We start from the raw sequence: 56472 nt of genomic DNA on the forward strand, positions 1-56472 counted from the left end.
GGCCTTGTTCTTGACGCTGAAGGCCAGCAGTTCGGTGATGTCCATGCGAATCGTCCTCGGGGCGCGTGTATACTGAAATTATTCGGAAATTCCTATTGATTATGAGCGCAATCGCCAGCAACCTGCAAGCCGTCCGGGCGCGGATTGCCACAGCCGCCAAGGCAGCCGGGCGTTCGCCCGAAACCGTCCAGCTGCTGGCCGTCAGCAAGACCTGGCCACTAAGCTGCGTACTCGAAGCCGCCGCGGCCGGACAGCGGTCTTTTGGCGAGAATTATGTCCAGGAAGGCGTCGACAAGATTGTTGAAACGGCCGCCCGGCGTCTGGAGTGGCACTTCATCGGCCCACTGCAAAGCAACAAGACGCGCCTGGTTGCCGAACGCTTCGACTGGGTCCATTCCATCGAGCGGCTGAAGGTCGCCGAGCGCCTCTCGGCGCAGCGTCCGGCCTATTTGCCACCGCTCCATGTCTGCGTCCAAGTCAATGTTTCCGGCGAGTCGAGCAAAAGCGGTTGTGCTCCTGATGAAACCCGTGCTTTATGCGAAGCGGTTTCTCGTCTGCCCGGGCTGCGCTTGCGGGGCCTGATGGCGATCCCCGAACCGACTGACGACTACGCGTCACAATGCCTTCCATTCAGACAGGTGCGGGAAATCTACAACCGGATTCAGGCGGCGGGATTGCCGCTCGATACCCTTTCCATGGGCATGTCCCACGATCTTGAAGCAGCCATTGCCGAAGGTGCGACCATCGTCCGCATCGGCACGGCCATTTTTGGTGAGAGAAATTACGCATGAAAATTACCTTCCTGGGCGGCGGCAATATGGCCAACGCGCTGATTGGCGGCATGTTGAAACAAGGCTTTGTCGCCACGGACATCACGGTCATCGACCCCGGCACCGAAGCACGCAGCAAGCTGACCCAAGCCTACGCGGTCAACTGTGTCGAATCGGCATCCCAACTGGGATCGGCCGGCGATCTGCTGGTGCTGGCAGTCAAGCCGCAGCAGATGAAGGAGGCGGTCGCGCCGCTCGCCGGCAAACTCGGCCCGGCGCTGGTCGTCAGCATCGCCGCCGGACTCGATCTGGCCACCCTGTCAGGTTTCCTCGGCGGCCATCGCAAGATCGTTCGCTGCATGCCGAATACCCCGGCCCTGATCGGCGCCGGCATCACCGGCCTCTGTCCGTTGCCGGAAGTCAGCGCCGAGGAACGGGCGGCCGCCGACCATGTTTTGAGCGCCGTCGGCAGCACGGTCTGGATAGCAGAGGAGGGCCGGATGGATGGCGTGACCGCCCTTTCCGGCAGCGGTCCGGCCTACGTCTTTTTGTTCATCGAAGCCCTGCAGCAGGCGGCGGCGGACCTTGGCTTCACGCCCGAGCAGGGTCGCCAGCTGGCGATCGAAACGGTCCAGGGCGCGGCGGCCCTCGCCGCCCAATCGACCGAGCCGGCCTCGGTGCTGCGCGAGCGCGTCACCTCCAAGGGTGGCACGACGGAAGCCGCACTGCGCACGATGGCCGAACGAGGCGTCAAGGAAGGCATCATCGCTGGCGTCATGGCAGCCGAAGCGCGCGGCCAGGAACTGGGCAAACTGCTCGGCGCCGCCTGACCATGCAAGCCATTGTCTTTTTGCTCGACGCGGTCGTCAGCTTTTTCTGCGCACTGTTCCTGTTGCGCTTCATGATGCAGGTAATGCGCGTCTCCTTTGCCGGCCAGCTCGGCAATTTCGTGGTCGCGCTGACCAACTGGGCGGTCAAGCCGCTGCGCCGCTTCATTCCCGGCATTGCCGGGCTCGATTGGTCCAGCCTGTTCGCGGCCTTTGCCCTGCAACTGCTGCTGGCCGGCCTGATCGTAGGTGCCTCCGGGCATGTCATCGAGGCTGACCCCGCATCGGTGGCGCTGATGGTGGCTTGGATTGCCATCCGCGGGCTGCTACGCTTGGCGGTATACATCCTGATCGGCGCCCTGATCCTGCAAGCCGTGCTGTCGTGGATCAATCCCTATTCGCCGCTGTCCGCTCCGACGCATCAACTGACCCGGCCGCTGCTCGACCCGATCCGCCGCTTCGTGCCGCTCATTTCGGGCATCGATCTCTCACCGCTGGTCGCTATCCTGCTACTGCAAGTCGTTCTGATGTTCCTGTGAGCGAGGATTGGTTTCGCGTCGCCAACGACGGCCACATCACGCTGACCCTGCACATCCAGCCCGGCGCCAAGAAAACCGAAATTGCCGGACGCCATGGCGACGCCCTGAAAATCCGCCTCGCCGCGCCCCCGGTAGACGGCAAGGCCAACGAGGCGCTGCTCCGTTTCGTCGCCGAAACCCTGGGCCTGGCGAAATCGGCGGTGCTGCTGAAAAGCGGCCAGACCTCCCGGCGCAAGGTGCTGGAAGTGACGGGCGCCACGGCGGCAGCGGTCGCCCGTCTGGTGGCCGACTGACCGGCCCGGCCGGTCAGTCGGCCAGGGAGTGACTATTTTTTCGCCGACTTGACCGCTGGGCTTGCCGAATCGCCGACCGTCAGTTCGCCGCGCAGCCGGGCGACGCTTTTCTCGCCAAAACCCTTGACCCCCTTGAGGTCGTCCACCGACTTGAATTGCCCGTTCTTGCTGCGGTAATCGACGATGGCCTTGGCTTTGCTCGGGCCGATGCCCTTGACGGCATCGAGTTCATCGACGCTGGCGGTGTTGATATTGACTGCGGCGAACGCCAGGCTGATGCTGGCCAGGCACAGCATGATCGCGATCAGGATACGTTTCATCGAGTTGCCCTCCGGATTAATTGAAAAAAGCCTCGCCGCATCCGCGACGAGGCTTTTTTATTCTAAATTAATATTCCAAATAGCTAAACATGAAACACGATTGGATCACTCGCCGAAGACGACCCGCCCCCCGACCATCGTCGTCTTGACCTTGCCGCTCATCATGTAGCCTAGCCAGGGTGAATTCTTGCCCCGGCTCTTGAGCGCCTCCGGCGTCAGTTGCCAGGTGGCTTCCGAATCGAAGATACAGATGTCGGCCACGGCGCCAATACCCAACTGCCCGCTGGCCAGGCCCAGGGTCCGGGCCGGCGCCGAGGTGATGCGGGCCAGCGCGTCGCTCAAGCCGACGCCGGCCGCCTCCGCCCATTTCAAGGTCAACGGCAGCAGGACTTCAAGTCCGGTAGCACCGGGCTTGGCTTCACCGAAGGGCAGCAGCTTGTCGTCGGCGCCGACCGGCGTGTGGTCCGAGCAGATCGCGGCAATGCCGGCGGCGGCGGCATTCGACAGCGCCTGGCGGTCGGCCTGGGTGCGCAGCGGCGGGCTGAAGCGGGCGTGTGGATTGAAGAAGCCGATATCGTTTTCGGTCAGCAGCAGGTGATGCACACCGATATCGAAACTCAGCGGCAGCCCTTCGTCGATGGCCTGCTTGACCAGGGTGACGCCGGCTGCGGACGAAAGGCGGGTCAAATGGACGCGACAGCCGGTATCGCGTACCAGCTGGACGATGGTGGCGATGGCGATGGTTTCGGCGGCGACCGGGATGCCGGCCAGGCCCAGCCGGCTGGCAACTTCGCCTTCATGCGCGATGCCGTTGCGGGCCAGCCAGTAGTCCTGGGCCTGCAGCCAGATGGCGAAATCGAACGTGGCTGCGTACTCCATGGCGCGGAGCAGGGCTTCGGTATCGACCACCGGTTTGTTGGCCTGCGAGAAGGCGACACAACCGGCTTTCTTGAGGCCGGCCAGTTCCGCCAGGCGCTCGCCGTTAAGGCCGAGGGTCAGGGCGCCGAGCGGCAGGACGCGGGCCTTGCCGATTTCCTTGGCGCGATGCACCAGGCGGTCGGCCAGTTCCGGCTCGTCGAGCGGCGGATCGGCATCCGGGGCACGACCAGCGAGGTCACGCCCCGGCGACGGCGGCGGCGAGTTCGGCTTCGATGCTGTTCAGGCGGGCGCCGAGATCAATCAGCCCCGGGCAGACGATGCAGCCGGCGGCATCGATGGTCCGCTCGGCAGAGAAACCGGCCGGCACTTGGCCCAGCCCGGCGACCTTGCCGTCGACGATGAATACGGAAGTACTGCGATCAACGCCATTTTTCGGGTCGATCAGGCGACCATTCTTGATTTCGATCTGCATGTCAGTTCCCCGCAACGATGCTCATGACGGCCATGCGCACGGCAATGCCGAAGGTGACCTGGGGCAGGATCACGGCCTGCGTGCCGTCGGCCACTGCCGAGTGGATTTCGACGCCGCGGTTCATCGGCCCCGGGTGCATCACGATGGCGTCCGGGCTGGCCAGGGCCAGCTTCTGCGGCGTCAGGCCGTAGTGACGGAAGTATTCACCGGCCGAGGGCAGCAGGGCGCCGGTCATCCGTTCGTTCTGCAAGCGCAGCATGATGATCACGTCGACGTCCTTCAAGCCTTCGTTCATGTCGTGGAAGACATGCACGCCGAGCTTGTCGAGATGCTTGGGAAGCAGGGTTTCCGGGCCGATGGCGCGAACTTCGGGGACACCGAGAGTGGTCAAGGCGTGGATGTCGGAGCGCGCCACCCGCGAATGCAGGATATCGCCGACGATGGCGACGCGCAGCTGCGTGAAATCCTTCTTGTAGTGGCGGATGGTGTACATGTCGAGCAGGCCCTGCGTCGGGTGGGCATGGCGACCGTCGCCGGCATTGACGACATGCACGTCGTCGCGCCCAATCCGGTGGAGGTGCTCGGCAATCAGGAAGGGGGCGCCGCTCGAGGCATGGCGCACGACAAACAGGTTGGCGTGCATGGCGCACAGGTTGTCGATGGTGTCGAGCAGGGTCTCGCCCTTGGCCGTGGACGACTTGTTGATATCGAGGTTGATGACATCAGCCGAGAGGCGCTTGGCGGCGATCTCAAAGGTAGTGCGGGTGCGCGTCGAGTTCTCGAAGAACAGGTTGAAGACGCTCTTGCCGCGCAGCAGCGGCACCTTCTTGACCTCGCGCGCCGAGACTTCCATGAAGGAGGCCGCGGTATCGAGAATCTGCGTCAGAATCGCCTGCGGCAAACCTTCGATGGTCAGCAGGTGAGTGAGTTGACCATCCTTGTTCAACTGCGGGTTAAACATTTTCCAGTCTCCAGGCGAGTTGACCATCGTCCTGCTTGCCGAGCACCAGATTCTGCCCGGCCGCCAAATCGACATCCCAAACACAATAGCTGGCCCCGATCGGCAGCTCGCGCCCGCCGCGGTCGGCCAGCACCGCCATGGCCACCGAGGCCGGGCGACCGTAGTCGAACAGCTCGTTGAGCGCGGCGCGGGTCGTGCGTCCGGTATAGAGCACGTCGTCGACCAGGATCAGGTGGCGACCTTCGACATCGAAAGGAATCACCGTCGGCTTGACCTGGGGGTGCAGGCCCTTCTCGGCGAAATCGTCGCGGTAGAAGGAAACGTCGATCAGGCCGATATCTTCGGGCAGACCGAGGAGTTCCTTGAGGCGCTCGGCGATCCAGGCACCGCCGCTGTAAATGCCGATCAGCGCCGGCTGGCGGCCAAGATGCGGACGGATCAGGTCGGCCAACTGGCGACACTGGGCCTCGGCGTCAGGCAGAGATTGGGGCAGGGATGACATGGTGCGGGCTTTCGAACCAGGTTTGAAGGATGAGTTGGGCGGCCACCGCGTCGAGCAGCGGTTTGGCCGATTTGCTGTTGCGGCCGGTTTCGCGCAGACGGGTTTCGGCATCGAGCGAAGTCAGGCGCTCGTCAGCGAAGCCGACCGGCAGCTTGAAGCGGCGCTGTAGGCGTTCGGCGAACTTGCGGGCCAGGCGGGTCATCTCGTGCGGCGTGCCGTCGGCATGAGTCGGCAGGCCGACGACCAGCAGCACCGGCTGCCATTCGGCGACAAGTTTGCCGATCGCCGCAAAACGGTCGTCGTTCGATTCAGCGTGGATCACCGTCAGGGGATGGGCACTGCCGAGCAGCGTTTCGCCGGTAGCGACGCCAATGCGTTTCTCGCCGAAATCAAAGGCCAGGACCGTGCCTTCAGGCATGCCCAGCGGTGTCGGAGAGTTGTGTGAAACTGATGCCGAGCTTCTGCATCGCTGCTGGCAGGCGCTCTTCGGGCGGCAGGTCGAACAGGATGCTGGCCTTGGCCGGCACGGTCAGCCAGGAATTCTGCGCCAGTTCTTCTTCGAGCTGCCCGGCATCCCAGCCGGCGTAGCCGAGGGTGACGAGGATTTCCGCCGGCAGGCCGGCGCTGCCCACCGAGGCCAGGACGTCGCGCGAACTGGTCAATCCAACCTCGCTGTTGATAGCCAGCGTCGATTGCCAGCTACCGACCGGGCGGTGCAGGACGAAACCGCGATCGAGCTGGACCGGGCCGCCGAAATAGACAGGCAGGTTGGCCAGACTCTCGGCTTCGAGCTTGATTTCGATCTTCTCGAACAAGCCGGCCAGATTCATGTCAATCGGCCGGTTGACGATAATTCCCAGCGCGCCGTTCTCATTGTGTTCGCAGATATAAACGAGGGCGTTGGAGAAATAGGGGTCTTCCAGCGTCGGCATGGCGATCAGGAAGTTATCGGTGAGGTTGACGCTGTCCATTGGTGGAATTTTAATCGCCGTCGAGGTACAAACCAACCATGAATAACGAAAAAGCCCTCGTCTGGTTTCGCCGTGACCTGCGCGACCATGACCACGCCGCGCTGAGCGCGGCCTTGGGCGAGGCACAGCAGGTGTATTGCGCCTTTGTCTTCGATCGCGAGATTCTCGATGCGCTCCTCAATCGGCAGGACCGGCGCGTGCATTTCATTCGTGAGTCGCTGGTCGAACTGGACACTGCCCTGCGCGCCCGGGGCGGCGGCCTGATCGTTCGCCAGGGCCGGGCACAGGAAGAAATCCCCGCACTGGCGCAGCAACTGGGGATCGACAAGGTATTTGCTAACCGCGATTACGAACCGGCGGCCAAGCAGCGCGACACCGAGGTCGCCAGGCGGCTGGCCGAATGCGGGATCGCCTTCCAACACTTTAAGGACCAGGCAATTTTTGATGGTGACGAAGTGCTGACCCAGGCCGGCAGACCGTTCACGGTATTCACCCCATACAAGAATGCCTGGCTGAAGCGCCTGACGGCGGCCGACTGCGCTGCTTACGCCGGGCAGGGGGAACTCGCCAGCCACGAACTGGCCGGCGTGCCGGCGCTGGCTGAGATCGGTTTCGAGAATACCGACCTCCTCGAACTCGGCATCCAGCCCGGCATGGCGGGGGCAGGCACCCTGTGGGAGGAGTTTTCCGCCGGGCGCATCAAGCGCTATGCCAGCCTGCGCGACTTCCCTGCACTCAAGGGCGTTTCCTACCTTTCGATCCACCTGCGTTTCGGCACCATTTCGATTCGCGAACTGGTCCGCGGCGCACTGGCGAACGGTGCCGACAGCTGGCTCAGCGAACTAATCTGGCGTGATTTTTACTTCATGATCCTCGACCATTTCCCGCAGATTGTTGGCCGGGCTTTCAAGCCGGAATACGATGCAATTGCCTGGGAAGACTGGCCGGCGGGGCTGGCCGCCTGGTGCGCCGGGCGCACCGGCTATCCGCTGGTCGATGCCGCGATGCGCCAGTTGAACTTCAGCGGCTGGATGCACAACCGCTTGCGCATGATCGTCGCCTCTTTCCTGAGCAAGGATCTCGGCATCGACTGGCGGCTGGGCGAACGATATTTCGCCAAGCAGCTCAACGACTTCGATCTCTCGGCCAACAATGGCGGCTGGCAATGGGCGTCATCCAGCGGCTGCGACGCGCAACCTTATTTCCGCATCTTCAATCCGATAACCCAGTCGGAAAAATTCGATCCAGAGGGCCGGTTCATCCGCCGTTACGTCCCCGAACTGGCCGCAGTACCGGACAAATACATCCACTCGCCGTGGCGGATGAGCCAAGACGAGCAGGAGCGTGCGGGAGTCGTCATCGGTCGCGACTACCCGGGACCGATCGTCGACCACGCGCAGGCCAGAGAAAAAACCCTAGCCCGCTATGGCGTGATCAGAAAAGCCAGTTAAGCGCCGGCCTTGGCCTTGATAAAACCTGCAACCAAGCGGAGCAGTTCTTCCTCGTCGTAGGGCTTGCCGAGGTAGTGGTTGGCGCCGATCTCGAAGGCGTAGTTGCGGTGCTTGTCGGCCGTCCGCGAGGTGATCATGATCACCGGCAGCGATTTCAGCCGCTCGTCGGCTCGCAGGTTGCGCACGAAATCGAAACCGTCCATTCGTGGCATCTCGATGTCAGAGAGAATGACGTCCGGCGTGAAGTCGATCAACTGCTCCAGCGCATCGACCCCATCCTTGGCCAGAATCACCTCATAGCCTTCGCGGGCGAGCAGGCGGCTGGTGATCTTGCGCACGGTCAGCGAGTCATCGACCACCATGACTGTCGGCGACCTGGCTTCGACGTGTGCCGCCGCGATCGGTGCACCTTCTGCCGACTGCAGGCTGATGACCGGCGTCCGGCTGACCAGGGCGACCGGATTGAGGATCAGGACGACACGGCCATCGCCCAATACGGTAGCACCCGCGATACCGACGACGCGGGCGAGCTGGGCGCCGATATTCTTGACGACGACTTCCTGGTTGCCCTGGAGTTCATCGACCTGAATGGCGACACGTTGGCTACCTGAACGTAGCAGCAAGACCCAGTAGCGGCGACGCACTTCCGGCACAGCATCGGCATCGCCAAGTAGATGGCTGAGAAAATGCAGCGGGTAGTGGTTGCCTTGCCATTCGGCCTCGCCTTTTTCGCGCAGTGCGGCGAGCTGCTTTTCCTTCATCTCCATGACCTGCTCGATCATGGTCGACGGCACGGCATAGAGATGGGTGCCAACTCGCACCAGCAAGGTCTGCGTCACCGCCAGGGTGAGCGGCAGGTAGAGGCGGAAGGTGGTTCCCTGACCCGGCCTGGACATGATTTCGACCCGGCCGCCGAGCTCGGTTACCTCGGTCTTGACCACGTCCATGCCGACACCGCGACCGGCGAGCTGGGTAAGCTCGCTGGCCGTCGAGAAACCGGGCTGAAAGATGAAATCGAGCAGCGTTGCGTCTTCGGTCACCTGGCCGGGTTGCAGCAGGCCCATGGCCTCGGCCCGTACTCGGATGCGTTCGACATCCAGCCCCTTGCCGTCATCGGACAAGGACAGGATGATTTCGTTGCCTTCCTGGGCCAGGGCCAGCGTGATTTCGCCGACTTCCGGCTTGCCGGCGGCAAGACGTTGCTCCCGGGATTCAATGCCATGCGTGATGGCATTGCGCAGCATGTGTTCGATCGGCGCCAGCATCTTGTCGAGGACCGAACGGTCGATTTCGACCTGGCCGCCAACGATGTCGAGGTTGGCCCGCTTGCCGACATCCTTCGCCGTCTGCCGGACGATGCGGTAGAGACGCTCGTCCTGACTGGCGAACGGAATCATCCGCACGCCCATCAGTTCCTGCTGCAGACCACGATTCAGGCGTGACTGGGCAAGAATCGCCGCGTTGGCATCGTCGAGATTCTTCAACAGGTTCTGCTGAACGGTCGCCACGTCATTGACCGATTCGGCCATGAAGCGGGTCAGTTCCTGGAAGCGGGTGAAACGATCGAGTTCGAGCGGGTCGAATTCAGCCTGACCTTCCGGCGTATGGGCAACGCGCGCCTGAATCTGGCCTTCGGCCTGAATTTCAATTTCGCGCAACTGGCGGCGCAGACGGATGACGTTTTCGGTCAGGTCGAGCAGCGAAGTTTTCAGGCTGCGCATTTCACCTTCAATCCGCGTCCGGGCAATGGACAACTCACCGGCTTCGTTGACCAGGCGATCGATCAAGTCGGCGCGGACGCGCAGCGTCGCCCGCTGTCCGCCGCCCTCGGCTTCGTGTTCGGCATCGACGACGACCGCCGCCGGGGCCGTGCTGGCGACCGCAGCGGCTTCGCTCACCACTGCCGGGGCTTCAACGACTGCCTCCTGAGGGCCGGCGCGCAAGCGCTCGACGGCTTGGTCGAGAACATCGCAACCGTTCTCGATTTCATCGATGAAGATCGGGCTGGCCTTGCCACCGCGCATTACCTCGTCAACCCGCGTCTCGAGTTGGTGCGTTACCTCGCCGAGATTCATCGCCCCGGCCATCCGGGCATTGCCCTTGAAGGTATGCAGCAGGCGGGCAATGGCGTGCGGCGCGGCTTCCCCGGCCGGATCGGCACGCCAGGCCCGGAGCTGGGCAGTCAGATCGCGCAGCTGGTCGGCGGCTTCTTCGAGGAAGATGGGGAGCAATTGCTCATCGAGTTCATCGGTCAGATGCGGCACGGGCTGTGCCGGTGCTGCCGGAATCGGCTCGCTGGCAACTGCAGGCTCTTCCAGGGCCAGGCCGGGGAGGGTGATGATTTCCGCACCGGCAGGCGATGGTGTGGCCGGAACGACGACCGGCGCGCTAAACACGTCTTCCAGGGCCGCGACCAGTTGACTTTGTTCCTGGGGTTCCTGCTGCTGGGCAAGCCCGGCAAACATGCTTTCCAACGTGATGATCGCCTGGCGAACCGTTTCCAGCCCCTCGATGCTGTCAGGGTGAGCCGAATTGTCACGGCGCAGCAGGGCGTGTTCCAACGCACTGGCTAGGCGGTTGAGCGGCATCAATCCAACCGTCGCCGCAATGCCGCCGAGGGTATGGGCGGCGCGCGTCATCTCGAAGGTCGTTGGCTCCAGCGGCTTGGCATCGAGTTCGGCGTAGCTGTCGATCAGTGTCTGCAGATAGCCGCGGGCTTCTTCGCGGAAGATATCGTACAGCGTCGGCGAGGCGGTAACCGAAGGCGGAAGCGCTTCCTCGACGGGCTGCGGCAGTTCTTCCTGTACGAGAAGAGCGTCGGACTCGATCTCGATCGCAGCCTCGGACAAGTGCAGCGGCTCTTCGTTGGGCGGAGCCTCCGCGATGACCGGCAGTTCGGGAGCCGGTTGTTCGTCAAGCATCGACAAATCGAGCACCATCGATACCGCATCGAAGGACTCTTCTGGCTCCGGCAATTCGATCAACTGGATGGACGGCTCAGGCTCGAGGGGGGCGCTGACCATTTCGGGGATCGGTGGTAGGACTGCGACGGGCAGCGGCTCCACGCCTCGCAAACGGCCTGCCAGCGCGACAAATGCCGCGGTATCGGGAGCCAGTCCATCGCCCGATTCGAGGTGTTCGACCCAGACCGAAAACAACTGATGCGCGTCGCCGATCATACCCATCAATTCGGGCGTCACCGCCTGATCCTGGCGCAGCCACAAATTGAGGGTCTGCTCCATCTCCCAGGCGGTTTCGCCGAGATCGGTAAGGCCGACCATGCGGCCGCTACCCTTCAGGGTGTGGGCTGAGCGACGAATCGTGGTCAGCGCATCGACGTTGTGGGGATCGGCCAGCAGAATTTCACGCTGCTCGCCGATCGCCGCCAGGACCTCGCCGGCTTCCTCAAGGAAGATGGCGAGCAGTTCAGCATCGATTTCCTCGTGGCTGGATTCGGCCAACTGCAGCGTTTCGGCGGAAGGCTTGGGCGCCGCCGGCATTTGCGGCATCAGCCCGGACAGTGCCGCGTCGACTGCGGCATCGGGCACTACCCCGGCCTCCAAGGCTTCGAGAGCGGCCTTGGCCGTCTCGCCCAGTTCATGGTTGGCGACGAGATCGGCATCCTTCTGGATCGCCTGCAGGTTCTGCTTGATTTCGTCCTGCAGGCGGAGATCCTGCGGCGCCTCCTTCAGTGCTTCGACCAGGGCATGGGTTTCCCGGGCCTGCTGCGCCAGTTGTGCCTCGACGGTCGGAGCAGGCGTAGCCTCGAATTCCCCCTCTTCAAACGCACGGGGCGACGGTTCACCGTCCATCCGGCGGACAAAGGCATCGAAATCGTTTTCCCCGTGCTGCAGCGAGTCTACAAAGAAGCCGATCAAGGAAAGCTGTTCGGCAACTGCCTCGAAATCGGCACTGGCCGGCTGGTAATCTGGGTCGGCGAATTGGCGGATGCGTGCACTGCATTCATTGAGATTGCTGACCGCGCCGAAATGGCCAAGCATCGCCAGCGCGCCCCCGACCTGCTTGAGCGGCGCGTCGAGCTGGGCGAGATCGTGCCCCTTGGCCGGATCGCGGAAAAAGGCATCGAGCGACTGTTCGATCTGGGCGAGGTTGTTCTGGATTTCCCGTCCGACCTGGCCGATCAGCAGCTTCTCCTGTGCGCGCCGTGTCATTTCGTCGAGCAGGGGAATGCCCTCGTCGGCCGAGGCCGGCTTGCCAGCGATGCAGGCGTACAGACGGGCGATCATCAGATCGACTTGTTGGGCGAAATCGGTGCCGAGCCGCTTGAAACCCTCCTGGGCATTCTGCAGCAACAGGATGGTAGTGGCGACCTCCATGGCCACCGTATCGCTGTAACGTTTCGGATCTTCGGCCAGCCAGCTGGCGACGGCGCCGAGTCCCTGGCCGAGACGCTTGAGATCGGTCTGGCCGATTTCCTCGGTCAACTGGGCACAGTTGCGCGCATTGTCGGCAAATCCGGCCATGCTTCCCGCATTGCCGGTACAGAATTTGTTCCAGAACTCTTCGGTCGCTGCCAATACCTCGCGCAGTTTTCGCAACGCGGCTTCCTGCGGTAGTGCAACATTCGACGCTGCCGCCAGGGGGATCAATTCGGGCAGGGCGAACGTCGATTGCACGTCGGCGATCAGCGGGGTCAGATCGGCCGGTGCCTGGGCAACGTAATATAGAGCCTCGCGCATCACCCGTTCGGCAACATTGTTCGAACCGTTCAGCAGGCGGCGTATCTGGGCATCGATCCGCGAACAGAGATAACGGACTGACAGATCGGCATTCAGTGCCGGATCGGCCAATGCCTCGAGGAAAGCCAGAGCGACCCACCAGAAGGCACGGGCCGACGGATTCTCTTGATGTGCCTCGATACTGGCCAGGGCATCGCGCATCATTTGCCGCCCGCTCTCGGCGCCTGCCGGATTGCGCAGCATTTGCAGCAACCCCTTCTGATAGCCCATGCGCGCCGACTTCAGTACCTGTTTCAATTCCTCCGGCGCCAATGCCTCGGTTGCCGCCCGTCGCGGCGGACGCAACGACAGGTCGGGGTAGAACAGATCGCTGGCATGGAAGGCGGCCTGCCCCCGTGCGCTGGCCAGCGCCTGATAAAGCGGCAACAGGCGAAGTGGCTGGTTCGGCTCGCCGACCATCAGGTCGTCCAGATACTGGCGCAGGCCGGCCAATACCTGGCGCAAGACGGCAACCCCGGAGTCGTCCGCGCTCAGGCGACCTTCCTCGAATGCCACCAACAGGGCTTCAAGCGACTCGACAAGTTGGGTGACACCATCCAGGCCGACGATCGACAGCGCGCCATAGACCTGGTGCACGTGGGTGCGACAGAACTTCAACGACGTGGCATCAGCACCGGATTCGTACTGGCCAAGCGCCTCCTCGGCCCTTTGCAGCGCCAGATCGATTTCGCCCTTGACCCAGGTGAGTGGGCCCAAATCAAATGCAGTTGCCGCGTTCATAGTCTCTCGCGTTGCCTGTCAGTCCACCTTGAAGCCGGCGACCGAACCCTTCAGTTCGGAAGCCAGGGCGGTCAGTTCGTCCACCGCCTGCGCCGTGCGCTGGGTACCGGCCGTGGTTTGTTCGGTGACGTGCAGGATGTCCTGCATCAGGCGCGCCACGTCGGTGGCCGAATCGGCCTGATTCTGGGTCGAGGTCGAGATGCTCTGAATCAGGTCGGCCAGATTGCGCGACACGTCGCCAATCTCGGACAGCGCCTGACCGGCGGCGTCGGACAGCTTGGCCCCTTCAACCACCCCCTGGGTCGATTGTTCCATGGCCGACACGGCGTCCTGGGTATCGGTCTGAATGGTTTTGACGATCGCCGCGATCTGCTTGGTCGCTTCCGCCGAGCGTTCAGCCAGGCGCTGCACTTCCTCGGCAACGACGGTAAAGCCGCGCCCTGCATCGCCGGCCGAAGCGGCCTGGATGGCGGCGTTCAAGGCCAGCACGTTGGTCTGTTCTGTAATATCGGAAATCAGTTCCACGATTTCGCCGATCTCCTGCGAGCTTTCGCCGAGGCGCTTGATCCGCTTCGAGGTTTCCTGAATCTGGTTGCGAATTTCGTTCATGCCCTTGATCGAATCCTGCACGGCCTGCGTCCCCTTTTCCGCAGCCATCAGCGACTGCCGGGCAACCTGAGCCGACTGCGTCGCGTTGCCGGAAACCTCGCTCATCGAGCGCGCCATGTCGAGGGCCGACTGGCCGGCTTCCTGAATTTCGCTGGACTGCCGCTCGGCAGCATCGAGCAGTTCGGCCGAAGTCTGGCGGGCGATTTCGGTCGCCGCCGTCACCCGGTTGGCCGCATCGTTGATCCGGCCGACCAGCACGCGCAGTTCTTCAATGGTGTAGTTGATCGAGTCGGCGATGGCGCCGGTAATGTTCTCGCTCACCGTCGCCGTGACGGTCAGATCGCCGTCGGCGAGGTCGCCCAGTTCGTTCATCAGACGCAGAATGGCGTCCTGGTTTTCACGATTGACCTGTTCCGAGGCATGACGTTGTTGCTCGGCAGCCTGTGCCCGGCGGCTGGAGTCCTCAAGGTAGATCTTGGCGAGCAAGGCCAAAGTCGCCAAGGCCGCCACGGTCAGCAAAATCAAGAGCACGACATACAGGCCACGTTCGGCCAGGCCGGCCTGATAGCCGACTGCCAAATTGTCAGTCGCCTTCAGCAGATCCTCGCTTTCGCGGAAAATCCGTGAACCGGCCTGCTTGGAAAGCACCAGGGGCTGCATGTTGCCGAGAATGCTGGCAATGGCGTCCTGATATTCCTTGAAGGCGCCTTCGAGAGCACTCAGCTTCTCGCGGCTGTCGGCATCGTTGGCCCCCTTGGCCAGACCTTGCAGCAGGTCGCGGAAGGCATTGGTATCCTTGCCAAGCAGGAAGGCGACCTCGGGATTGATTTCGTCGCCGACTCGCAAGGCGGAAGCGTTCTTGGCGATGCGCTGAGTCAGCATCACGAGCTGATTGGCCATCGCGATTTCCCGCGCCGATGACCCGGATTGCAGTTTCAAGGCTGCCAGTTGCTCGGTCAGGTCAAACATCACGGAGTTCTTGTTGTCGATAACCGCCACGCTAGTGCCGAGCGCCACCAGGTTCTTTTCCTGATCGATCACGGTCAGGGCGTCCTTGTCGGTCACCGACCAACGCTCGGTCAAGGCCTCGAGTTGCGGACGGACATTACTGGGAGAGCTGGGAACACCAACGCCGCTGATCTCGCCACCGGAAGTCAGACGGTCAAGCAGTTGGGAGAAGGTTTCACGGGATTCCTTCAACTGCGTGAACGCGACCACGTTGCCTTGCAGGGCGAGCAGCGAAGCCTTGGCCAGGCGCTGCGACAGCATGCGCATTTCGCCGGAGGCCGAGATGTAGGCGGTACCGTGGGTCGACTCGCGATTGTCGTGGAAAACCAGGGCGGCAATCAGGAGCAGTAGCGCGACAAAAATGGCGCCAAGGGTTTTCATCTGCTGGATGACGGGCTGCTTGGCCAGGAAACCGGGCAATTGCAATTTTCCTGAAACGCCGCTGTCACCGCCCGGAAGATCGGCCGAGACAGTCATCAGTGCTGCCGCGCCGCCCTTGCCGGCTGCACCGAGTTTCGGGAGTTTGAAACTGAAAGCCATGGAATCCTCCGCTTGGGGTCAGGGGCCAGGTGCCCGCGTCAGACCCCGATATTCATGAAATCGTGATCGGCAAGCAGTTCGCGTACCGAGAGTTTTCGCCAGATCTTGCCCTGCGTATCCGCGTAGCGCTGCGCCCCCCACGCCGGGGTCGATGCATCCGGTTCTGCCGGCGTGAAATCTTCCGGATTCTTCAAGCCAAGCATGCGCGATACCAGGAGCGCAGCATTTGCCCCGTGCTTGACGCCGATCAGCAACAAACGCGCATTGGCGTTCTGCGGCGTCGGCGGACCACCACGAAATACGGAAAAATCGGTCACGGCATGCAGGTTGCCGCGAATATTGGCAATCCCGGCAAACCAGGCCCGGGTCAGCGGCACCGGAGCCAGCTGCGGGGCCTGAACGATTTCCCCGCCGTCCGAAAGGTCAACCAGCCAGACCTCGTTGCCGGCCTCGATGCCCAGCCAGGAAGACGAGCCTTTCCCTTGGGCTGCGGTGGTCAGGCGGACCGCCAGGTACTCCTGAAAATCGCGAAGACTGGTTTTTCTGGCCATTGATCAGGGCAGTGCAGCAACCCGCTGCAACAACTCTTCAGGGTTCAGCGGTTTGACGAGATAGTCGACCGCCCCCTGGCGCAAGCCCCAGATCTTGTCGGTTTCCTGCCCCTTGGAAGTACAGACGATGACCGGAATGCCCTTGGTCTCCTCGTCGCGGGTCAGCGTCCGGGTGGCCTGGTAGCCGTTGAGGCCGGGCATCACGACATCCATCAGGATCAGGTCTGGCTTGTGGGCCTTGGCTTTGGCGATGCCTTCTTCACCGTTCTCGGCGGTGATGACCTGATAGCCGGCCTTGACCAGCAAATCGACGGTAAAAAAACGCTCGGTAGCGGAATCGTCGACAACGAGGATGTTCTTGACGGGCATGATTGCTCCCTGGACTACTGGTTGGATTCTGGCTCGGCCGGCAAGGCAAAGGTGGCGACCGTTTGCAGCAGGCTGTCTTTGGTGAAAGGCTTGGTCAGATATTGGTCGGAACCGACCATCCGGCCACGCGCCCGGTCGAAAAGGCCGTCCTTTGAGGACAACATGATCACCGGCGTGGACTTGAAACGGGGATTCTTCTTGATCAGCGAACAGGTTTGATAGCCGTCGAGACGCGGCATCATGATGTCGCAGAAGATCACGCTGGGTTGGTGGTCGGCGATCTTGGCGAGGGCGTCGAAGCCGTCTTCGGCGAGAACAACTTGGCACCCGGCCTGCACGAGAAAAATCTCGGCGCTGCGCCGTATGGTGTTGCTGTCGTCAATGACCATAACCCTGACGCCACGCAGTCTGGATAAATCAGCCAATTTCCCTGTCCCCTGGCCTGTAAATGGCACTTTTACTATCGGCGCATCATACTACGGAAGTATAAATTCAACACAACTCCGAAAAACGCGTCGGGAATTGCGGATCGCGGAGTCGGGGTGTCGCGAGATTCGGATAAAATCGGTCTCATCTTACCCAATCCCTTTCGCGCCCGCCAACGGCGCGAACAGCCATGAACTCCAGCATCACAACGCCCCCCAGCCCGCCCCAGGTACTGGTCTTTGCCGCCAGCGACCCCTCATCCGGGGCCGGGGTCCAGGCCGACATCCTGACCTTGGCCAGCCTGGGCTGCCACCCGTTGACGGCCGTCACCGCCTTGACCGTGCAGGACACCGTCGGCGTCCAGAGCGTGCATCCGGTCAGCGCCGAACTGGTCGAGCAACAGGCACGCACGGTACTTGAAGACATGCCGGTGGCCGCCTTCAAGATCGGCGTGCTGGGCAGCGTCGAAAACGTGCTGGCGGTGGCCGAGATCGTTTCCGATTACCCGGAAACCCCCTTGATCTTCGATCCGGTGCTCGCGTCCGGCCGCGGCGACGAGCTTTCCGGCGAGGAAATCATTTCGGCCATCCGCGAAATGCTTTTGCCGCAGACCACGCTACTTACCCCCAACGCCCCCGAAGCCCGCCGCCTGGCCGAAAGCGACGACGACGAGGGAGAGCCGTCGATCGATGTCTGCGCCCAGCGCCTGATCGAAATGGGCGCGCAATATGTATTGATCACCGGCACCCACGAAAACACGCCCGAGGTCGTCAATACGCTGTACAGCACCGACGGCGTCATCCGCCGCGACCGCTGGGAGCGCCTGCCGGGCAGCTTTCACGGCTCGGGCTGCACGCTGGCCTCGGCGATTGCCGGCTGCATCGCCGGCGGCGCCAGCGTCGAGGATGCCGTGCGCGACGCCCAGGATTACACCTGGCAGACGCTGAAGAACGGTTTCCGTGGCGGCATGGGCCAGTTCATCCCGGATCGTTTCTTCTGGGCGCGCGCCAACGATGACGACGCCGAGCCGGCCGAGCCCGGCGACGCCGCCAAGGCTGCCGATGCATAAGTTGCGGGGCCTCTACGCCATCACTCCGGATTGTGCCGACGGCGCCCGCCTGCTGGCCGATGTCGAGGCGGCGCTGACCGGGGGCTGCCGCATCGTCCAGTTCCGCGACAAGACCAGCGCCATGCCCGAGCGCGTCGCCCGCGCCCGGGCCCTGCGCGCCCTGACCCGACGCTTCGCCGCCCGCTTGCTGATCAACGACGACCTCGCCCTGGCCTTCCTGATCGACGCCGACGGCGTGCATCTCGGCCAGGAAGACGGCGACCTGATTGCCGCCCGCGCCATTCTCGGCCCGGACAAAATTCTCGGGGCATCGTGCTATGCCGATTTCGCCGCCGCCCGGGCCGCCGCCGCGGCCGGCGTCGACTATGTCGCCTTCGGCGCCGTCTATCCGTCGCCGACCAAGCCCGATGCGGCATGTGCCGGGCTCGACCTGTTCCGCCAGGCCGGTGCACTGGGTGCGGCGCGCTGCGCCATCGGCGGCATCACGCTGGCCAATGCGCCGCCGCTGATCGCCGCCGGCGCCGACTTGCTCGCCGTCATCACCGACCTCTTCAACGCGCCGGACATCGCTGCCCGAGCCGCCGCCTACCAACGTCTTTTCGAGGAAGCCACGCCATGACCTCACGCAACCAGCAACTGTTCGAACGCGCCCAGCGCCACATTCCCGGCGGCGTCAATTCGCCGGTCCGCGCCTTCCGCTCGGTCGGCGGTACCCCCTGCTTCTTCCAGAAGGGAGTCGGGCCCAAGGTGCAGGACGCCGACGGCAAGTGGTACGTCGATTACGTCGGTTCCTGGGGGCCGATGATCCTCGGTCACGCCCACCCCGAGGTGATCGCCGCCGTCCAGGCTGCTGTGGTCGACGGCCTGTCCTTCGGCGCGCCGACCGAAAAGGAAGTCGACATCGCCGACCTGCTCTGCGAGCTGGTGCCGTCAATGGACATGGTGCGTCTGGTTTCCTCGGGCACCGAAGCGACGATGAGCGCCATCCGGCTGGCTCGCGGCTATACCGGGCGTGACATCCTGATCAAATTCGAAGGCTGCTACCACGGCCATTCCGACAGCCTGCTGGTCAAGGCCGGCTCCGGCCTGCTGACTTTCGGCAACCCGTCCTCGAGCGGTGTGCCTGATGATCTCGCCCAGCACACCATGGTCCTCGCCTACAACGACCCGCAGCAACTGGCCGACGCCTTCGCCAAACACGGCGACCGGATCGCCGCCGTGATCGTCGAGCCGGTGGTTGGCAACATGAACCTGATCGCCCCGACCCCGGAATTCCTCAAGGCGATGCGCGAGCAATGCACCCAACACGGCGCTGTGCTGATTTTCGACGAAGTGATGACCGGCTTCCGGGTCGGCCTGAAGAGCGCCCAGGGCCTCTATGGCATCACCCCCGACCTGTCCACCTTCGGCAAGGTGGTCGGCGGCGGCATGCCGCTCGGCGCCTTCGGCGGCAAGCGCGAGATCATGGAACAGATCGCCCCGCTCGGCCCGGTCTATCAGGCCGGCACGCTGTCCGGCAACCCGATCGCGACGGCCGCCGGGCTGGCCACGCTGAAGCTGATCCAGGCTCCCGGCTTCTACGAAGCGCTGACCGCCAAGACCCAGTCCCTGTGCGACGGCCTGGTCGGCGCCGCCCGGAAGCATGGCGTCGCCTTCGCCGCCCAGAACGTCGGCGGCATGTTCGGCCTCTATTTCGCGGAGCGTTGCCCGAGCACCTACGACGAAGTGCTGGCCTGCGACAAGGAAGCCTTCAACCGCTTCTTCCACGCCATGCTCGATGCCGGCCACTACTTCGCCCCCTCGGCCTTCGAGGCCGGCTTCGTCTCAGCGGCTCACAGCGCAACCGACATCGCCGCGACGGTCGCCGCCGCCGACGCCTATTTCGCAGGCTTGAAGCAAGGCTAAGAGACCCCCTGCAGTCGCCGGCCCCGGCCGGCGCAACTGCCTGCGGCAGATTGTCGCGCGACGATTTGCCACATTCCCGCCACCCGACTATCCCTCGACAATTCGCGCCTCAAAAATCAAGAGTCGAGGGGGTTTGTCATGGGGTTTCGCATCCGTCCGCTGGCAGCGACGATTGCACTCGTTTGCGCCGGTAGCGCGCCGCATTCGGTCAGTGCCCAAACCCGGCCGGCGCCGGTGCTTGACGAGGTCATCGTCAAAGCCGGGCGCGAAGCACCCGTATCGACAGCCGTCGGCGACGGCCGGTTGCAACAACTCCGCCCGGCGAGCAGCGACACCGCCAGCCTGCTCCGTGACGTTCCTGGAGTTGCGTTGCAGGGTGCCGGCGGCACCTCCAGCCTGCCGATCATTCACGGCATGGCCGATGACCGCCTGCGCATCCAGGTCGACGGGATGGATTTCATCGCCTCCTGTCCCAACCACATGAACCCGCCGCTGTCCTATATCGACCCGACCAATGTCGGCAAGCTGAAGGTCTACGCCGGCATTACGCCGGTTAGCCTCGGCGGCGACAGCATCGGCGGCACGATCATCGCCGAGTCGAAGGCGCCGGTTTTCGCTACCGCCGGCCAGGGCATGCAGACCCGGGGCGAAGTCGGCAGTTTCTACCGCAGCAACGGCAACGCCGTCGGCGCCAACCTCTCGGCAACCGCCGCCAGCGAGAATTTCAACCTGAGCTATAGCGGCGCTTGGGCAAAGGCGGATAACTTCAAGGCCGGCGGTGACTTCAAGAGGACCACGGTCAGCGGTCGCGCCGGCCACACACTGGCCCAGGACGAGGTCGGATCGACGGCCTATGAAACCCGCACCCATACCCTGGGCTTTGCAATCAAGGGCGGCAACCATCTGCTCGATGCCCGGATCGGCTATCAGGAAGTTCCCGAACAGCTCTACCCGAACCAGCGCATGGACATGCTCGACAACAAGCAGAAGCGCTTCAACCTGCGCTACCTTGGGCAGTTCGCCTGGGGCGCGCTGGAAATGCGCGCTTTCCACGAGAAAGTCGATCACTTCATGGATTTCGGCGACGACAAGCGTTTCTGGTACGGCACCGCCACGGGCGGCGCGACGGCGCTCAACGGCACGCCTTGTTCCCCGCCCAGCGCAACCTGCGCCGCCGGCATGCCGATGTATACGCGGAGCACGACCAGCGGACTGAATTTCAAGACCGATGTCGACCTCGATCCACAAAACCTGATCCGTCTCGGAGGGCTGTATCTCCGCTATCGCCTGGATGACTGGTGGCCGGCCTCAGGGGCCGGCATGTGGCCCGGCACCTTCGAGAACATCAGCGATGGCCAGCGCGACCGCAGCGCACTGTTCGGCGAATGGGAATCCCGTTTCGCCCCGCAGTGGCTAGCGCTGCTCGGTGTCCGCTACGAACGCGTGCAGATGGATGCCGGCAACGTTCGCGGATACAACACGGCACCCGCCGCGACCGGCAACCAGTTTGTCGATGCCAATGCCTTCAACGCCCGCCGCCACGAACGCAGCGACGACAACTGGGAAGTCACGGCTCTCGGCCGCTACAGCGCCAGCCTCAATGCCGATATCGAATTCGGTTTCGCGCGTAAAGTCCGCTCGCCCAATCTCTATGAACGCTACACCTGGTCGACCTGGGCAATGGCCGCTGTCATGAACAATTTTGTCGGCGACGGTAACGGCTACATCGGCAACCTCGACCTGAAGCCGGAAAAAGCTCATACCCTTTCCGCCACCGTCGACCTGCATACAGCCGACCGCAGCTACGAACTGAAGGCAACGCCCTTCTACACGCACGTCGCCGACTACATCGACGCCATCCGGTGCACAACCGGTGCAGCCTGCACTGCGGCCAACCGGATCACGACCAACCAGTTCGTGGTTCTCCAGTACGCCAACCAGTCGGCCCGCCTGTTCGGTCTCGACCTCTCCGGGCGCATGCCGCTGGCCAACACCAGTCTCGGCGACTTCGGGCTGCGCGGCCTGCTGAACTACACAGACGGCAAAAACCGCGAAACCGGCGACAACCTCTACAACATCATGCCACTCAACGCCAAGCTGACACTGACCCACCACTTCGGCAGCTGGGACAGTGGGCTCGAAGTTCTGGGGGTAACCGGCAAGCGGGCGGTTTCGGATGTCCGCAACGAAATCCGGACATCCGGGTTCGGCGTGGTCAATATGCGCACCAGCTACACCTGGCCTAAGGTGCGCCTCGACCTCGGCATCGAGAACCTCTTCGACAAGTTCTACTACCAACCGACCGGCGGCGCCTATACCGGCCAGGGAACGACCATGAGCATCAACGGCGTCCCCCACGGCATCGGCGTGCCCGGAATGGGGCGCTCGATCTATGCGGGACTGAATCTGAGTTTCTGATTGAATCCACTGATCCCGCCGTCCGCAGAGCCCCGCTATCCGGCGGGGCTTTCCGCACTTTTCGCCAGGAGTTCCATCATGTGCCCACTGCCATCGAACGAGCGCAGCAGCAAGCCTGGGATACGCCTGTCACGCACCCTCGAAGCCGGTCAAGCCATTTACCAAGCCGGCGGCGACGGTCTGGCCTGGCGCGTCCGGCACGGCGTCGTCCGCCTCGATACACCCACCATCAATGGCGAAACGACCTTCGCCAGTCTCGCCATTGGCGGCGACATCCTCGGTTGCGAGACCCTGCTCTTCGGCTGCTATACCTTCACCGCCTCAGCCCTCACCCGTTGCGAACTGAACCCGTGGCCCGAAGGCGAACCCGCCATCGCCGGCGAAGCGCTGCTCGCATCGCTGACCATCGCCCAGCGGCGGGCCGCCGACATCGTCGCCCTGCGCGGCGGCCAGGCGGTCGACCGCGTGATCGGCCTGATCCGCCTGCTCACCGACAGCGCCGGCCAGGTCGTGCTGCCGACCCGGCAGGATATCGCCGACATCACCGACCTGCGCTTTGAAACCATCTCGCGCATCATCAAGAGCCTCGAAAGGGCCCGGGTCCTGGCCCCCCTCCGAATTGCCGGCGTTCATGCGACGCGCAGTTTTCAGGTCGACCTGGCCGCCACCGCCTATTGAGGTGACATAACCGGCCTGGGTGCGACAATTTGCCGCATTCCGGGCACCCCAGCCCGGAACGTACCATTCAATCCTAAATATTTGTTTCATAAGCATTTTTTGATACACATCAATTAGGATTCGATGATGAAGAATTCCGCAATGCCCCCGTTGGCGCTGGCTCTGTTGGCTGCCGTTATGCCGGCGCGAGCCGCTGCCGCTGATCAGGCCCTCGGCGAAGTCACCGTCACCGCCACCCGCGAGGGGCAGCTGGTTGCGGAAACCCCGGCCAGCATCGGCGTCATCAAGGAAAAGACCCTGCGCGAAGTCCGCCCGAGCCACCCCTCCGAGATCATGGGCCAGGTGCCCGGCGTCTGGGTCAATGTCACCGGCGGCGAGGGGCATCAAACGGCGATTCGCCAGCCGCTGACCACCAGCCCGGTCTATCTTTATCTCGAGGACGGCATCCCGACCCGGTCGACCGGCTTCTTCAACCACAACGCCTTGTACGAGGTGAACCTGCCGATGGCCGGCGGCATCGAGATCAACAAGGGGCCGGGCAGCGCCCTCTACGGTTCCGATGCGATCGGCGGCGTGATCAACGTCCTGACCCGGAAACCGCCGACCAAGGCCGAGATCGAAGGCTCGCTGGAAGCCGGCTCCTACGGCTGGAAGCGCGCCCTGCTCACCGGCGGCAATGCCTTCGGCGACCATGCCTTTCGCGCCGACCTCAATCTCAGCCACACCGACGGCTGGCGCGACCATACCGCCTACGACCGGCAGAGCGGCACCCTGCGCTGGGACAGCGCGATCGGTAACGACGCCGTGCTGAAGACGGTCGCCACCGTCTCCAACATCGACCAGGAAACCGCCGGCAGTTCGGCCATTTCGAAGAACGATTACGACCACAACCCGCGCACCAACTACACGCCGATCTCGCTGCGCAAGGTCCAGGCCTTCCGGCTGTCGAGCGCCTACGAGCGGGAGTCCGGCAACTCGCTGTTGAGCATCACCCCCTACTACCGCTACGACAACATGGACCTGCTGGCCAACTGGACGCTGGCCTACGACCCGACCCGCTACACCACCGAGAACCAGTCCTTCGGCACCCAGATCAAGTACCGCCACGACTTTGCGCCGCTCCGCACCCGGCTGATCGTCGGCGTCGACCTCGACTACAGTCCAGGCAGCCGCCTTGAAGACAGCATCGTCCCGACTCGAATCGGCAGCGGCTATACCGCGATCTACACCAGCTATCGGAGCGGTCCCCGGGTCTATGACTACGACGTCAGCTACCGCGGCATCTCGCCCTACGTCCATGGCGAGATTTCCCCGCTGCCCAAACTGCGGCTGACCGGCGGCCTGCGCTACGACAGCGTGACCTACCAGTTCACCAACCATTTCGCCAACACGCCGATCCTGGCTGGCGGCCGCTACTACGGCCAGGTCGCCGACACCGATATCGACTTCAATCACCTGAGTCCGAAACTCGGCGCGACCTATGCCTTCACCGAATCGCTGAACGGCTTCGTGGCCTACAACCATGCCTTCCGCACCCCGTCCGAAGGCCAGCTCTTCCGCCCGGCAGTCGCCGGCAGCGCCGCCGCCGCCCGCATCGCCGCCGACTCGGCGCAACTATTGAAGCCGATCAAGGTCGACAGCTACGAAATCGGCGTTCGCGGCAAACTGGGGGTTGCCGTCAATTACGAAGTCTCGCTCTATCACATGACCAAGAAAGACGACATCCTGAGCTTCAAGGACCCGGTAAGCAATATCTCGACGGCCACCAACGCCGGCAAGACGCTGCACCGCGGCGTCGAGTTCGGCCTCGGTGCCCAGTTGGCGTCGCTGTGGCGGATCGACAGCGCGCTGTCCTACGCCAAGCACACCTACGAAACCTGGAAAATCGGCAGCACCGACTACAGCGGCAAGGAAATGGAACTCGCCCCGCGCGTCATCGCCAACAGCCGCCTGACTTTCGGCCACGGCGAGCGCGGGCTGGCCCAGCTCGAATGGCTGCATTTCGGCAGCTGGTGGTCCGATCAGGCCAATAGCGCCAAATACCCGGGCCATGACGTGCTCAACCTGCGCGGCCAGTACCCGCTGGCCCGCGACATCAGCTTGTTTGCCAACCTCCATAATCTGGCCGACCGGCGCTATGCCGAAAGCACCGGCGTGACCTCGGGCTTCGAGACCTTCGCCCCCGGCCTGCCGCGCACCCTGACCGCCGGAGTCCAGGCCAAATGGTGAGGCGACTGGGCGCGCTGCTCGCCGGCAGCCTGATCGCCGCCGTCGCGCTGGCTCACGACCATGGCGCGGCCAAACCGGATTATGCGCAGATGTGGCAGGAGAAGCAGGACAAGGCGCCGCGCCTGGCCGTCGCCGCCAGCTTCGACGCCGACGGTCGCCTCTGGCTGCTGCGCGCCGTCGGCCGGCAGTTGCAGCTCAGCCGGACCGAGGCACCCGGCCAGCCGTTCACGGCGCCGGTTACCGTCAATCGGACCCCGGAACTGATTTCTGCCGATGGCGAGGCCCGCCCGCAGCTTGCCATCGTCGGCCAGCGGGTCTATGTCAGCTGGACGCAGGCCCTGCCCCAAGCCTTCGCCGGCCACATCCGGCTCGCCGTTTCCGCCGATGGCGGGCGCAGCTTCGCCGAGCCGCTGACCATCAATGACGATCTCGCCCCGATCACCCACCGCTTCAATGCCATGCTGGCCGACGCCCAGGGCGTCACCGTGGCCTGGATCGACAAGCGCGACGGCCAGGGCCGGGCCGACTATCGCGGCGCCGCGATCTACAGCGCCCGCTCCAGCGACGGCGGGCGCAGCTTTGCGGCGAACCGGAAACTCGCCGATCACTCCTGCGAATGCTGCCGGCTCGGCCTGGCAGCCGACCGCGACGGCACCCCGGTCGTCTTCTGGCGCCACGTTTTCGCGCCCAATCAGCGCGACTTCGCGCTCGCCCGTCTCGACGAAACACCGCGCCGCGCCTCGGAAGACGGCTGGGCGATCGACGCCTGCCCGCACCATGGCGGCGCGCTGGCTATCGATGCCGAAGGCGGCCGCCATATCGCCTGGTTCACCGGCGCCGAGCAGTCACCCGGCCTGCACTACCGGCGCATCGACGGTGAGGCGATGACGGCGCCGCTGCCCTTCGGCAATCTCGATGCCCAGGCCGGCCATCCGGCGCTCGCCGTGCACGGCGCCAGCGTCCATCTCGTCTGGCGCGAATTCGACGGCCGGGAAACCCGCATCGTAGCCCTGCGCTCGACCGACCGCGGCCAGTCCTGGTCGGCGCCGGCAGCCCTCGCCAAGACCGCGGGGGCCGCCGATGATCCCTTGCTGATCGCCGGACGGGACGCGCTCTGGCTGGTCTGGAACACGGCCGACGACGGCATGCAGCTGCGCCAGGTCACGCCATGAGGTGGCTCGTTCTTCTCCTCGCCTTGCTCGCCGGCCTCGCCGAGGCCGACGTCCGCCCGTTCGGCCCGGGCAGCCTGCAGCAGATCCAGGACGAACGATCCGGCAAAGCCTTCATCCTCACCCTGTGGTCGGCCACCTGCATCCACTGCCCGAGCGAGCTCAAGGCGCTGGGCGAACTGGTGCGCCAGCATCCGGGTCTCGACATCGTGCTGGTCGCCGCCGACACGCCGGCCGACACGCCGCAACTGGAACGGCTCGCCGCCGATTACGGTCTGGGCCGGCAGGCGCAATGGGTATTCGCCGACGCGCAGCCGGAAAAGCTGCGCTTCGCGATCGACCGCCGCTGGTTTGGCGAACTGCCCCGCACCTACTTTTTCGACGCCCGACACCGGCGCGAAGCGAACTCCGGCGTCGTGCCGCTCGAGCGCCTAGAACGCTGGGTTCGCGAACACGTAAAATAGCAAGATGATTTCCCAGCGCCTCGACTTTCAGCCCGAGCTCCCCGAATGGCGGAGAAGCGGTCGCTTTGTGCTGCTCGCCGTGCTCCTGCACGCCGTCGTGCTGTTCTCGCCGCTGCAAGTCGCCATCGGCAAGCTGGAAATTCCCGAGCCGACGACGATCATGGTTCGCCTGGTCGAAACCGTCTCGGCACCGCCGGCCAAGCCGGAGATCGTCCCGCCCAAACCGCTGCCGCCGACGCCGGCCGCTGCGCCTCGGGAGCGCGTCAAGCCGACGCCCCGCCCGCTACTCGCCATGTCCCCCGAACAAAGTGCTTCGCCGGCAGCTTTTGCGGTCCCCGAGGCGGTCGCCCCCCGGCAGCCACACCGGCGCCGACGGTCGTGGCGAGCACTGCGCCGGTCGCGGTGACGACCGCCCGCTTCGACGCCGCCTACCTGCACAATCCGGAACCGAAATATCCGCCACTATCCCGCCGCCTGGGCGAAGAGGGCAAAGTATTGCTCAAGGTACGGGTCAGCCCGAACGGCCAGCCGACGATTGTCGAACTGGAACGCAGCAGCAGTTTCGAACGGTTGGATGAAGCGGCCCGCCAGACCGTGGCGCGCTGGCGCTTCGTTCCCGCCAAGCGCGGTGACGAGGCGGTCGAGGCCTCGGTCATCGTGCCCATCGTCTTCCGGCTGGAAAGTTAGGCGAAGTCAGAATTGACGACGGGGACCGAAGTCCCCGCCGGCTATCTTTGGTAACAAGGCTCTAGCAGCCCCGGCTAACCGTTTTTAGGCGGCAATAGCGAATTGCTCATCATTGGCAATTATGGATTTGCTTCATTAACGTCGATCGCCTGACGAGTTGCCTGCGCACCTTTGCCCGCCCTGTCGAAGCCAGTACACCCCCAACTAAACACACCGTATGCGCTTAGGTGGAGGTGAGGGGAATCGAACCCCTGTCCAGAACGCCTCCAGATTGCCGGAATTACAACCATGCTTCGATTATGGGGGCGGGGAGGGCGATTTACAAGGACCGCCCCGGCCATTTTTTCAGGCCTCGCGTTCGGCGCTGAGCAGACGCTCGCAATAGCGGGCGATCAGGTCGATTTCCAGATTGACCTTGCTGCCCGGCTGAAGGCGACCGAGCGTCGTGTTTTCCAGGGTGTGGGGGATCAGGTTGATGGTGAAGTCGGTGCCCTTGACCTCGTTGGTGGTCAGGCTGGTACCGTCAACGACGATCGACCCTTTGCGCGCGATGAACTTGGCAATGTCCTTTGGGGCGCGGATTTCGAGCAGGCGGTTGTCGCCGACCGGGTCGAAGCGCAGCACCTCGCCGACGCCGTCGACGTGGCCGGAGACCAAGTGGCCGCCGATCACGTCGTTGAGACGCAATGCCTTCTCCAGATTGACCGGGCCCGGGGCATCGAGGCCGACGGTACAGGACAGGGTTTCCGGCGAGACGTCGACCATGAAGTGATTGCCTTCCTTGGCGACAACGGTCAGACAGACGCCGTTATGGGCGATCGAATCGCCGAGAGCGACGTCGGCGATATCGAGGGCGCCGGCTTCGACATGCAGGCGAAAGCCCACTTCGCGGGCGGTCAGGTGAGTGATGCGGCCGACCGCCGCAACGATTCCAGAGAACATGGCAGGACCTGTTTTGAGCAAAGGGCAAACTTTATCACGGGCATTTGATCAGGCGGCTTGCGGGAAAGCCGTCCAGATTATAGGGTTTTAACCTTTGCGTAATCGATTCATCCAGGGGAGACAAAATTGAAGAAAACACTGCTCGCTACGCTGCTTTCGACCCTCGCCGTCGGCGCGCTGGCCGATATCAATGTCGGCGTCACGCTATCCGCCACCGGTCCGGCCGCCTCGCTCGGCATTCCGGAAAAGAACACCATCGATCTGCTGCCGAAGAGCATCGCCGGGCAGAAGGTCAATTACATCGTCCTTGACGATGCTTCCGACACGACCACCGCGGTCAAGAACACCCGCAAACTGATCAGCGAATACAAGGTCGACCTGATCATCGGCTCGACCACGACGCCCAACTCGCTGGCCATGGTCGACGTTGCCGCCGAGGGTGAAACGCCGATGATCGCGATGGCCGCCTCGGCCCGCATCGTCGAGCCGATGGACGAGAAGCGCCGGTGGGTCTTCAAGACGCCGCAGAACGATGCCCAGATGTCCACCGCCATCGTCGAGCACATGACCAACAACAATATCAAAACCGTGGCCTACATCGGCTTTTCCGACGCCTACGGCGAGGGCTGGTGGAACGAATTCTCGAAGCTGGCCGAAGTGCGCAAGATCAAGCTGGTCGGCAACGAGCGCTTCAACCGCACCGATACCACGGTGACCGGCCAGATCCTCAAGATCCTTTCGGCCAAGCCCGATGCTGTCCTGATTGGCGGAGCCGGCACACCGGCCGCCTTGCCCCAGAAGTCGCTGAAGGAAAAGGGTTTCAAGGGCACCATTTACCAGACCCATGGCGTCGCCAACAACGACTTCCTGCGCGTCTGCGGCAAGGATTGCGAAGGTACCGTACTGCCCACCGGCCCGGTGCTGGTCGCCGGCCAGCTGCCGGCCGACAACCCGGTCAAGAAATCTGCCGTCGAATACCAGAGCAAGTACGAGGCCGTGCATGGCAAGGGCAGCATCAATGCCTTCGGCGGCTATGCCTGGGATGCCGGCCAGCTGCTGGCGAACGCCGCCCCGGCGGCGCTCAAGAAGGCGCAGCCAGGTAGCCGCGAGTTCCGTCTGGCGCTGCGCGATGCGCTGGAAGGCACCAAGAATGTCGCCGGCGCCCATGGCGTCTACAATATGAGCGCCACCGACCACCTTGGTCTCGACCAGCGGGCCCGGGTCATGGTCACCGTTCAGGAAGGAGCCTGGAGGCTCGCCCGCTAAGTTGCTGCGACCAGTGTCGATGCGTGGCACCTCGGGCCTTGGGTCGGGGTGCCACATGCTAAAATTTCCTTTTTACGTTTCGGATTCGGGATAAAAACCATGCTCAAGAAACTGACCGTTGCCGTTCTCGCTGCTTTGTCCACCGCTGCGCTGGCCGACATCAACGTCGGCGTCTCCGTCTCGGCCACCGGCCCGGCGGCTTCGCTCGGCATCCCGGAAAAGAACACCATCGCTCTGCTGCCGACTACGATCGGCGGCCAGAAGGTCAATTACATCGTGCTCGACGATGCCACCGACCCGACCGCGGCGACCAAGAACATCAAGAAGCTGGTCACCGAGAACAAGGTCGATGTCGTGATCGGCTCGACCACCACCCCGAACTCGCTGGCCATGATGGACGTCGCCGTCGAAAACGAGACGCCGCTGATTTCGATGGCCGGCTCGGCGATCGTCGTCGAACCGATGGACGCCAAGCGCCAGTGGGTTTTCAAGACAGCCCAGAACGACGCCCACATGGCGACCGCGCTGGTCCAGCACATGACCGACAAGAATGTCCAGACCGTCGCCTTCATCGGCTTTGCCGATGCCTACGGCGAAGGCTGGTACAAGGAATTCGCCAAGATCGCCGAAGCCCGTAAGCTGAAGATCGTCGGCAGCGAGCGCTTCCAGCGCAACGACACCTCGGTGACCGGCCAGATCCTCAAGATCATGGCCGCCAAGCCGGATGCCGTGCTGATCGGCGGCGCCGGCACCCCGGCCGCCTTGCCGCAGAAGGCGCTCAAGGAAAAAGGCTACAAGGGCCTGATCTACCAGACGCACGGCGTCGCCAACAACGATTTCCTGCGCGTCGGCGGCAAGGATGTCGAGGGCGCCTTCCTGCCGGTCGGACCGATGGTCGTCGCCGCCCAGCTGCCGGCCGACAACCCGGTCAAGAAGTCGGCACTGGAATACGTCACCAAGTACGAAGCGGCGCATGGCAAGGGCAGCATCAGCTCCTTCGGTGGTCACGCCTGGGATGCCGGCCAGTTGCTGCAGAGCGCCATTCCTGTAGCCCTCAAGAAAGCCCAGCCGGGGACCAAGGAATTCCGCAAGGCCTTGCGCGACGCCCTCGAAGGGACCAAGAACCTGGCCGGCGCCCACGGCATCTTCAACCTGACGCCAAACGATCACCAGGGTTTCGACCAGCGCGCCCGCGTCATGGTCACCATCGAAAACAACACCTGGAAACTGATCAAGTAATCACCGGCCTGCGGCTGATCCAGCGCCGCAGCGCCATCGCGCTCTGACCATCCAGCGGCGGCCCGCTCCGGCGGCGCCGCGCTTTTTCGTTTCAGGTTCATGGACCTCCAAATTCTCCTACTCCTTGGCCAGGATGGCATCACCAACGGTGCCATCTATGCCTTGCTGGCCCTCGCCCTGGTGCTGGTCTTCGCCGTCACCCGTGTCATCTTCATCCCGCAGGGAGAATTCGTCGCCTTCGGCGCCCTGACCCTGGCCTCGCTGCAAGCCGGCCAGGTGCCGGGCACGATCTGGCTGCTGCTCGGGCTGGGCAGCACGGTCGCCGTGCTCGACGGCATCCGTCTGCTACGCGAGGGCCGTTACGCCAAACTGCCACCGCTGCTGATCTTCAATGTCGGCGGGCCGCTGCTCGCCGCCGCCGGCCTCTTCGCCGTGCCGCCGACCCAGTTGCCGCTGGCGGTGCAGGTCGTAATCTCGATGCTGCTGGTCGTCCCGATGGGGCCGATGATCTACCGCATCGCCTTCCAGCCGCTGGCCAGTGCCTCGGTGCTCGTCCTGCTCATCGTCTCAGTCGCCGTACACCTCGCCCTGATCGGCCTCGGCCTGCTCTTCTTCGGCGCCGAAGGCTCGCGCACGCCGGCCTTCACCGACCTCAGCTTCGAACTGGCCGGTGCCCCGCTGCAGGGCCAGACCATCCTCGTCGTCGTCGCCTCGGCGCTGCTCATCATCGGCCTCTATTTCTTCTTCGAGCGCACCATCTACGGCAAGGCCCTGCGCGCTACCGCGATGAACCGCACCGGCGCCCGCCTGATGGGCATTCCGCCGGTCCTCGCCGGCAAGCTGTGCTTCACGCTGGCCGCCGCCATCGGTGCCTTCTCCGGCATCCTGATCGCGCCGATCACCACCATCTACTACGACTCCGGCTTCCTGATCGGCCTCAAAGGCTTCGTCGGTGCCATCATCGGCGGTCTCGCCTCCTATCCGCTGGCCGCGTTGGGCGCCATCCTGGTCGGCCTGCTCGAGTCCTACTCCTCTTTCTACGCCAGCGCCTTCAAGGAAGTCATCGTCTTCACGCTGATCATCCCGGTGCTGCTCTGGCGTTCGCTGACGACACGCCATGTCGAGGATGACGACGAGCATACCGACGAGGTCAATGCCGAACCGCACGACGCCCGGCCAAAACTGCGCTGGCTGCGTCACCTGCCCTTCGTCGCCTTCATCGGCCTGCTGCTGGTCGCGCCCAGCCTCCTGCCCGAGTTCTCGATCACGCTGCTCAACTACATCGGCCTCTATGCCATCGTCGCGGTCGGGCTCGTCCTGCTGACCGGCGTCGGCGGCCTGACCTCGTTCGGGCAGGCCGCCTTCGTCGGCCTCGGCGCTTACACGACGGCCGTCCTGACCACCACCTACGGCCTCTCGCCCTGGCTGACGCTGTTCATCGGCCTCGCTATCACCGCCGCCGTCGCGCTGTTCCTCGGCTTCATTACGCTACGCATGGGCGGCCACTATCTGCCGTTGGGCACCATCGCCTGGGGCATCAGCCTGTATTTTCTGTTCGGCAACCTCGAGTTTCTCGGCGGCCACACCGGCATCACCAGCATTCCGGCGGTATCGCTGTTCGGTTGGGAGTTGAAGTCGGGCAATCAGTTCTACTACCTGATCTGGCTGGTCGTGCTGCTCGCCATCGTCGCCATCCGCAACCTGCTCGATTCGCGCGAGGGCAGGGCGATTCGCGCCCTGCGCGGCGGCGTCGTGATGGCCGAGGCGATGGGCGTCAATACCCAGCGCACCAAGATCGTCATCTTCCTGATCGCCGCGCTGCTGGCCAGCGCCTCGGGCTGGCTGTACGCCCACCTGCAGCGCTTCGTGAACCCGACGCCCTTCGCGCTGAACCAGGGCATCGAATACCTGTTCATGGTCGTCGTCGGCGGTATGGGCCATGTCTGGGGCGCCGTGCTCGGCGCCGGGCTGATCACTGTCCTCAAGCAATGGCTGCAGGACTGGCTGCCGCAGATTCTCGGCCAGAGCGGCAATTTCGAGATCATCGTCTTCGGCATCGCCATGGTCATCGTGCTGCAGAAAGCCCGCGTCGGCCTGTGGCCGGTCATCGTCAAACTGCTGCCCAGCCGCAGCCGGCAACGCACGGTTCCGACTGCCGACATACTCGCCAAACGCCCGTCGGCGGCAACCGGCACGGTGCTGCTCGAAGCCGCCGAAGTCACCAAGCGTTTCGGCGGCCTGGTCGCCAACAACAACATGGACCTCAACGTGCGGGCCGGCGAAGTGATGGCCCTGATCGGCCCGAACGGCGCCGGCAAGAGCACGATGTTCAACTGCATTTCCGGCGTCGATCCGGCCAGCGAGGGGAAAATCGCCTTCCTCGGCGAATCGACCGTTGACCAGGGGTCGCGCGACATCGCCCGGCGCGGCATGAGCCGGACCTTCCAGCACGTGCGTTTGCTCGGCCAGATGTCAGTCATCGAAAACGTCGCCATCGGCGCCCATTTGCGCGGCAGCAAGGGCGTCATCGCCGCCGCGCTGCGCCTCGACCGCGCCGAGGAAAACCGCCTGCTCGCCGAAGCGGCGCGCCAGATCGAGCGCGTCGGCCTCGCCGAGCACATGTTCGACCCGGCCGGCAGCCTGGCCTCGGCCAGCAGCGCATTGTCGAAATCGCCCGCGCCTTGGCCTCCGACCCCTGCCTGCTGCTCCTCGACGAACCGGCCGCCGGCCTGCGCTACAAGGAAAAACAGGCGCTCGCCGAACTGCTCCGCAAGCTGCGCGCTGAAGGCATGGGCATCCTGCTCGTCGAGCACGACATGGATTTCGTCATGGGCCTGGCCGACCGCGTGGTGGTCATGGAGTTCGGCGAGAAGATCGCCGAAGGGCTGCCCGAGGAGGTCCAGCGGAATCCGAAGGTGCTGGAAGCCTATCTGGGCGGCGTGGAGTAAGACATGAGCAAGCACTCACACCTGCACGACAACGAGGTCATTCTCGACGTCAAGAACCTGCGTGTCGCCTATGGCAAGGTCGAGGCGCTGCACGAAGTCAGCCTGACCATCCGCCGCGGCGAGATCGTCACCGTGATCGGCCCCAACGGTGCCGGCAAGACGACCCTGCTGGCGGCCCTGATGGGCTTGCTGCCATCGCGTGGCGATATCGTTTACATGGGCCAGGCCCAGCGCCAGGAACGCTCGGTCGAACACCTGGTCCGCCACGGCATGACGCTGGTCCCGGAAAAGCGCGAGCTGTTCGCCGAAATGAGTGTCGAGGACAATCTGCTGCTCGGCGCCTTCGACCGCTACCGCACCGGCCACCGCGACCAGATGGAAACCATGGACGAGGTGTTCGAGCTCTTCCCGCGCCTCGAGGAACGCCGTGCCCAGCTGGCCGGCACGCTGTCCGGCGGCGAACGGCAGATGCTGGCCATGGGCCGCGCCCTGATGGCCAAGCCCAAGCTGCTGATGCTCGACGAACCGAGCCTCGGCTTGGCCCCGCTGATCATCAAGGAAATCTTCCGGATCATTGCCGCGCTCAAACAGACCGGCGTCGCCATCCTGCTCGTCGAGCAGAACGCCCGCGCCGCGCTGCAGGTTTCCGACTACGGCTACGTACTGGAGACTGGCGAGGTTTCGCTGGCCGGGCCGAGCGCCGAACTGGCGGCCGACCCGCGCGTGATCGAAGCCTATCTCGGCCTCGGCCACAAGCACTAGCGCCACGACGACAAGGGCTGGCGCTAGCTAGATCGCGGTCAGCCGCGCCAGCAGCGGGCCAAACAGGTCGACGGCGATGACCATCGCCGGCAGGACGTAGAAATAGGCGTTCATCAGCCGGCGAATGCGCCGGTTGGCGCCGCCCAGCTCCATGAAGTGGTCGATCACCAGCCGCCCCTTGATGGCGATCACCGCCGCCACGATCAAGGTAATAGCCAGCCCGGGCTCAGCCGTTTCGCCGAGATAACCGCCGCCCAGGGTCAGCACGAGCAGGAAGAGCCAGGCCAGGGTCAGTTTGCGATCGTGGCTCATCTCAGTGCCAGACATAGGCGATCGGAAAAATGATCAGCCAGGCGAGGTCGATGGTGTGCCAGTAGCAGGCGAAAGCCTCTAGCCCTTCGTGATCCTCCGGCGAATAGGCGCCGGCCCAGGTCCGCGCCATGACCCAGAGGATGCCCAGGCTGCCCCAGCCAACATGGACCAGATGGTTGAAGGCCAGGTAGTAGTAGGTGGTGAAGAAGACGCCGGTCGAGCCGTTGATGCCCTGCTCGCCGTACCAGGCGAACTCGATGGTCTTGACGATCAGGTAGCCGACCCCACAGGCCAGCGCGCCGCCCAGCCAGTACAGCGTGTGGCGTGGCCGGTTGTGGCGGATGGCGCCGAGCGAACGGGCGACAAAGTAGCTGCTACTCAGCATCAGCACGGTGTTGATCACCCCGGCGCTGGTTGCCAGGCGGGCCGGGCCGTCGTGGAAGGCCTCCGGGTTGTGGGCGCGAGCCAGGAAAAAGACAATGAACATCAGCGCGAACTCGGTCAGTTCGCAGAAGATGCCGACCCAGATGCCCTTGTTGCCGGGAATCCGCCCGGCCGCCGGTTCAGGAAACGGAAGCGTGGTTGCCAGACTCAAGGCCTGATCCCCGGAAGTTGTTCACAGGCCGATTCTGGACAACTGCCGCCTTTACTTCCTTGATGCGCGGCAAAGATCGCCCGGCTTGCCGGGCGATCTGGCAAAACGCCTGGGCCTAACGCCCGCGTTCGTCGCGGTCGCGGTCGCGCTCGCCGCCACGGCCACGGTCACGTCCCCGCGACTCCTGTTGCGCCGGTACAGCCTGCGGTTGGGGCTGTGCTTGCGGCGCTGACTGCGGTGCCGGAGGAGCTGGCAGGCGGACGGCCGGGGCCTCGCTGGGGCGAGGTACCGGGCGCGACTCCGCGCGCATTTCGCGGCGGAACTCCCGTTCGCGTGGCGGCGGAGCCGACTGGGGAGCGGCTTGCGGCGGTGCCCGAATCACCGGTGCCGGGGGTGGCGCCTCCGGCGTGCGGAAAGCCGGGGACTCGGAGGAACGGGGTGCCGAGCGTGGTTCGTCGCGCATTTCGCGGCGGAATTCCCGTTCCCGGGACGGCGATGGCAGTGCCGGTTGGGGAGCTGCCTGCGGTTGCGGCGCCCGCACTGCTGGCACCGGTGACGATGCTTCCGGGGTGCGGAAAGCCGGCGCCTCGACGGAGCGGGCCGACTGACGGGGTTCGTCGCGCGTTTCACGCCGGAAGTCGCGTTCCCGGAATGCCGGCGGCGCTGATTCCTGGGGACGGAGGGCCGGGGCTTCGCTAGCGCGGAGCGACTGGCGCGGCTCGTCGCGCATTTCGCGGCGGAAGTCGCGCTCGCGGGGTGCCGGCACCGCCTGCGGCGCGCCTTGCGGTATGGCCTGCACCGACGCGGGCGACTGGAACTGGGCTTCCGGGCGAAAAGCGGGCGGGGCGGAATCGCGTGCGCCCTGCCTTTCCTGGCGCTCCTGCCGCGGCACATCGCGCCCGTCGCGTCCCGGCTCCCGAACGGACCCGAACGGCGACATGGCCGGGCGCTCATCCCGGGCTTCGCGCCGTGGCAGCGGGCCATCACCCCGACGGTTCGCCCCGTCGAACTCGCGAGCCGGCGAGGCAGATTGCATCCGCGCCCCCGAATCATCGCCGCGCCGGCCCTGAAAAGCGGGTTGTTGGCGACCTTCCGGACGCACCCGCGCGGCGGCAGGCGGCGCCAGCCAGTCGGCGCTCGGCGCCCGACCAGCCAGCGGGGCGCGTCCGAGGTCGTAGCGTTCGGCCCGGCGGACTTCGGTTGGCGTGATCGATTGCCCTTCGCGGAGCAAGCTGGCCGGCACCACGGTCACTGCCCGCGCCGTAGCGCGATGGGCGAACTGCTCGTGGCCTCCGGCACGGACGGTGCGGTCGATGATGCTCACGTCACGCACATGGGTGACGTTGATCTGTCGGACATAGCCGGCACTATGCTGATACCTCGGTACAAAGACCTCGCGCGGCGCGAGGGGGAACCAGCCGACTGCCGGCGCCGAACCGAAACCAAAGCTGACGCTCCAGCCTGGATTGCCCAGCCAGCCGACCAGCGCCGGGGCATAGACCGGCCGGGTCGAATGGTGGCCGGGGGTCCATCCCCAACGCCCACGGATCAGCGCCCAGCGCCCATAGTGGAATGGCGTGAAGCCCCACGGCGCCTGGTCGATCCAGGTCCATCCCCAGGGGGCCACCCAGGCCCAGCGCCCGAAGCGATAGGGCGCCCAGTCGTCGCCCACGCCGCGCGGGTACCAGACGCTGCCGTATTCATCTTCCGGACGCCAGTCGCCATAGGCATCGAGGTCCTGATAACCGGTCATGTAGGGTGACACATGACGGCGCGTAACGCTGGCCAGTGTGGCATTCTCGCGCTCGGCGACCCAACGGTCGAAGCCATCTAGATCGGAATCGCCCTCGATCGACACTCGGCCATCGCTCTCGAAGCTGGCCCTCTGGCCGGCGGCAACCGGCGTTATCCGCCCACGATCATCCAAAATGGCCTGCCCGGCCTGAGCGCTCAGTTCGCTGTGGTCAGAAAAGACATCGATCCGGTAACGACCGGGGGTCGCGAAACGAATGCTACCGTCCGGGGTATGGACCGTGACATCGTCCGCCTGGTCGCGATCGAGAATGCTGACGGCGAGACTGCCTTCATCGAGTTGCAGGCTGACTTGGCGGTCATCGACGATGACGAACTCGGAACGGCTGTTGCTGCCCAGCCGATAGGCGGTAGACCCGATCCAGATTTCGGCCCGCCCACGGCGGTCGGTTTCGAGCATTGCACCGCTGCTGATCGGCCAGTTGAGCGCAGCCGCAGTAGCCTCATCATCGCGGTCGGCACGAAAATCGACCCCGTTCTCAATCAGCGCCAGACGCCCGACCCGGGCAGGCGGGTCGGCCAAAGCGATGGCCGGAAGCAAGGCCAAAACCGCCAGCGCAACGCGGGCAAAAGACGAGAAGGAAGACATGATCAACTCCTGAAAAGGGGCATGGCGCGAAGCCGGGCAAGACGCCGTTGATCAATTAACGCAGCAACAGGAGGAATAGATGGACAAACGCCCTGGGCAAGACGTTTCAAAATGTTGCGAGGCCGGCCCCGCCTGGCTCAGGCGCTATCGCCGGCAACCCCGTACTTCTTGGTGACCGCGGCAGCGAGTTCGCGCGCCGACGCAACTTTCGGACTCTTACGGTCCTTGAGCTGGGCACGCCGCAGGTAATCTTCGGCCCGCGCCGCCAGTTCGGCATCCCAACCCTTCTGGTCGATCAGCGTGAAGATCGCCTTTGCCGCATTGACCAGGAACTGCAGGTTGGGAACCTGTTCGACCGCCTGGATCAGCAACCGAACGGCGCCTTCCAGGTCGCCGCTGCGGGCGGCCAGGACGCCCTTGTTGTTGAGTTCGATGATTTCCCTGCCGACCTGGTCGAGCAGGGCCTTGCCGGCATCCTGCTGTCCGGTCTTCTGGAAAACCTGTGAGATCTGGTCGATCAGATGGGTATCTTCGTGATTCTCGGCGGCCACCTGACGCATGATCTTTCCGGCGGCATCGGATTTACCGGTGGCATAGCAGGCATGCGCCAGATCGATGGCCAGGCGCTGCGAGACATGCTTGCCCTTGTCGGCCGACTCGGTCTCGATCTGCGTTTGCAAATCGAGTGCCTGCTCGACGAGTTGCCTGGCTTTGTCGGGCGAGCCTTCCTTTTCCAGGCAAAGGCTCTCGGTGACCAGCGCCGCCATCTCGGCCTGCTTGTCGCCGCGCCACTCGCGCTTCATTTCGCCAGCGATCTTGCGCGATGCCGCGACATTGCCGCGCTCGACCAGCACCCGTGACAGGTTGGCAAAATCATCGACGGTGCGCAGGCTCGAGCCCTTGCTGCGCTCGATGACCTTGCCATAGGCCTTTTCGGCGGTCAGCAGATCATTGTTGCGGGCTGCGACGTCACCGACCAGGCGCTGGCGCAGGGTATTGTGCGGTGAGGCATCGGCCGCCCGCTGCAGGGTCTGCTGCGCCTCGAGCAACTTGCCCTTGGCTTCTTGCACCGAGGCGAGAAAGTCATAGGCCGAGAGATATTCCGGCGCCTCCTGGGTCACCTGTTCAGCCAGCTGCCCGGCTTCGTCCAGCGCCCCACGGTCGCGCAAGGCGGTGGCCAGGCCCATCTTGGCCCAGGGTACGACCCGCCCTCGAGCACGCGGCGGAACACCGCCTCGGCCTCAGCCGTCCGGCCCAGGGTATGGAGCAGTTCGCCCTTGAAGCGCAATGCGTCATACATATAGACCGGCTGCTGCTGGATCACCCGGTCGCAGGCAGCAATCGCTTCCTGCAGGTCGCCGCGCTCAAGTTGCTCGTAGATTCGGCGCAAGACATGTTTCTTATAGATGGCCTTGACCAGGCGCGCCTGCAGTTGTTCGGCGGTAAACGGCTTGATCAGGTAGTCGTCCGGCGCCAGCTCGGCCAGCGCCACGACATTGGTATAGCCCCGTTCGCTGGTGATGATCATATAGACCGTGGCCAGCGGGATCAGGTGGGCATGGCGCAGTTCTTCAAGCAACTGCTGGCCGTCGCGACCGTCGTCGAGTACGAAATCGGAAAGAATGATGTCGAAGCGGTTGCTCTTGACCTGGCGGATCACCTCGGCCGAATTGCCTGCCCCATGCACCGAGGTTACCCCCAGTGCGCCGAGCATCAAACGCAAGGAATCGCGCGCCGGCGAATGGCGGTCGACGATCAACACCCGTTTCTTGGTCAGGGTCTGCTGCAAAACCAGCAGCATCTCTTCGTTATCAAGCGGGTTCGCGCTCTTGGCTGGGCTCATGCTCATTCCTGACAAATTACTTGAGTTCGCCAAGCAGGGCAAGCCGACCGGGGAAAACCTGTGTTTTTTCAGCGACCTGACGTAAAATCCGGCTCCCGATACTGCGCCGCAACATCCCACTTTCCCATGCTCTATCCCACCCGTTTCGATGTCATCGTTGTCGGCGGCGGTCATGCCGGCACCGAAGCCGCGCTGGCCGCGGCGCGGGCGGGTGCGAACACGTTGCTGCTGACCCACAACCTCGACACGCTGGGCGCGATGAGCTGCAATCCTTCGATCGGCGGCATCGGCAAGGGACATCTGGTGCGCGAGGTCGATGCCCTGGGCGGAGCGATGGCGGCGGCGACCGACGAAGCCGGCATCCAGTTCCGCATCCTCAATGCCTCGAAAGGCCCGGCTGTCCGCGCCACCCGCGCCCAGGCCGACCGCGTGCTCTACAAGCAGGCTATCCGTTCCCGGCTGGAAAATCAGCCCAACCTGACCATTTTCGCCGAAGCCTGCGACGACCTGATCGTCGAGGGCGAGCGCGTCGCCGGCGCCGTCACGCAGTTGGGAATCCGCTTCATGGCCGAGGCGGTCGTACTGACCGCCGGCACCTTCCTTAACGGCAAGATCCACGTCGGCCTGGAAAACTACACCGGTGGCCGCATGGGCGATCCGCCCTCGGTGTCGCTGGCCGCCCGCCTCAAGGAACTGCAGCTGCCGCAGGGCCGCCTGAAGACCGGCACGCCGCCGCGCCTCGACGGCAAGACCATCGACTTCTCGGTGATGGAAGAACAGCATTCGGACAACCCGCTGCCGGTCTTCTCCTTCCTCGGCAGTGCGGCCCTGCATCCGAAGCAGTTGCCGTGCTGGATCACCGAGACCAACGAGCGTACTCACGACATCATCCGCAGCGGGCTGGACCGCTCGCCGATGTACACCGGCGTCATTGAAGGCGTCGGGCCGCGCTACTGCCCGTCGATCGAGGACAAGATCCACCGCTTCGCCGACAAGAACCAGCACAACGTCTTCCTCGAACCAGAGGGCTTGACCACGCATGAGATCTATCCGAACGGCGTGTCCACCAGCCTGCCCTTCGACATCCAGCTGGCACTGGTGCGTTCGATCCGCGGTCTGGAAAACTGTCACATCCTGCGTCCCGGCTACGCCATCGAATACGATTTCTACGATCCGCGCGGCCTCAAGGACACGCTGGAAAGCAAGGCGATCGCCGGCCTGTTCTTCGCCGGCCAGATCAACGGCACGACTGGTTACGAAGAAGCCGCGGCGCAGGGCCTGCTCGCCGGCATCAATGCCGTGCGTTACGTGCGCGGCGAAGCGGGCTGGTGCCCGAAACGCAACGAGGCCTATCTCGGCGTACTGGTCGACGATCTGATCACGCGCGGCGTCTCCGACCCCTATCGGATGTTCACCAGCCGCGCCGAGTACCGCCTCTCCCTGCGCGAAGACAATGCCGACCTGCGCCTGACCGAACAGGGCCGCGCACTCGGCCTGGTCGACGACGTGCGCTGGAACGCCTTCTGCCGCAAGCGCGACGCCATCGCCGCCGAGCAGGAACGCCTGAAGGCGACCTGGGTCAATCCCAAGATCACACCAGCCGAAGACTGCATTCGCGTTCTCGGCAAGGCCATCGATCACGAATACAACCTCTTCGAACTGCTGCGCCGCCCCGAGGTGTCGTACGCTTCGCTGCTCAGTCTGCCCGGCGCCGGCGAGGCACAGAGCGACCCGCTGGTCGTCGAGCAACTGGAAATCTCCGCCAAGTACCAAGGCTACATCGACCGCCAGGCCGAGGAAGTCGCCCGTTCCGGTTCCTACGAGAACACGGTGCTGCCGGCCGATCTCGACTACTCGACCGTAGCCGGCCTCTCCAACGAGGTCAGGCAGAAGCTGGCCCAGCACAAGCCGCAGACCATCGGCCAGGCGTCGCGCATCCAGGGCATCACACCGGCGGCGATTTCGCTGCTGCTGATCCATCTGAAACGTTTCAACCTGTCGCAGGCGGCATGAGCGCGACCAGCCTCGCGGCCGGTCTGGCCGAACTCGGCATCGCGCTTCCCGAAGCGGCGCAGCACCAGTTGCTCGCCTTCCGCGACCTGCTGCTCAAATGGAACAGGACCTATAACCTGACCGCCCTGCGCGATCCGGCACAGGCTATCTCGCACCACTTGCTTGATTCGCTGGCCATCCTGCCCCACGTCGGCAGCGGCCCGCTTCTCGATGTCGGCAGTGGCGGCGGCCTGCCCGGCATTCCACTGGCCATCGCCCGCCCCGAGTTGTCGGTCAGCATGGTCGATACCGTGCAGAAGAAGGCAACTTTCCTGCAACAGGCGGCGATCGAACTCGGCCTCAAGAACGTTACCGCCCACCACGCGCGGGTCGAGGAAATGAGCGGTCAGTACGCCCAGATCAGCTCGCGCGCCTTCGCCGAAATCGGCCTCTTCATCAGCCTGACCCGCCACCTGCTAGCCCCTGGCGGCCGCTGGCTGGCCATGAAGGGGGTGCGTCCCGACGACGAACTCCAGGCCCTGCCGGCCGACATCGCGGTGGAAGCGATCATTCCGCTCGCCGTGCCGGGGCTGGATGCCGAACGACATTTGATCATTCTGAAAGCCGGGTCATGAAAGTACTCGCCATAACCAACCAGAAGGGCGGCGTCGGCAAGACGACGACGGCGGTCAATCTGGCCGCCTCGCTGGGCGCCGAGGGCCAGCGCGTGCTGTTGATCGACATGGATCCGCAGGGCAACGCCACCACCGGCGCCGGCATTACCAAGAAGGAAGCCCTGCCCACCGTTTACCAGTTGCTGATCGGCGCCGCGTCGCTGCTCGAAGTCTGCATCAAGACGGACTTCGCCTTCGACATCCTGCCCGCCAACCGCGAACTGGCCGGCGCCGAGGTCGAGCTGATCGAGCTCGACCAGCGCGAATACCGCCTGAAGCACGCTCTGCAACAAAACCACGCCGAATACGACTTCGTGCTCATCGACTGCCCGCCGGCCCTCAACATGCTGACCGTCAATGCACTGGTCGCCGCCGATTCGGTGCTGATCCCGATGCAGTGTGAGTACTACGCCCTGGAAGGCCTGTCCGATCTCGTCGAAACGCTGCGCAAGGTACGCCACCACCTGAATTCGCGGCTCGAAATCGAAGGCCTGCTGCGCACCATGTACAACCCGCAAAGCACGCTGACCCAGCAGGTCTCCAGCGAACTGGAAAGCCATTTCGGCAATAAGGTCTACAAGACCATCGTGCCGCGCAATGTCCGGCTGGCCGAAGCGCCATCCTATGGCAAACCGGTCATCGCCTTTGACAAGAACTCGAAAGGTGCGCAGGCCTACAGCGCGCTTGCCAGGGAAATTCTCGAAAGGGTCGCCCCATGATCAAGATGAAAGGACTCGGCCGCGGCCTCGATGCGCTGCTTTCGGGCAACGACAAACCGCACGGCGACGATCAGCGCAATCTGCCGGTCGAACGCCTGCGCCCCGGCAAGTACCAGCCGCGCACCCACATGGACGAAGCCTCGTTGGCCGAACTGGCAGCATCGATCAAGTCGCAGGGCGTGATGCAGCCAATCCTGGTCCGCGCCGTCGATAGCACGCCGGGTGCCGAACGTTATGAAATCGTCGCCGGCGAGCGCCGCTGGCGCGCCTCGCAACTGGCCGGACTGGCCGAAGTCCCGGTCCTGATCCGCAGCATTCCCGACGAACAGGCGCTGGCCATGGCGCTGATCGAAAACATCCAGCGCGAAAACCTCAATCCGCTGGAAGAAGCCCAGGGCCTGCAACGCCTGATCGACGAATTCGGCCTCACCCACCAGCAAGCCGCCGACGCTGTGGGCCGCTCACGGCCGGCGGCAAGCAATCTGCTGCGCCTCCTTCAATTGACCGCTCCGGTCCAGGAAATGCTGATGTCCGGCCAGCTCGACATGGGTCATGCCCGCGCCTTGCTGCCGATCTCCAGCGGCCAGCAGGTCGGCCTTGCACAGCGCATCATCCAGAAAGACCTCTCGGTCCGCGAGACCGAGCGCCTGGTGCAGCAACTCTTGAACCCGCCCAAGAAAGCCGCGGAAAAGACCATCGATCGCGATTTGCTGCGTTTGCAGGAAGAACTGTCAGATGGACTGGGCGCCGGTGTCGCCATTCGATCCAACAAGAAAGGGGCGGGCAAAGTGACGATCGAATTCTCCAGCCTCGAGCAACTGGATGGCCTGATTTCCCGGCTGCGCGTGTAATCGATGTCTCTATTCAGAATCCCCTGCCCATGCGGGAAAACCCTCAATTTGTGCGCTGCGGAAATTGACTCTTCTACAAGACTCCGATACACTCGCAAGGTTTCTGAACGAGGCATGCCTTGCACCCGCAAGTAAGCTGGATACTCAGCCGGCAAGCGGCATTGACAATTGTATTGGCGATCATCGCCATCCTGTTTGTCGGTGCAACAGCGGCAGTCTCTGTTCTGATCGGGGGATCAATCGGAATCATCGCCAATCTCGGGTATGTCCTGAGAGCTTTGCGCATGGGTTCGGGGACCAACCCGATCAAAGTTTATCGGGCGCAAGCCTCTGGCGAAGGGTTAAAATTCGTTCTGACTCTCGTCGGGTTTGCGCTGGTGTTTATAGGGTACAAGGGAGTGGCGGTTCTACCGCTCTTTCTTGGATACGCATCAACCTTCGTCATCTACTGGATGGCACTGCTGAAGCAACGCTAGGCTGACTGGAGAAAACATGAGCGCAGAAGGCGGCACCGCTGGTTACATTCAACACCACCTGACCAATCTCGTTGTCTGTGCAGACAGCGCCAAAGTCGATGGGGTGTGTACCGGGTTCTGGAGTTTCCACCTCGATACCCTGCTGGTTTCCGGCATTCTGGGGCTGGTGGTTTTCGGCCTCATGGCCATGCTGGCCAGCAAGGCAACGGCGGGCATCCCGTCCGGCGCCCAGAACTTCGTCGAAATGGTGGTTGGCATCGTCGATCAGCAGGTGCGCGACACCTTCCACGGCAAGAGCGCTCTGGTAACACCTCTGGCCATCACCATTTTCGTCTGGGTGTTCGTCATGAATGCCATGGACTTGATTCCGGTGGACTTCCTCCCCGTAGCACTCCAGGCAGCAACCGGCAATCATGAATTACCCTTCAAGTTCGTGCCGACTACCGACCCCAACCTGACGTTTGCCATGTCGCTCACCGTATTCCTTATCTCGGTCTTCATGGGCTTGAAGGTAAAAGGTTTCGGTCACTTTATGCACGAAGTGTTCGCGGTCCCGTTTGGTCTCAAACTCGCCCCGATCAACCTCCTGTTCCGTATCGTTGAGGAAATCGCCAGGCCGATCTCGTTATCTCTGCGTCTCTTCGGCAACATGTACGCCGGCGAAATGGTTTTCATCCTGATCGCCCTGCTCGGTCTCTATCAGTTGCCACTGGCCTTGCCTTGGGAACTGTTCCACATTCTGATCATTACCCTGCAAGCCTTCGTGTTCATGATGCTGACCATCGTGTACATGTCGATGGCCGCAGAATCGCACTGATTCGTACCCGTTTTTCAGTAGTTTTTACTTTAACCCCGCAATAACCAACCTTACTTAGGAGTAAACATGGAACTCGCAACCGTTCTCTCCAACACCGCTATCGCTGTAGCCATCCTGATCGGCGCCGGCGCTCTCGGTACCGCCATCGGCTTCGGTATCCTGGGTGGCCGTTTCCTGGAAGGCGCTGCCCGCCAGCCGGAACTGATCCCCACGCTGCAAGTCAAGCTGTTCATCGTCGCCGGTCTGCTCGACGCTGTGACCATGATCGGTGTTGGTATCGCCCTGTTCCTGCTCTTCGCAAATCCGTTCCTGGCTCTGCTGAAGTAATCACCCGCACACCCCTGAAACCCATATAACCAGGAGGTTAGCGTGAATATCAACGCTACACTGATTGGCCAGGCAATCTGGTTTGCACTCTTCATCTGGATCACGATGAAGTACGTCTGGCCGCCGCTCCAAAAAGCGATGGCAGACCGGCAAGCCCAGATCGCTGATGGCCTGGCTGCAGCCGAACGTGGCAAAAACGAGCAGGAGCTCGCTGCCAAACGTTCCGCCGACGCCCTGCGGGAAGCCAAAGGCAAGGCCGCCGAACTCGTCGCCCAAGCCGAAAAGCGTGCGCAACAGATCGTCGAAGAGGCCAAAGGCACTGCCAAGGTCGAGCACGACAAGATCGTTACCAGCGCCCAAGCCGAGATCGACCAGGAAGTCGAACGTGCCCGCCAGCAATTGCGTGAGCGCGTCGCCGAACTGGCAGTGGCTGGTGCCGAGAAGATCCTGCGCAAGGAAATCAACGCGTCCGCGCATGCTGACATGCTGGTCGCCCTGAAACAGGACCTGTAAGCAATGGCTGAATCCGTCACTATCGCCCGTCCTTACGCCGAAGCCCTGTTTCGCGCGGCCAAGGAAAGCGGCAATCTGGCCAAGTGGGCCGAGCCGGTCGCATCGCTCGCCCGGGTGGCTGCCAATCCCGAAGTCCGCTCGGCTGTCGGTGATCCCAATGTGGCGGCCCCGCAACTGGTCGACCTCTTCCGGTCTGCCTGCGGTACGGCGGTAGATACGGAGCTGGCGAACTTCATCCAGCTGCTGTCCAATAACGACCGTCTGGGGCTGCTGCCGGAAATCGGCGCTTTGTACGAAAGTTACAAGCGTAGCGAGGAAGGCACCAAGCAGGCTGAAATCATTTCGGCCTTCCCGATCGATGACAACCAGGTGAAAGCCCTGGTGCCCCAACTCGAAGCCGTCTTCAAGACCAAGCTCGAAACCTCGGTGTCGGTTGATTCCGCACTGATTGGTGGCATCAAGGTAATCGTTGGCGACCAGATGCTGGATGCTTCAGTCCGCGGCAAGCTCGACGCCATGGCTACGGCGCTGAACAACTAGGAGAATTTCATGCAGTTGAATCCTTCCGAAATTTCTGAACTGATCAAGAGCAAGATCCAGAACCTGCAAGGCGCATCGGAAGTGCGCACGCAGGGCACGGTGGTTTCCGTTACTGACGGTATCTGTCGTGTGCACGGCCTGCAAGACGTTATGCAGGGCGAAATGCTGGAATTCCCCGGCAATACCTTCGGCATGGCGCTCAACCTCGAGCGTGATTCCGTCGGCGCTGTGGTTCTTGGTGCTTACGAACACATTTCCGAAGGCGACGTCGTCAAGACGACCGGTCGCATTCTGGAAGTGCCGGTCGGCGAAGAACTGCTCGGCCGTGTGGTCAATTCCCTCGGTCAGCCGATCGACGGCAAGGGCCCGCTCAATAACAAGCAAAGCGACAAGATCGAAAAGGTCGCTCCGGGCGTTATTTGGCGTAAGTCGGTGTCGCAGCCGGTACAAACCGGCCTGAAGGCTATCGATGCCATGGTTCCAGTCGGTCGCGGCCAGCGCGAACTGATCATTGGCGACCGTCAGACCGGCAAGACCGCCGTCGCTGTCGACGCCATCATCAACCAGAAGGGCACCGGCGTTAAGTGTATCTACGTCGCCGTCGGCCAGAAGGCTTCCACCGTTGCCAACGTCGTGCGCAAGCTCGAAGAGCACGGCGCCCTGGCCTACACCATCATCGTCGCCGCTACCGCCTCCGAATCCGCTGCGCTGCAATTCATCGCACCGTACGCCGGCTGCACGATGGGCGAATACTTCCGCGACCGTGGTGAAGACGCCCTGATCATTTATGACGACTTGACCAAGCAAGCCTGGGCCTACCGTCAGGTTTCCCTGCTGCTGCGCCGTCCGCCGGGCCGTGAAGCCTACCCGGGCGACGTGTTCTATCTCCACTCCCGTCTGCTGGAGCGCGCCGCTCGCGTTTCCGAAGCCTGGGTCGAGAAGCTCAGCAATGGCACGATCAAGGGCAAGACCGGTTCGCTGACCGCCCTGCCGGTCATCGAAACGCAAGCCGGTGACGTTTCCGCCTTCGTTCCGACCAACGTCATTTCGATTACTGACGGCCAGATCTTCCTGGAAACCGACCTTTTCAACGCTGGTATCCGCCCCGCCATCAACGCCGGTATCTCGGTGTCCCGCGTCGGTGGTGCAGCCCAGACCAAGATCATCAAGAAGCTCGGCGGCGGTGTCCGTCTGGCCCTGGCACAGTATCGCGAACTGGCTGCCTTCGCGCAGTTTGCTTCCGACCTCGACGAAGCGACCCGCAAGCAGCTCGAGCGCGGCCGTCTGGTTACCGAACTGATGAAGCAGGCCCAGTACTCGCCGATGAGCATCTCCGAAATGGCCGTCACGCTGTACGCAGCTGACAAGGGCTATTTCGACGATGTCGAAGTCAAGCGTGCGCTCGACTGCGAAAAGGCCATGATCGGCTATCTGAAGGCCAACTGTGCCGACCTCATGAACACCATGGAGTCCACCGCTGACCTGAACGCCGATTCCGAAAAGCAACTCGTCGCCGGTATCGTTGCCTTCAAGAGTAGCTGGGCCTGATAGCTAGGAGAATTGCATGGCTAGCGGCAAGGAAATTCGCAACAAGATCAAGAGCGTCGAAAATACGCGCAAGATCACCAAGGCCATGGAGATGGTGGCCGCATCCAAAATGCGCAAGGCGCAGGACCGGATGCGGGCTGCCCGCCCCTACGGCGAGAAGATCCGGCGCGTTGCAGGCAACCTGTCTCATGCCCTGACCGAGTACCGGCACCCGTTTCTGGTGAATCGCGAACAGGCCAATATCGGCCTGGTCCTGATCACCTCTGACAAGGGTCTGTGCGGCGGTCTGAATTCAAACCTCCTCCGTCTTGTGGTTAGCAAGATGAAGGAGTTTGAAGCTCAGGGCAAAAAGTTTCAGGCAACCTGCATCGGCAACAAGGGCTTCGGCTTCATGCAACGTGCCGGAGCCAAGATCGTGTCGCATGTGACCGGTCTCGGCGACACCCCGCACCTGGAAAAGCTGATCGGCCCGGTCAAGGTCCAGCTCGACGCCTACATGAAGGGCGAGATCGACGCGCTGTACATTGGCTACAACCGCTTCATCAACACGATGAAGCAGGAGCCGGTGTTCGAGCAACTGCTCCCGTTGTCCGGTGACGAAGTCGGTTCGTCAAAGACGAAATGGGACTATGTCTACGAGCCGGAAGCCAAAGCGGTTATCGACGATCTGCTGATCCGTTACGTCGAAGCCCTGATTTATCAGGCTGTCGCTGAAAACATGGCTTCCGAGCAATCGGCTCGGATGGTTGCCATGAAGTCGGCTTCCGACAATGCCAAGACCGTCATCGGTGACTTGAAGCTGGTTTACAACAAGGCCCGTCAGGCTGCGATTACCAAGGAACTCTCGGAAATCGTCAGCGGCGCCGCCGCGGTGTGACGCGTAGATTTTTATTTTTGGGGATTTGAATATGAGTCAAGGTTCAATCGTTCAGTGCATCGGCGCCGTTGTGGACATCCACTTCCCGCGCGACGCGATGCCGAAGGTCTACGACGCCCTCAAGCTCGATGCTTCTGAAGCAAACGGCATGGCGGAAGACGGCCTCACTTTCGAAGTACAGCAGCAGCTGGGTGACGGCGTGGTTCGCACCATCGCCATGGGTTCTTCCGACGGTCTACGTCGTGGTATGAAGGTCAACAACACCGGCGCCGCGATTTCCGTGCCGGTCGGTATGGGCACCCTCGGCCGCATCATGGACGTGCTGGGTCGCCCGATCGACGAAGCCGGTCCGATCGACAGCAACGAACTGCGCGAAATTCACGCAGCCGCACCGAAGTTCGACGAACTGTCGTCTTCCGTCGATCTGCTCGAAACCGGCATCAAGGTTATCGACCTGATCTGCCCGTTCGCCAAGGGCGGCAAAGTCGGTCTGTTCGGTGGCGCCGGCGTCGGCAAAACCGTCAACATGATGGAGTTGATCAACAACATCGCCAAGCAGCACTCGGGCTTGTCCGTGTTCGCCGGTGTGGGTGAGCGTACCCGCGAAGGTAACGACTTCTATCACGAAATGAAGGACTCCAACGTTCTCGACAAGGTCGCGATGGTGTTCGGTCAGATGAACGAGCCGCCGGGCAACCGTCTGCGCGTCGCGCTGACCGGTCTGACCATGGCCGAGCGTTTCCGTGACGATGGCCGCGACATTCTGTTCTTCGTCGACAACATCTACCGCTACACCCTGGCCGGTACCGAAGTGTCCGCACTGCTCGGCCGTATGCCTTCCGCCGTGGGCTATCAGCCGACGCTGGCTGAAGAAATGGGCCGTCTGCAAGAGCGTATCACCTCGACCAAGGTTGGCTCGATCACCTCCATCCAGGCCGTTTACGTGCCTGCCGATGACTTGACCGACCCGTCCCCGGCTACCACCTTCCTGCACCTGGACTCCACGGTCGTGCTGTCGCGTGACATCGCCTCGCTGGGCATCTACCCGGCCGTCGATCCGCTCGACTCCACCTCCCGCCAGCTCGATCCGCAGGTCGTCGGTGAAGAACACTACGCCGTTGCCCGTGCCGTGCAGATGAACCTGCAGCGCTACAAGGAACTGCGCGACATCATCGCGATTCTGGGTATGGACGAACTGTCGCCGGAAGACAAGCTTGCCGTGTCCCGTGCCCGTAAGATTCAGCGTTTCCTGTCGCAGCCTTTCCACGTTGCTGAAGTCTTTACCGGTTCGCCGGGCAAGTTCGTTTCTCTCAAGGAAACGATCAAGGGCTTCAAGGGCATTTGCGCTGGCGAATACGATCACCTGCCGGAACAAGCGTTCTACATGGTCGGCGGTATCGAGGAAGTCATCGAAAAGGCCAAGACGCTGTAATTAGCGTCTCCAGCAAAGGAGCCATTCATGGCAATTTCTGTTCATTGTGATGTCGTCAGCGCCGAAGAGTCGATCTTTTCGGGCGTGGTCGAACTCGCCGTATTTCCCGGAGAATCCGGGGAACTCGGAATTCTGCCGCGGCACACGCCGCTGCTGACGCGCATCAAGCCGGGAACCATTCGTCTGAAGGTGCTGGGTCAAAGCGAGTTTGAACTGGTGTATGTCTCCGGTGGCATGCTTGAAGTCCAGCCCGACATGATTACCGTGTTGGCTGACACTGCGATCCGTGCTCACGATCTGGACGAAGCCAAGGCCCTGGAAGCCAAGAAGCGGGCCGAGGAAGCTCTCGCCAACCGGAACGCCGAAATGGACTACGCGACTGCGGAAGCCGAACTGGCGCAAGCCATTGCTCAGCTGCAAACGATCCAACGCCTGCGCAAGCATACGCACTAAGTCTCTCTTCCCGAGGACAAAAAAGGGCAGCCCGCGGGCTGCCCTTTTTATTTTGTCCGGATCAAACTGGGGGTTCGCTCACAAGCGGGCGATCCGCTTTTCCAAATGCGCCAGATCTTCGCGCAGCTGGTCGACAGCTTTCCCGAACGATACAACATCCCGTTTGGCCGCAAGCAGGGTTGAGTCTTCGATCGCATACTCGGCCATGTTATCGATCAGTCGTCTGGCGCTTTCCTGGGCCTGACTCCCGACTCGAGCAGCGAACAGTGCCAGGCGACGGGCCGGAATATCGCCGACCAGATTGGCCAGATCGGCCTCGGCATCCCAACGCAGGTGCCTGAATACAAAAGCCAGACTTTCGGCAATATCGACTGCTCCGGCAATTTTTACCGATGAAAAGAGACTGTTGCGATCGATTAGAAAACGGGCCGGCGTATCAGCCGCCAGCGTGACGCTCACGTCGGGTATTCCCGACGAACTGCCAGCCGCCAACAAGCCCTGCGCGTCGATACGCAGGTTCAGCTGGAGCGGTCCGCCGGCGATTGAAACCTGCGCACCGGCATGGGGACGTAAACGTTCCCTGGCCCAGGACTCAGCTTGCAGCAGATGATTCAATGCGGAAACCAGCAATTTATCGACGCCGAGCATTTCAGAAACCCATTCGACCGGCGGGAATTAGAACTTGTAGCCCCGATGCAAGGCCACGACACCCAGCGCGAGATTGAAATACTCGACCTTTTCCAGACCCACTTGCTCCATCATCGACTTCAGTTCCTCCTGTCCGGGATGAACGCGGATGGATTCTGAGAGATAGCGATAGCTGTCGGCGTCATTGGTGACCAGTTTGCCTACCCGCGGAATGACCTGGAAAGAATAAAAATCATATAGCGGTGCCAAGGGCTTCCAGACCTGCGAAAACTCGAGAACCAGCAGGCGCCCGCCGGGACGCAGCACGCGACGCATCTCGGCGATGGCCGCATCCTTATGGGTCATGTTGCGCAAGCCGAAGGCTACCGTCACGCAATCGAACCAGTCGTCGGGAAAGGGCAGTTTCTCGGCGTCACACTGCGCTACCGGCAGCATGTAGCCCTTGTCGAGCAGGCGATCACGGCCCCGGGCGAGCATTGCGTTGTTGATATCGGTCAGCCACACCTGGCCGCTTTTGCCGACCTTCTTGGCAAAAGCCAGCGACAGATCGCCAGTTCCACCGGCGACATCGAGCACGCGCGAACCTTCCCGAACACCGCTGCGCTGGATGGTGAACGCCTTCCACAGGCGGTGCATGCCGCCCGACATCAGATCGTTCATCAGGTCGTAGCGACTGGCCACGGAATCAAATACATCGGCGACCCGGCGCGCTTTTTCCTGCTCGGCGACGGTCTGGTAGCCGAAATGGGTAGTATCGTTTTTCATGATTTCAGTGATGATGGCCGCAGCTGCCGCCGCTCTGCCGAGAAGAGGTATCGATATCGCGCGAAAGTCCCTGAGCATCGATCTGATTCAGGTATTCCTGCCATAGTTCGTCGTGGTGCTTACCCAGGTTATGGAGCAGATCCCAGGAATACAAACCGCTGTCGTGGCCGTCGGAAAAGACCAGGCGCACTGCGTAGCTGCCCACCGGCTCGATTCGTTCGATATCGACATTGCGTTTGCCAGTCTGCAGCGTTTCCTGACCCGGGCCGTGACCGCGGGCTTCGGCCGAGGGCGTGAACACGCGGAGATACTCGAAGTCGAGCATGTAGCTTTCGCCGTTGTCGTAGCTCAGCTCGAGCCGGCGGGATTTCTGATGCAGCTTGATTTCGCTCGGTATCGGCGTATCCCGTTCTATGCCAGCCATAATGTCCTCCACGGTAAGTACGCTAGTTTAGCGCACTCGCCGGGCTCTCGCCCCAAGATGCGTCAAAGCGCCTGGTAGCTGATGCGGTCGAAATCCGTTCCCCGCTGCACGACATGCGCCATGCGCAACTGCCAGGTCTCATCATTGGAAAAGACCTCGAGCACCCGGCTGGCCTGATAAAGACCGGAGGGCAAGACCAGCGATCCTTCCTCCTTGATGGCCGGTACCGGCGGCAACAGGAAGGCGCGGGCATAGCGGTCGCTAACTCCGGCATTATGGGCGGCAAGTCTGACACCGATCCCGGTCGGCATGCCGGGCAGGGTGGCGACACCGACGATCAGGCCGCCGGATTCTTCCTGCATCAGCCAGCCGGCCTGGGCAAGTAAGAAATGTTCTCCGTCATGCGGGCAGAGCGCGATCAGCTGACCGTGCATGATTTTTTGTCCAGCACAGCCGCGCGCTAGCCGAAATCCATTGGCCGAATGATTGATCACTGACCACTCATCAACCGGAAAGCTGATATGCGGCCGGATGTTCAGCGTCTGGATGGGATCGGCACTCTCGCGGAAGGTAAATATCTGGTCGAACTCCCCCGCGAATACGCCTGGGCCGAATCCGGCTGCTCGAAGGAGTCACCCGTGATGAAGAAATGCATGGCCTCGAAGCCGATGGCGACGCGAGCGATCCCTTCTGTCGTGAAACGCCGGAATTTGCGGGGTGCGACTGACTGCGTCCAGGGCCGGAGCAGGTGTTCGAGCAACTGGATCACGTGACTGCTGGTTTCTTCCCCCAGCCCCAGCTGAGACGGCGTGATGCGCTGGCGCAACTGACCCAACATGTGATTGATCTGCAGTCCAAGTTGCGTCGTATCGAGCCGCCGGGCGTCGCCGCCCGGGCTTTCGACCTGAGAAGCCGGATGTAGCGGAGCATCCTTCATCAACTCGACGGTATAGGGCGGAATCTCGAAATCGTCGTCAAGCTTGCGAATCGGAACCAGCGGCGCCCACATCGCGGCCCAGCGTCGGATCAGACCCAGATTGCGCACACTGTTGCTATAGGGGCTGGCGATATCGATCAGCAGCAAAGTGACATAGGCGGCCGCGCAGTGTGTCGCCTGCAGGTTGTTCTCCAGGGCGTCCTCGACCGGTGTATAGGCGATTCCCCATTCCTCGGCGGTCTCGAAGTAGCCATGCAGTTCGAGCCAGATCCCCGGCGGCAACTCGCGGCGGGCATGATAGTGCTCGAGAATGACCATCCCTGTGTAATACAGGCAGCGATGCAGGATGGTCGCCATCAAGGAAGAATATTTCGGATTGTCCACATCCGGCTGTTCAAGACTCGCGCACAGGGCATACGCCTTGCTCATCTTGCGCCAGGCCATCACTACCTGCTGAAAGCAGGCCTCCTCCTCGTCAGCCAGGACCAGCGGCTTGTTGTGATAACGCCGGGCGATTTCCTCTTCGACAAAACAAATCGGCACCCGCGCCTGCTCGAGCAAACCCAGCAGAACCCCAGGATCGGGCGGATTCTTGAGCAAGGCATCGAGCAGATGCATCAGCTGCTGCTCGGCAATCGTCGGGTTGGCCAGGGAAAGCTTCGCAAGATAATCCGAGCCGGACAGGAGGTCGGAAATCACGAGCGGCGATGGATTAGGGGTGGCGTTCATGATCACTCCGGCGTTTCAACGGTTGCCAGCGCAACGGACAAGGCGCGCGCCATCTCTTCGCTGCTCACGACCGGGCGTTCGACCAGGCCGTCGCGGCGAACGGTGCCCCAGATCGGCTCGGGAAAATGCCGGTCATCCAGCCAGCGGGGAATGATATGCCAATGGACGTGCGGAACGACGTTGCCCAAACTGGCCAGGTTGACCTTGTCCGGCACGAAGAGCCGGCGAACCGTCGCTTCGACCGCGAAGACGACCGACATCAGGTACTGCTGCTGCCCCGGGTCGAGATCGGTCATTTCCCGGGCGTGGGCATTCCAGATCACGCGGCAGAAACCGGGGTAATGCAAATCATCGACGCGCACCACCCGGCACGACGGAGAGTCCCACAGAACCTCGCCGCCGGCGGTATTGCACAACTCACACGAATGGTTGGCGCTATTCAAGTTCATCTCCCCGGACAGGCTTACAAGAATTACACCGGAGGGCAATTCCTGCAAGCCACCGGAGCAAAACAAAGCGGCTTTTCGTGGTCGGCGTCTTAAAAACGCCCGGAATCAGAGCAAAACGCGCTCGATACCGCCGCTGTTGGCCTTGCCGACATAATCAGCCATCCAGTTGTTGCCGAGCAGATGCTTGGCCATCTCGACCACGATGTAGTCCGCCGTGGTATCGGCATCGTCATCGTATCGGGATAGTCCCTGCAAACAAGCCGGGCATGAGGTAAGGATCTTGACCTCGCCGGTGAAGCCGTCAGCGCGCAGTTTCTCAGCCCGTTCCTCGATATCCTGCTGCTTGCGGAACTTGACCTGGGTCGCGATATCCGGGCGCGAGTAAGCGAAGGAACCGGCATCGCCGCAGCAGCGGTCGGTGAGCGGCACCTCCTGGCCCATCAGCGCCTTGGTCACGGCGAGCGGGGCATAGGCCTTCATCGGAGTGTGGCAGGGGTCGTGGTACATGTAGCGGGTGCCCTGAACACCTTCCAGCTTGACGCCCTTTTCCATCAGGTACTCGTGGATGTCGAGCAGGCGACAGCCCGGGAAGATTTTCTCGAACTGGTATTTCTGCAGCTGATCCATGCAGGTGCCGCAGGAGACGATCACCGTCTTGATGTCGAGATAGTTCAGCGTATTGGCGACACGGTGGAAGAGCACGCGGTTGTCGGTGGTGATCTTCTGGCCCTTGTCGGCATCGCCCGAGGCGTTTTGCGGATAGCCGCAGCACAGGTAGCCCGGCGGCAGCACGGTGGTGGTGCCGATCTCGTAGAGCATGGCCTGCGTCGCCAACCCGACCTGCGAGAACAGGCGCTCGGAACCGCAACCCGGGAAATAGAAGACGGCATCCGACTCTTCGCTGGTCTTCTGCGGATTGCGGATCACCGGGATGACCTTGTCGTCCTCGATGTCGAGCAGGCCGCGCGAGGTGCGCTTCGGCAGGTTGCCCGGCATCGGCCGATTCAGGAAGTGGATGACCTGCGTCTTGACGCTCGGCGCGCCCAATGTGGCCGGCGGGTGGGCGCGGGTTTCCTGGACCAGGCCGATCGCCTTGGCCGCCTTGTGGGCGAGGCGCTGGGCCTTGAAGCCAAAGTCCATCATCACGCCGCGCATCAGCTTGATGGTCGCCGGATCCTTGAGGTTCAGATAGGTCATTGCCGCCAGAGTGCCCGGGCTCGTTCGCTTCTTGCCTTGTTTGCGCAGGAAGTTGCGCATGGCGACTGAAACGTCGCCGAAATCGATATCGACCGGGCAGGGCTTCAGGCAGCGGTGGCAGACCGTGCAATGGTCGGCGACATCGTTGAATTCGTCGAAATGCTTCAGCGAAATGCCGCGCCGGGTCTGCTCTTCATAAAGGAAGGCCT

57 protein-coding genes, 1 other RNA gene and 2 pseudogenes (2 of these 60 running past the window's edge) are annotated in these 56472 nt (G+C 62.9%); 33 read left to right on the top strand and 27 right to left on the bottom strand.

Features of this window, described 5'->3' with window-relative positions:
* On the bottom strand, positions 1–45 hold the start of the coding sequence (locus NQE15_RS23090) for a type IV pilus twitching motility protein PilT (RefSeq protein ID WP_265945170.1). Its footprint begins 999 nt before the window's first position; the window shows 45 of its 1044 coding nt (coding positions 1–45); its start codon is at positions 43–45; the stop codon falls past the left edge of the window.
* Between the two features lie 56 nt (positions 46–101).
* Between NQE15_RS23090 and NQE15_RS23095 the strand changes: the two genes are divergently transcribed.
* Genes NQE15_RS23095 through NQE15_RS23110 form a run of 4 tightly spaced genes read left to right on the top strand, consistent with a single transcriptional unit; the run spans position 102 to position 2429 of the window.
* Positions 102–791: a YggS family pyridoxal phosphate-dependent enzyme gene (locus NQE15_RS23095; RefSeq protein ID WP_265945172.1), complete on the top strand. Its 690-nt coding sequence runs from the start codon at positions 102–104 to the stop codon at positions 789–791.
* Entirely contained in the window at positions 788–1600 is an 813-nt protein-coding gene (gene proC, locus NQE15_RS23100) for a pyrroline-5-carboxylate reductase (RefSeq protein ID WP_265945174.1), read from the top strand. Before NQE15_RS23095 ends, proC begins: the two co-directional genes overlap by 4 nt.
* Positions 1601–1602: 2 nt before the next feature.
* The gene (locus NQE15_RS23105) at positions 1603–2136 is read left to right on the top strand and encodes a YggT family protein (RefSeq protein WP_265945176.1); all 534 of its coding nucleotides are present in this window, start codon (positions 1603–1605) and stop codon (positions 2134–2136) included.
* Positions 2133–2429 (top strand): DUF167 domain-containing protein, encoded by a 297-nt coding sequence (locus NQE15_RS23110; RefSeq protein ID WP_265945178.1) that lies wholly within the window; start codon positions 2133–2135, stop codon positions 2427–2429. Before NQE15_RS23105 ends, NQE15_RS23110 begins: the two co-directional genes overlap by 4 nt.
* Before the next feature lie 32 nt (positions 2430–2461).
* Here the strand turns inward: NQE15_RS23110 and NQE15_RS23115 are convergent, their stop codons facing one another.
* From NQE15_RS23115 to NQE15_RS23140, 7 genes are all read right to left on the bottom strand, one after another.
* A complete protein-coding gene (locus NQE15_RS23115) occupies positions 2462–2749 on the bottom strand; it encodes a ComEA family DNA-binding protein (protein ID WP_265945180.1) in 288 nt (95 codons plus the stop codon).
* Between the two features lie 105 nt (positions 2750–2854).
* Entirely contained in the window at positions 2855–3799 is a 945-nt protein-coding gene (locus NQE15_RS23120) for a dihydroorotase (RefSeq protein ID WP_323054922.1), read from the bottom strand.
* A 64-nt stretch (positions 3800–3863) separates the two neighbouring features.
* Complete coding sequence (locus NQE15_RS23975) at positions 3864–4100, bottom strand: hypothetical protein (protein ID WP_323054923.1); 237 nt, start codon at positions 4098–4100, stop codon at positions 3864–3866.
* A 1-nt stretch (position 4101) separates the two neighbouring features.
* Entirely contained in the window at positions 4102–5061 is a 960-nt protein-coding gene (locus tag NQE15_RS23125; protein WP_265945181.1) for an aspartate carbamoyltransferase catalytic subunit, read from the bottom strand.
* Positions 5054–5563 carry a bifunctional pyr operon transcriptional regulator/uracil phosphoribosyltransferase PyrR gene (gene pyrR, locus NQE15_RS23130; RefSeq protein WP_265945183.1) on the bottom strand — a complete coding sequence of 170 codons (510 nt, stop codon included), beginning with the start codon at positions 5561–5563 and terminating at the stop codon, positions 5054–5056. The genes NQE15_RS23125 and pyrR overlap by 8 nt, the downstream gene beginning before the upstream one ends.
* Positions 5535–5981, bottom strand: coding sequence for a Holliday junction resolvase RuvX (ruvX, locus tag NQE15_RS23135; RefSeq protein ID WP_265945185.1), 447 nt, complete (start codon positions 5979–5981; stop codon positions 5535–5537). Before ruvX ends, pyrR begins: the two co-directional genes overlap by 29 nt.
* Positions 5974–6534: a YqgE/AlgH family protein gene (locus NQE15_RS23140; protein ID WP_265945187.1), complete on the bottom strand. Its 561-nt coding sequence runs from the start codon at positions 6532–6534 to the stop codon at positions 5974–5976. The genes ruvX and NQE15_RS23140 overlap by 8 nt, the downstream gene beginning before the upstream one ends.
* A gap of 38 nt (positions 6535–6572) precedes the next feature.
* Between NQE15_RS23140 and NQE15_RS23145 the strand changes: the two genes are divergently transcribed.
* Positions 6573–7985: a cryptochrome/photolyase family protein gene (locus NQE15_RS23145; protein WP_265945189.1), complete on the top strand. Its 1413-nt coding sequence runs from the start codon at positions 6573–6575 to the stop codon at positions 7983–7985.
* Here NQE15_RS23145 and NQE15_RS23150 read toward each other — a convergent pair.
* Genes NQE15_RS23150 through NQE15_RS23170 form a run of 5 tightly spaced genes read right to left on the bottom strand, consistent with a single transcriptional unit; the run spans position 7982 to position 16931 of the window.
* A complete protein-coding gene (locus tag NQE15_RS23150) occupies positions 7982–13441 on the bottom strand; it encodes an Hpt domain-containing protein (protein ID WP_265945190.1) in 5460 nt (1819 codons plus the stop codon). The two genes, NQE15_RS23145 and NQE15_RS23150, sit on opposite strands and share 4 nt — an antisense overlap.
* Before the next feature lie 42 nt (positions 13442–13483).
* On the bottom strand, positions 13484–15622 hold the full coding sequence (locus tag NQE15_RS23155; RefSeq protein ID WP_265945192.1) for a methyl-accepting chemotaxis protein: 2139 nt from the start codon (positions 15620–15622) through the stop codon (positions 13484–13486).
* Between the two features lie 38 nt (positions 15623–15660).
* Positions 15661–16173 (bottom strand): chemotaxis protein CheW, encoded by a 513-nt coding sequence (locus tag NQE15_RS23160; protein ID WP_265945194.1) that lies wholly within the window; start codon positions 16171–16173, stop codon positions 15661–15663.
* Between the two features lie 3 nt (positions 16174–16176).
* The gene (locus NQE15_RS23165; protein ID WP_265945196.1) at positions 16177–16542 is read right to left on the bottom strand and encodes a response regulator transcription factor; all 366 of its coding nucleotides are present in this window, start codon (positions 16540–16542) and stop codon (positions 16177–16179) included.
* A gap of 14 nt (positions 16543–16556) precedes the next feature.
* On the bottom strand, positions 16557–16931 hold the full coding sequence (locus NQE15_RS23170; protein ID WP_265945198.1) for a response regulator: 375 nt from the start codon (positions 16929–16931) through the stop codon (positions 16557–16559).
* Positions 16932–17158: 227 nt separating this feature from the next.
* Between NQE15_RS23170 and thiD the strand changes: the two genes are divergently transcribed.
* The 10 genes from thiD to NQE15_RS23220 all read left to right on the top strand — a co-directional run bounded on the left by thiD (position 17159) and on the right by NQE15_RS23220 (position 27587).
* Entirely contained in the window at positions 17159–18037 is an 879-nt protein-coding gene (thiD, locus tag NQE15_RS23175) for a bifunctional hydroxymethylpyrimidine kinase/phosphomethylpyrimidine kinase (protein WP_265945200.1), read from the top strand.
* Positions 18030–18656 (top strand): thiamine phosphate synthase, encoded by a 627-nt coding sequence (thiE, locus tag NQE15_RS23180; RefSeq protein ID WP_265945202.1) that lies wholly within the window; start codon positions 18030–18032, stop codon positions 18654–18656. Before thiD ends, thiE begins: the two co-directional genes overlap by 8 nt.
* Positions 18653–19942, top strand: coding sequence for a glutamate-1-semialdehyde 2,1-aminomutase (hemL, locus tag NQE15_RS23185; RefSeq protein WP_265945204.1), 1290 nt, complete (start codon positions 18653–18655; stop codon positions 19940–19942). The genes thiE and hemL overlap by 4 nt, the downstream gene beginning before the upstream one ends.
* Before the next feature lie 138 nt (positions 19943–20080).
* Entirely contained in the window at positions 20081–22360 is a 2280-nt protein-coding gene (locus NQE15_RS23190) for a TonB-dependent receptor (protein ID WP_265945206.1), read from the top strand.
* A gap of 78 nt (positions 22361–22438) precedes the next feature.
* Entirely contained in the window at positions 22439–23038 is a 600-nt protein-coding gene (locus tag NQE15_RS23195; RefSeq protein ID WP_265945208.1) for a Crp/Fnr family transcriptional regulator, read from the top strand.
* A 126-nt stretch (positions 23039–23164) separates the two neighbouring features.
* A complete protein-coding gene (locus NQE15_RS23200) occupies positions 23165–25267 on the top strand; it encodes a TonB-dependent receptor (RefSeq protein ID WP_265945210.1) in 2103 nt (700 codons plus the stop codon).
* Entirely contained in the window at positions 25261–26439 is a 1179-nt protein-coding gene (locus NQE15_RS23205) for an exo-alpha-sialidase (protein WP_265945212.1), read from the top strand. The genes NQE15_RS23200 and NQE15_RS23205 overlap by 7 nt, the downstream gene beginning before the upstream one ends.
* Positions 26436–26900 (top strand): TlpA family protein disulfide reductase, encoded by a 465-nt coding sequence (locus tag NQE15_RS23210; RefSeq protein ID WP_265945214.1) that lies wholly within the window; start codon positions 26436–26438, stop codon positions 26898–26900. The genes NQE15_RS23205 and NQE15_RS23210 overlap by 4 nt, the downstream gene beginning before the upstream one ends.
* Positions 26901–26904: 4 nt before the next feature.
* Positions 26905–27306, top strand: a complete 402-nt coding sequence (locus NQE15_RS23215) for a hypothetical protein (protein WP_265945217.1) — start codon at positions 26905–26907, stop codon at positions 27304–27306.
* Complete coding sequence (locus NQE15_RS23220; protein ID WP_265945219.1) at positions 27279–27587, top strand: energy transducer TonB; 309 nt, start codon at positions 27279–27281, stop codon at positions 27585–27587. Before NQE15_RS23215 ends, NQE15_RS23220 begins: the two co-directional genes overlap by 28 nt.
* A gap of 13 nt (positions 27588–27600) precedes the next feature.
* On the opposite strand, the gene ssrA is transcribed toward NQE15_RS23220, so the two are convergent.
* Both ssrA and NQE15_RS23230 read right to left on the bottom strand, forming a co-directional pair.
* Positions 27601–27925: a transfer-messenger RNA gene (gene ssrA / locus NQE15_RS23225) on the bottom strand.
* Between the two features lie 7 nt (positions 27926–27932).
* Positions 27933–28529 (bottom strand): riboflavin synthase, encoded by a 597-nt coding sequence (locus NQE15_RS23230; RefSeq protein ID WP_265945221.1) that lies wholly within the window; start codon positions 28527–28529, stop codon positions 27933–27935.
* A gap of 126 nt (positions 28530–28655) precedes the next feature.
* Between NQE15_RS23230 and NQE15_RS23235 the strand changes: the two genes are divergently transcribed.
* The 5 genes and pseudogenes from NQE15_RS23235 (at position 28656) to NQE15_RS23255 (ending at position 34744) form a co-directional block, all read left to right on the top strand.
* A complete protein-coding gene (locus NQE15_RS23235; RefSeq protein ID WP_265945223.1) occupies positions 28656–29795 on the top strand; it encodes an ABC transporter substrate-binding protein in 1140 nt (379 codons plus the stop codon).
* 99 nt (positions 29796–29894) lie between these two features.
* On the top strand, positions 29895–31034 hold the full coding sequence (locus NQE15_RS23240) for an ABC transporter substrate-binding protein (RefSeq protein WP_265945224.1): 1140 nt from the start codon (positions 29895–29897) through the stop codon (positions 31032–31034).
* A gap of 99 nt (positions 31035–31133) precedes the next feature.
* Positions 31134–32168 (top strand): annotated as a pseudogene (locus NQE15_RS23245) (branched-chain amino acid ABC transporter permease); the annotation flags it as partial.
* A gap of 57 nt (positions 32169–32225) precedes the next feature.
* A pseudogene (locus NQE15_RS23250) lies at positions 32226–33982 on the top strand (ABC transporter permease subunit).
* A gap of 3 nt (positions 33983–33985) precedes the next feature.
* The gene (locus tag NQE15_RS23255) at positions 33986–34744 is read left to right on the top strand and encodes an ABC transporter ATP-binding protein (RefSeq protein WP_265945225.1); all 759 of its coding nucleotides are present in this window, start codon (positions 33986–33988) and stop codon (positions 34742–34744) included.
* Positions 34745–34771: 27 nt separating this feature from the next.
* Here NQE15_RS23255 and NQE15_RS23260 read toward each other — a convergent pair whose 3' ends face one another.
* The 5 genes from NQE15_RS23260 to NQE15_RS23280 form a co-directional block, all read right to left on the bottom strand.
* A complete protein-coding gene (locus NQE15_RS23260; protein ID WP_265945226.1) occupies positions 34772–35056 on the bottom strand; it encodes a cytochrome C oxidase subunit IV family protein in 285 nt (94 codons plus the stop codon).
* A gap of 1 nt (position 35057) precedes the next feature.
* Entirely contained in the window at positions 35058–35651 is a 594-nt protein-coding gene (locus tag NQE15_RS23265) for a cytochrome c oxidase subunit 3 family protein (RefSeq protein ID WP_265945227.1), read from the bottom strand.
* Between the two features lie 115 nt (positions 35652–35766).
* On the bottom strand, positions 35767–38052 hold the full coding sequence (locus NQE15_RS23270; RefSeq protein WP_265945228.1) for a DUF6600 domain-containing protein: 2286 nt from the start codon (positions 38050–38052) through the stop codon (positions 35767–35769).
* A 137-nt stretch (positions 38053–38189) separates the two neighbouring features.
* Positions 38190–39239 (bottom strand): tetratricopeptide repeat protein, encoded by a 1050-nt coding sequence (locus tag NQE15_RS23275; protein ID WP_265945231.1) that lies wholly within the window; start codon positions 39237–39239, stop codon positions 38190–38192.
* Positions 39170–39895, bottom strand: a complete 726-nt coding sequence (locus NQE15_RS23280) for a response regulator (protein WP_265945233.1) — start codon at positions 39893–39895, stop codon at positions 39170–39172. The genes NQE15_RS23275 and NQE15_RS23280 overlap by 70 nt, the downstream gene beginning before the upstream one ends.
* 126 nt (positions 39896–40021) lie before the next feature.
* Between NQE15_RS23280 and mnmG the strand changes: the two genes are divergently transcribed.
* The 13 genes from mnmG (at position 40022) to NQE15_RS23345 (ending at position 51114) form a co-directional block, all read left to right on the top strand.
* A complete protein-coding gene (mnmG, locus tag NQE15_RS23285) occupies positions 40022–41908 on the top strand; it encodes a tRNA uridine-5-carboxymethylaminomethyl(34) synthesis enzyme MnmG (protein WP_265945235.1) in 1887 nt (628 codons plus the stop codon).
* Positions 41905–42522, top strand: a complete 618-nt coding sequence (rsmG, locus tag NQE15_RS23290) for a 16S rRNA (guanine(527)-N(7))-methyltransferase RsmG (RefSeq protein WP_265945237.1) — start codon at positions 41905–41907, stop codon at positions 42520–42522. The genes mnmG and rsmG overlap by 4 nt, the downstream gene beginning before the upstream one ends.
* The gene (locus NQE15_RS23295) at positions 42519–43280 is read left to right on the top strand and encodes a ParA family protein (protein WP_265945239.1); all 762 of its coding nucleotides are present in this window, start codon (positions 42519–42521) and stop codon (positions 43278–43280) included. Before rsmG ends, NQE15_RS23295 begins: the two co-directional genes overlap by 4 nt.
* Complete coding sequence (locus tag NQE15_RS23300; protein WP_265945241.1) at positions 43277–44131, top strand: ParB/RepB/Spo0J family partition protein; 855 nt, start codon at positions 43277–43279, stop codon at positions 44129–44131. Before NQE15_RS23295 ends, NQE15_RS23300 begins: the two co-directional genes overlap by 4 nt.
* 119 nt (positions 44132–44250) lie before the next feature.
* On the top strand, positions 44251–44607 hold the full coding sequence (locus NQE15_RS23305; protein WP_265945244.1) for an ATP synthase subunit I: 357 nt from the start codon (positions 44251–44253) through the stop codon (positions 44605–44607).
* Between the two features lie 16 nt (positions 44608–44623).
* Positions 44624–45424, top strand: coding sequence for a F0F1 ATP synthase subunit A (gene atpB / locus NQE15_RS23310; RefSeq protein ID WP_265945246.1), 801 nt, complete (start codon positions 44624–44626; stop codon positions 45422–45424).
* 66 nt (positions 45425–45490) lie between these two features.
* Entirely contained in the window at positions 45491–45751 is a 261-nt protein-coding gene (gene atpE / locus NQE15_RS23315) for a F0F1 ATP synthase subunit C (protein ID WP_265945248.1), read from the top strand.
* Positions 45752–45793: 42 nt separating this feature from the next.
* Positions 45794–46264 carry a F0F1 ATP synthase subunit B gene (locus NQE15_RS23320; RefSeq protein ID WP_265945250.1) on the top strand — a complete coding sequence of 157 codons (471 nt, stop codon included), beginning with the start codon at positions 45794–45796 and terminating at the stop codon, positions 46262–46264.
* Positions 46265–46267: 3 nt separating this feature from the next.
* Positions 46268–46804 carry a F0F1 ATP synthase subunit delta gene (locus tag NQE15_RS23325; RefSeq protein ID WP_265945252.1) on the top strand — a complete coding sequence of 179 codons (537 nt, stop codon included), beginning with the start codon at positions 46268–46270 and terminating at the stop codon, positions 46802–46804.
* 9 nt (positions 46805–46813) lie between these two features.
* Positions 46814–48352, top strand: coding sequence for a F0F1 ATP synthase subunit alpha (gene atpA / locus NQE15_RS23330; protein ID WP_265945254.1), 1539 nt, complete (start codon positions 46814–46816; stop codon positions 48350–48352).
* Positions 48353–48368: 16 nt separating this feature from the next.
* Complete coding sequence (gene atpG, locus NQE15_RS23335) at positions 48369–49229, top strand: F0F1 ATP synthase subunit gamma (protein WP_265945256.1); 861 nt, start codon at positions 48369–48371, stop codon at positions 49227–49229.
* A gap of 31 nt (positions 49230–49260) precedes the next feature.
* The gene (gene atpD / locus NQE15_RS23340; RefSeq protein ID WP_265945258.1) at positions 49261–50661 is read left to right on the top strand and encodes a F0F1 ATP synthase subunit beta; all 1401 of its coding nucleotides are present in this window, start codon (positions 49261–49263) and stop codon (positions 50659–50661) included.
* Between the two features lie 27 nt (positions 50662–50688).
* Entirely contained in the window at positions 50689–51114 is a 426-nt protein-coding gene (locus NQE15_RS23345) for a F0F1 ATP synthase subunit epsilon (RefSeq protein WP_265945260.1), read from the top strand.
* Between the two features lie 78 nt (positions 51115–51192).
* Here the strand turns inward: NQE15_RS23345 and NQE15_RS23350 are convergent, their stop codons facing one another.
* From NQE15_RS23350 to NQE15_RS23380, 7 genes are all read right to left on the bottom strand, one after another.
* Positions 51193–51762: a ubiquinone biosynthesis accessory factor UbiJ gene (locus NQE15_RS23350; protein ID WP_265945262.1), complete on the bottom strand. Its 570-nt coding sequence runs from the start codon at positions 51760–51762 to the stop codon at positions 51193–51195.
* 27 nt (positions 51763–51789) lie between these two features.
* Positions 51790–52527, bottom strand: coding sequence for a bifunctional demethylmenaquinone methyltransferase/2-methoxy-6-polyprenyl-1,4-benzoquinol methylase UbiE (ubiE, locus tag NQE15_RS23355; protein ID WP_265945264.1), 738 nt, complete (start codon positions 52525–52527; stop codon positions 51790–51792).
* 4 nt (positions 52528–52531) lie between these two features.
* Positions 52532–52951, bottom strand: a complete 420-nt coding sequence (locus NQE15_RS23360) for a DUF971 domain-containing protein (protein ID WP_265945266.1) — start codon at positions 52949–52951, stop codon at positions 52532–52534.
* Between the two features lie 62 nt (positions 52952–53013).
* The gene (locus NQE15_RS23365; protein ID WP_265945268.1) at positions 53014–53385 is read right to left on the bottom strand and encodes a hypothetical protein; all 372 of its coding nucleotides are present in this window, start codon (positions 53383–53385) and stop codon (positions 53014–53016) included.
* A 101-nt stretch (positions 53386–53486) separates the two neighbouring features.
* Positions 53487–54617: a hypothetical protein gene (locus NQE15_RS23370; protein WP_265945270.1), complete on the bottom strand. Its 1131-nt coding sequence runs from the start codon at positions 54615–54617 to the stop codon at positions 53487–53489.
* Positions 54618–54619: 2 nt separating this feature from the next.
* Positions 54620–55060 carry an HIT family protein gene (locus tag NQE15_RS23375; protein ID WP_265945272.1) on the bottom strand — a complete coding sequence of 147 codons (441 nt, stop codon included), beginning with the start codon at positions 55058–55060 and terminating at the stop codon, positions 54620–54622.
* Positions 55061–55171: 111 nt separating this feature from the next.
* Positions 55172–56472, bottom strand: partial view of a DUF3683 domain-containing protein gene (locus tag NQE15_RS23380; RefSeq protein WP_265945274.1) — the 3' portion only. Its footprint extends 2575 nt past the window's final position; the window shows 1301 of its 3876 coding nt (coding positions 2576–3876); the start codon falls outside the window, past its right edge; its stop codon occupies positions 55172–55174.

It is taken from the genome of Dechloromonas sp. A34, from assembly GCF_026261605.1.
Classification (GTDB): Bacteria; Pseudomonadota; Gammaproteobacteria; order Burkholderiales; family Rhodocyclaceae; genus Azonexus.

Excerpts from the sequence above, each read along its gene's own strand:
- NQE15_RS23195 (WP_265945208.1), top strand. The coding sequence starts at position 22,439 with ATGTGCCCACTGCCATCGAACGAGCGCAGCAGCAAGCCTGGGATACGC.
- NQE15_RS23360 (WP_265945266.1), bottom strand. The coding sequence starts at position 52,951 with ATGGCTGGCATAGAACGGGATACGCCGATACCGAGCGAAATCAAGCTG.
- NQE15_RS23275 (WP_265945231.1), bottom strand. The coding sequence starts at position 39,239 with ATGGGCCTGGCCACCGCCTTGCGCGACCGTGGGGCGCTGGACGAAGCC.
- proC (WP_265945174.1), top strand. The coding sequence starts at position 788 with ATGAAAATTACCTTCCTGGGCGGCGGCAATATGGCCAACGCGCTGATT.
- pyrR (WP_265945183.1), bottom strand. The coding sequence starts at position 5,563 with ATGTCATCCCTGCCCCAATCTCTGCCTGACGCCGAGGCCCAGTGTCGC.
- NQE15_RS23240 (WP_265945224.1), top strand. The coding sequence starts at position 29,895 with ATGCTCAAGAAACTGACCGTTGCCGTTCTCGCTGCTTTGTCCACCGCT.
- thiD (WP_265945200.1), top strand. The coding sequence starts at position 17,159 with ATGAACTCCAGCATCACAACGCCCCCCAGCCCGCCCCAGGTACTGGTC.
- NQE15_RS23105 (WP_265945176.1), top strand. The coding sequence starts at position 1,603 with ATGCAAGCCATTGTCTTTTTGCTCGACGCGGTCGTCAGCTTTTTCTGC.
- NQE15_RS23230 (WP_265945221.1), bottom strand. The coding sequence starts at position 28,529 with ATGTTCTCTGGAATCGTTGCGGCGGTCGGCCGCATCACTCACCTGACC.
- NQE15_RS23160 (WP_265945194.1), bottom strand. The coding sequence starts at position 16,173 with ATGGCCAGAAAAACCAGTCTTCGCGATTTTCAGGAGTACCTGGCGGTC.
- NQE15_RS23255 (WP_265945225.1), top strand. The coding sequence starts at position 33,986 with ATGAGCAAGCACTCACACCTGCACGACAACGAGGTCATTCTCGACGTC.
- NQE15_RS23295 (WP_265945239.1), top strand. The coding sequence starts at position 42,519 with ATGAAAGTACTCGCCATAACCAACCAGAAGGGCGGCGTCGGCAAGACG.
- NQE15_RS23350 (WP_265945262.1), bottom strand. The coding sequence starts at position 51,762 with ATGCTCGGCGTCGATAAATTGCTGGTTTCCGCATTGAATCATCTGCTG.
- NQE15_RS23975 (WP_323054923.1), bottom strand. The coding sequence starts at position 4,100 with ATGCAGATCGAAATCAAGAATGGTCGCCTGATCGACCCGAAAAATGGC.
- NQE15_RS23270 (WP_265945228.1), bottom strand. The coding sequence starts at position 38,052 with ATGTCTTCCTTCTCGTCTTTTGCCCGCGTTGCGCTGGCGGTTTTGGCC.
- NQE15_RS23215 (WP_265945217.1), top strand. The coding sequence starts at position 26,905 with ATGATTTCCCAGCGCCTCGACTTTCAGCCCGAGCTCCCCGAATGGCGG.
- NQE15_RS23140 (WP_265945187.1), bottom strand. The coding sequence starts at position 6,534 with ATGGACAGCGTCAACCTCACCGATAACTTCCTGATCGCCATGCCGACG.
- NQE15_RS23115 (WP_265945180.1), bottom strand. The coding sequence starts at position 2,749 with ATGAAACGTATCCTGATCGCGATCATGCTGTGCCTGGCCAGCATCAGC.
- atpG (WP_265945256.1), top strand. The coding sequence starts at position 48,369 with ATGGCTAGCGGCAAGGAAATTCGCAACAAGATCAAGAGCGTCGAAAAT.
- NQE15_RS23345 (WP_265945260.1), top strand. The coding sequence starts at position 50,689 with ATGGCAATTTCTGTTCATTGTGATGTCGTCAGCGCCGAAGAGTCGATC.
- NQE15_RS23165 (WP_265945196.1), bottom strand. The coding sequence starts at position 16,542 with ATGCCCGTCAAGAACATCCTCGTTGTCGACGATTCCGCTACCGAGCGT.
- NQE15_RS23125 (WP_265945181.1), bottom strand. The coding sequence starts at position 5,061 with ATGTTTAACCCGCAGTTGAACAAGGATGGTCAACTCACTCACCTGCTG.
- NQE15_RS23205 (WP_265945212.1), top strand. The coding sequence starts at position 25,261 with ATGGTGAGGCGACTGGGCGCGCTGCTCGCCGGCAGCCTGATCGCCGCC.
- ruvX (WP_265945185.1), bottom strand. The coding sequence starts at position 5,981 with ATGCCTGAAGGCACGGTCCTGGCCTTTGATTTCGGCGAGAAACGCATT.
- NQE15_RS23260 (WP_265945226.1), bottom strand. The coding sequence starts at position 35,056 with ATGAGCCACGATCGCAAACTGACCCTGGCCTGGCTCTTCCTGCTCGTG.
- thiE (WP_265945202.1), top strand. The coding sequence starts at position 18,030 with ATGCATAAGTTGCGGGGCCTCTACGCCATCACTCCGGATTGTGCCGAC.
- atpB (WP_265945246.1), top strand. The coding sequence starts at position 44,624 with ATGAGCGCAGAAGGCGGCACCGCTGGTTACATTCAACACCACCTGACC.
- NQE15_RS23155 (WP_265945192.1), bottom strand. The coding sequence starts at position 15,622 with ATGGCTTTCAGTTTCAAACTCCCGAAACTCGGTGCAGCCGGCAAGGGC.
- NQE15_RS23325 (WP_265945252.1), top strand. The coding sequence starts at position 46,268 with ATGGCTGAATCCGTCACTATCGCCCGTCCTTACGCCGAAGCCCTGTTT.
- NQE15_RS23300 (WP_265945241.1), top strand. The coding sequence starts at position 43,277 with ATGATCAAGATGAAAGGACTCGGCCGCGGCCTCGATGCGCTGCTTTCG.
- NQE15_RS23210 (WP_265945214.1), top strand. The coding sequence starts at position 26,436 with ATGAGGTGGCTCGTTCTTCTCCTCGCCTTGCTCGCCGGCCTCGCCGAG.
- NQE15_RS23095 (WP_265945172.1), top strand. The coding sequence starts at position 102 with ATGAGCGCAATCGCCAGCAACCTGCAAGCCGTCCGGGCGCGGATTGCC.
- atpA (WP_265945254.1), top strand. The coding sequence starts at position 46,814 with ATGCAGTTGAATCCTTCCGAAATTTCTGAACTGATCAAGAGCAAGATC.
- NQE15_RS23190 (WP_265945206.1), top strand. The coding sequence starts at position 20,081 with ATGGGGTTTCGCATCCGTCCGCTGGCAGCGACGATTGCACTCGTTTGC.
- atpD (WP_265945258.1), top strand. The coding sequence starts at position 49,261 with ATGAGTCAAGGTTCAATCGTTCAGTGCATCGGCGCCGTTGTGGACATC.
- NQE15_RS23200 (WP_265945210.1), top strand. The coding sequence starts at position 23,165 with ATGAAGAATTCCGCAATGCCCCCGTTGGCGCTGGCTCTGTTGGCTGCC.
- ubiE (WP_265945264.1), bottom strand. The coding sequence starts at position 52,527 with ATGAAAAACGATACTACCCATTTCGGCTACCAGACCGTCGCCGAGCAG.
- rsmG (WP_265945237.1), top strand. The coding sequence starts at position 41,905 with ATGAGCGCGACCAGCCTCGCGGCCGGTCTGGCCGAACTCGGCATCGCG.
- NQE15_RS23365 (WP_265945268.1), bottom strand. The coding sequence starts at position 53,385 with ATGCACGGTCAGCTGATCGCGCTCTGCCCGCATGACGGAGAACATTTC.
- NQE15_RS23170 (WP_265945198.1), bottom strand. The coding sequence starts at position 16,931 with ATGGTCATTGACGACAGCAACACCATACGGCGCAGCGCCGAGATTTTT.
- hemL (WP_265945204.1), top strand. The coding sequence starts at position 18,653 with ATGACCTCACGCAACCAGCAACTGTTCGAACGCGCCCAGCGCCACATT.
- atpE (WP_265945248.1), top strand. The coding sequence starts at position 45,491 with ATGGAACTCGCAACCGTTCTCTCCAACACCGCTATCGCTGTAGCCATC.
- NQE15_RS23145 (WP_265945189.1), top strand. The coding sequence starts at position 6,573 with ATGAATAACGAAAAAGCCCTCGTCTGGTTTCGCCGTGACCTGCGCGAC.
- mnmG (WP_265945235.1), top strand. The coding sequence starts at position 40,022 with ATGCTCTATCCCACCCGTTTCGATGTCATCGTTGTCGGCGGCGGTCAT.
- NQE15_RS23370 (WP_265945270.1), bottom strand. The coding sequence starts at position 54,617 with ATGAACGCCACCCCTAATCCATCGCCGCTCGTGATTTCCGACCTCCTG.
- NQE15_RS23280 (WP_265945233.1), bottom strand. The coding sequence starts at position 39,895 with ATGAGCCCAGCCAAGAGCGCGAACCCGCTTGATAACGAAGAGATGCTG.